45 protein-coding genes (1 of these 45 running past the window's edge) are annotated in these 57,671 nt (G+C 63.4%); 25 read left to right on the top strand and 20 right to left on the bottom strand.

The annotated features are described in order from the left end of the window. Both PXK07_RS08330 and PXK07_RS08325 read left to right on the top strand, forming a co-directional pair. Positions 1-675 carry the 3' portion of a DUF4159 domain-containing protein gene (locus tag PXK07_RS08330; protein WP_274847756.1) on the top strand. 2,112 nt of this gene lie to the left of the window's left edge, so only the last 675 of its 2,787 coding nucleotides appear in the window; its start codon lies beyond the left edge, outside the window; its stop codon occupies positions 673-675. Between the two features lie 9 nt (positions 676-684). Further along, entirely contained in the window at positions 685-2,727 is a 2,043-nt protein-coding gene (locus PXK07_RS08325) for a hypothetical protein (protein WP_274847755.1), read from the top strand. A gap of 222 nt (positions 2,728-2,949) precedes the next feature. Here PXK07_RS08325 and pbpC read toward each other — a convergent pair whose 3' ends face one another. Further along, the gene (gene pbpC, locus PXK07_RS08320) at positions 2,950-4,965 is read right to left on the bottom strand and encodes a penicillin-binding protein 1C (protein WP_446728364.1); all 2,016 of its coding nucleotides are present in this window, start codon (positions 4,963-4,965) and stop codon (positions 2,950-2,952) included. Positions 4,966-5,033: 68 nt separating this feature from the next. Then, a complete protein-coding gene (locus PXK07_RS08315) occupies positions 5,034-10,475 on the bottom strand; it encodes an alpha-2-macroglobulin family protein (RefSeq protein WP_274847754.1) in 5,442 nt (1,813 codons plus the stop codon). Positions 10,476-10,619: 144 nt separating this feature from the next. On the opposite strand from PXK07_RS08315, the gene PXK07_RS08310 reads away from it, so the two are divergent. Then, entirely contained in the window at positions 10,620-12,914 is a 2,295-nt protein-coding gene (locus PXK07_RS08310; protein ID WP_274847752.1) for a response regulator, read from the top strand. A gap of 9 nt (positions 12,915-12,923) precedes the next feature. On the opposite strand, the gene yaaA is transcribed toward PXK07_RS08310, so the two are convergent. The 3 genes from yaaA to PXK07_RS08295 all read right to left on the bottom strand — a co-directional run bounded on the left by yaaA (position 12,924) and on the right by PXK07_RS08295 (position 16,195). Next, positions 12,924-13,685 carry a peroxide stress protein YaaA gene (yaaA, locus tag PXK07_RS08305; protein ID WP_274847751.1) on the bottom strand — a complete coding sequence of 254 codons (762 nt, stop codon included), beginning with the start codon at positions 13,683-13,685 and terminating at the stop codon, positions 12,924-12,926. A gap of 30 nt (positions 13,686-13,715) precedes the next feature. After that, entirely contained in the window at positions 13,716-15,776 is a 2,061-nt protein-coding gene (gene recQ, locus PXK07_RS08300) for a DNA helicase RecQ (protein WP_274847750.1), read from the bottom strand. Positions 15,777-15,907: 131 nt separating this feature from the next. After that, positions 15,908-16,195, bottom strand: coding sequence for a YggT family protein (locus PXK07_RS08295; protein WP_274847749.1), 288 nt, complete (start codon positions 16,193-16,195; stop codon positions 15,908-15,910). Between the two features lie 131 nt (positions 16,196-16,326). Here PXK07_RS08295 and PXK07_RS08290 point away from each other — a divergent pair, with 131 nt between their 5' ends. From PXK07_RS08290 to PXK07_RS08240, 11 genes are all read left to right on the top strand, one after another. Next, positions 16,327-16,884: an acyl-CoA thioesterase gene (locus PXK07_RS08290; RefSeq protein ID WP_274847748.1), complete on the top strand. Its 558-nt coding sequence runs from the start codon at positions 16,327-16,329 to the stop codon at positions 16,882-16,884. 53 nt (positions 16,885-16,937) lie between these two features. Continuing rightward, positions 16,938-18,302, top strand: coding sequence for an MFS transporter (locus PXK07_RS08285; protein WP_274847747.1), 1,365 nt, complete (start codon positions 16,938-16,940; stop codon positions 18,300-18,302). A 5-nt stretch (positions 18,303-18,307) separates the two neighbouring features. Continuing rightward, positions 18,308-19,168 carry a penicillin-insensitive murein endopeptidase gene (gene mepA, locus PXK07_RS08280; RefSeq protein ID WP_274847862.1) on the top strand — a complete coding sequence of 287 codons (861 nt, stop codon included), beginning with the start codon at positions 18,308-18,310 and terminating at the stop codon, positions 19,166-19,168. Beyond that, the gene (locus PXK07_RS08275) at positions 19,141-20,064 is read left to right on the top strand and encodes an esterase-like activity of phytase family protein (protein ID WP_274847746.1); all 924 of its coding nucleotides are present in this window, start codon (positions 19,141-19,143) and stop codon (positions 20,062-20,064) included. Before mepA ends, PXK07_RS08275 begins: the two co-directional genes overlap by 28 nt. Positions 20,065-20,296: 232 nt before the next feature. Continuing rightward, positions 20,297-20,920 (top strand): queuosine precursor transporter, encoded by a 624-nt coding sequence (locus tag PXK07_RS08270; protein ID WP_274847745.1) that lies wholly within the window; start codon positions 20,297-20,299, stop codon positions 20,918-20,920. Positions 20,921-21,260: 340 nt separating this feature from the next. Next, positions 21,261-21,680 (top strand): alternative ribosome rescue aminoacyl-tRNA hydrolase ArfB, encoded by a 420-nt coding sequence (gene arfB / locus PXK07_RS08265; RefSeq protein WP_274847744.1) that lies wholly within the window; start codon positions 21,261-21,263, stop codon positions 21,678-21,680. Positions 21,681-21,744: 64 nt separating this feature from the next. Then, the gene (locus PXK07_RS08260) at positions 21,745-22,491 is read left to right on the top strand and encodes an SDR family oxidoreductase (RefSeq protein WP_274847743.1); all 747 of its coding nucleotides are present in this window, start codon (positions 21,745-21,747) and stop codon (positions 22,489-22,491) included. Positions 22,492-22,543: 52 nt separating this feature from the next. Further along, positions 22,544-23,569 carry a P1 family peptidase gene (locus PXK07_RS08255; protein ID WP_274847742.1) on the top strand — a complete coding sequence of 342 codons (1,026 nt, stop codon included), beginning with the start codon at positions 22,544-22,546 and terminating at the stop codon, positions 23,567-23,569. A 118-nt stretch (positions 23,570-23,687) separates the two neighbouring features. Further along, positions 23,688-24,110: a c-type cytochrome gene (locus tag PXK07_RS08250; protein WP_274847741.1), complete on the top strand. Its 423-nt coding sequence runs from the start codon at positions 23,688-23,690 to the stop codon at positions 24,108-24,110. A 188-nt stretch (positions 24,111-24,298) separates the two neighbouring features. Continuing rightward, on the top strand, positions 24,299-24,841 hold the full coding sequence (idi, locus tag PXK07_RS08245) for an isopentenyl-diphosphate delta-isomerase (protein WP_274847740.1): 543 nt from the start codon (positions 24,299-24,301) through the stop codon (positions 24,839-24,841). Positions 24,842-24,946: 105 nt separating this feature from the next. After that, positions 24,947-26,203 carry a flavin-dependent oxidoreductase gene (locus PXK07_RS08240; RefSeq protein ID WP_274847739.1) on the top strand — a complete coding sequence of 419 codons (1,257 nt, stop codon included), beginning with the start codon at positions 24,947-24,949 and terminating at the stop codon, positions 26,201-26,203. 340 nt (positions 26,204-26,543) lie between these two features. On the opposite strand, the gene glpK is transcribed toward PXK07_RS08240, so the two are convergent. From glpK to panB, 3 genes are all read right to left on the bottom strand, one after another. Next, positions 26,544-28,034 carry a glycerol kinase GlpK gene (glpK, locus tag PXK07_RS08235; protein WP_274847738.1) on the bottom strand — a complete coding sequence of 497 codons (1,491 nt, stop codon included), beginning with the start codon at positions 28,032-28,034 and terminating at the stop codon, positions 26,544-26,546. Positions 28,035-28,104: 70 nt separating this feature from the next. Continuing rightward, positions 28,105-28,962, bottom strand: a complete 858-nt coding sequence (gene panC, locus PXK07_RS08230; protein WP_274847737.1) for a pantoate--beta-alanine ligase — start codon at positions 28,960-28,962, stop codon at positions 28,105-28,107. 8 nt (positions 28,963-28,970) lie between these two features. Beyond that, positions 28,971-29,807, bottom strand: a complete 837-nt coding sequence (gene panB, locus PXK07_RS08225; protein WP_274847736.1) for a 3-methyl-2-oxobutanoate hydroxymethyltransferase — start codon at positions 29,805-29,807, stop codon at positions 28,971-28,973. Between the two features lie 209 nt (positions 29,808-30,016). On the opposite strand from panB, the gene PXK07_RS08220 reads away from it, so the two are divergent. The 6 genes from PXK07_RS08220 to PXK07_RS08195 all read left to right on the top strand — a co-directional run bounded on the left by PXK07_RS08220 (position 30,017) and on the right by PXK07_RS08195 (position 37,035). Then, positions 30,017-31,495: an ABC transporter substrate-binding protein gene (locus tag PXK07_RS08220; protein WP_274847735.1), complete on the top strand. Its 1,479-nt coding sequence runs from the start codon at positions 30,017-30,019 to the stop codon at positions 31,493-31,495. Positions 31,496-31,587: 92 nt separating this feature from the next. Then, positions 31,588-32,535, top strand: a complete 948-nt coding sequence (locus PXK07_RS08215) for an ABC transporter permease (RefSeq protein WP_274847734.1) — start codon at positions 31,588-31,590, stop codon at positions 32,533-32,535. Then, positions 32,532-33,347 (top strand): ABC transporter permease, encoded by an 816-nt coding sequence (locus tag PXK07_RS08210; RefSeq protein WP_274847733.1) that lies wholly within the window; start codon positions 32,532-32,534, stop codon positions 33,345-33,347. Before PXK07_RS08215 ends, PXK07_RS08210 begins: the two co-directional genes overlap by 4 nt. A 139-nt stretch (positions 33,348-33,486) precedes the next feature. Next, the gene (locus tag PXK07_RS08205) at positions 33,487-35,079 is read left to right on the top strand and encodes an ABC transporter ATP-binding protein (RefSeq protein WP_274847732.1); all 1,593 of its coding nucleotides are present in this window, start codon (positions 33,487-33,489) and stop codon (positions 35,077-35,079) included. Then, positions 35,076-35,591, top strand: a complete 516-nt coding sequence (locus PXK07_RS08200) for a GNAT family N-acetyltransferase (protein ID WP_274847731.1) — start codon at positions 35,076-35,078, stop codon at positions 35,589-35,591. Before PXK07_RS08205 ends, PXK07_RS08200 begins: the two co-directional genes overlap by 4 nt. Beyond that, positions 35,578-37,035: an aldehyde dehydrogenase family protein gene (locus PXK07_RS08195; RefSeq protein WP_274847730.1), complete on the top strand. Its 1,458-nt coding sequence runs from the start codon at positions 35,578-35,580 to the stop codon at positions 37,033-37,035. Before PXK07_RS08200 ends, PXK07_RS08195 begins: the two co-directional genes overlap by 14 nt. A 154-nt stretch (positions 37,036-37,189) precedes the next feature. Here PXK07_RS08195 and pncB read toward each other — a convergent pair whose 3' ends face one another. The 3 genes from pncB to pncA form a co-directional block, all read right to left on the bottom strand. Beyond that, positions 37,190-38,479: a nicotinate phosphoribosyltransferase gene (gene pncB / locus PXK07_RS08190; protein WP_274847729.1), complete on the bottom strand. Its 1,290-nt coding sequence runs from the start codon at positions 38,477-38,479 to the stop codon at positions 37,190-37,192. A gap of 63 nt (positions 38,480-38,542) precedes the next feature. Beyond that, positions 38,543-40,828, bottom strand: a complete 2,286-nt coding sequence (locus PXK07_RS08185) for a PAS domain-containing hybrid sensor histidine kinase/response regulator (protein WP_274847728.1) — start codon at positions 40,826-40,828, stop codon at positions 38,543-38,545. A gap of 66 nt (positions 40,829-40,894) precedes the next feature. Further along, on the bottom strand, positions 40,895-41,494 hold the full coding sequence (gene pncA, locus PXK07_RS08180) for a bifunctional nicotinamidase/pyrazinamidase (RefSeq protein ID WP_274847727.1): 600 nt from the start codon (positions 41,492-41,494) through the stop codon (positions 40,895-40,897). A gap of 182 nt (positions 41,495-41,676) precedes the next feature. Here pncA and trhO point away from each other — a divergent pair, with 182 nt between their 5' ends. Continuing rightward, positions 41,677-42,588 (top strand): oxygen-dependent tRNA uridine(34) hydroxylase TrhO, encoded by a 912-nt coding sequence (gene trhO, locus PXK07_RS08175; protein ID WP_274847726.1) that lies wholly within the window; start codon positions 41,677-41,679, stop codon positions 42,586-42,588. 220 nt (positions 42,589-42,808) lie between these two features. Then, positions 42,809-43,729: a PAS domain S-box protein gene (locus tag PXK07_RS08170; RefSeq protein WP_274847725.1), complete on the top strand. Its 921-nt coding sequence runs from the start codon at positions 42,809-42,811 to the stop codon at positions 43,727-43,729. 268 nt (positions 43,730-43,997) lie between these two features. On the opposite strand, the gene gyrB is transcribed toward PXK07_RS08170, so the two are convergent. After that, complete coding sequence (gene gyrB, locus PXK07_RS08165) at positions 43,998-46,415, bottom strand: DNA topoisomerase (ATP-hydrolyzing) subunit B (RefSeq protein WP_274847724.1); 2,418 nt, start codon at positions 46,413-46,415, stop codon at positions 43,998-44,000. 85 nt (positions 46,416-46,500) lie between these two features. After that, on the bottom strand, positions 46,501-47,094 hold the full coding sequence (locus tag PXK07_RS08160; RefSeq protein WP_274847723.1) for an NAD(P)H-dependent oxidoreductase: 594 nt from the start codon (positions 47,092-47,094) through the stop codon (positions 46,501-46,503). 109 nt (positions 47,095-47,203) lie between these two features. On the opposite strand from PXK07_RS08160, the gene PXK07_RS08155 reads away from it, so the two are divergent. Continuing rightward, positions 47,204-47,797: a TetR/AcrR family transcriptional regulator gene (locus PXK07_RS08155; protein WP_274847722.1), complete on the top strand. Its 594-nt coding sequence runs from the start codon at positions 47,204-47,206 to the stop codon at positions 47,795-47,797. A gap of 9 nt (positions 47,798-47,806) precedes the next feature. Here the strand turns inward: PXK07_RS08155 and PXK07_RS08150 are convergent, their stop codons facing one another. From PXK07_RS08150 to mutM, 7 genes are all read right to left on the bottom strand, one after another. Further along, positions 47,807-48,427 carry a LysE family translocator gene (locus tag PXK07_RS08150; RefSeq protein WP_274847721.1) on the bottom strand — a complete coding sequence of 207 codons (621 nt, stop codon included), beginning with the start codon at positions 48,425-48,427 and terminating at the stop codon, positions 47,807-47,809. Then, positions 48,424-49,524, bottom strand: a complete 1,101-nt coding sequence (gene recF, locus PXK07_RS08145; protein ID WP_274847720.1) for a DNA replication/repair protein RecF — start codon at positions 49,522-49,524, stop codon at positions 48,424-48,426. Before recF ends, PXK07_RS08150 begins: the two co-directional genes overlap by 4 nt. Before the next feature lie 43 nt (positions 49,525-49,567). Continuing rightward, a complete protein-coding gene (gene dnaN, locus PXK07_RS08140) occupies positions 49,568-50,689 on the bottom strand; it encodes a DNA polymerase III subunit beta (RefSeq protein ID WP_274847719.1) in 1,122 nt (373 codons plus the stop codon). Positions 50,690-50,934: 245 nt separating this feature from the next. Further along, positions 50,935-52,380, bottom strand: a complete 1,446-nt coding sequence (gene dnaA / locus PXK07_RS08135; RefSeq protein WP_274847718.1) for a chromosomal replication initiator protein DnaA — start codon at positions 52,378-52,380, stop codon at positions 50,935-50,937. A 543-nt stretch (positions 52,381-52,923) separates the two neighbouring features. Then, a complete protein-coding gene (gene rpsT, locus PXK07_RS08130) occupies positions 52,924-53,187 on the bottom strand; it encodes a 30S ribosomal protein S20 (RefSeq protein WP_192964631.1) in 264 nt (87 codons plus the stop codon). Between the two features lie 227 nt (positions 53,188-53,414). Beyond that, complete coding sequence (locus PXK07_RS08125) at positions 53,415-54,191, bottom strand: enoyl-CoA hydratase (RefSeq protein WP_274847717.1); 777 nt, start codon at positions 54,189-54,191, stop codon at positions 53,415-53,417. A gap of 64 nt (positions 54,192-54,255) precedes the next feature. Next, positions 54,256-55,107 (bottom strand): bifunctional DNA-formamidopyrimidine glycosylase/DNA-(apurinic or apyrimidinic site) lyase, encoded by an 852-nt coding sequence (gene mutM / locus PXK07_RS08120; protein WP_274847716.1) that lies wholly within the window; start codon positions 55,105-55,107, stop codon positions 54,256-54,258. A 107-nt stretch (positions 55,108-55,214) separates the two neighbouring features. On the opposite strand from mutM, the gene ubiE reads away from it, so the two are divergent. Next, positions 55,215-55,967 (top strand): bifunctional demethylmenaquinone methyltransferase/2-methoxy-6-polyprenyl-1,4-benzoquinol methylase UbiE, encoded by a 753-nt coding sequence (gene ubiE, locus PXK07_RS08115; RefSeq protein ID WP_274847714.1) that lies wholly within the window; start codon positions 55,215-55,217, stop codon positions 55,965-55,967. Positions 55,968-55,970: 3 nt separating this feature from the next. Further along, positions 55,971-57,500: a 2-polyprenylphenol 6-hydroxylase gene (gene ubiB / locus PXK07_RS08110; protein WP_274847713.1), complete on the top strand. Its 1,530-nt coding sequence runs from the start codon at positions 55,971-55,973 to the stop codon at positions 57,498-57,500. The last annotated feature ends 171 nt before the right edge of the window (positions 57,501-57,671 follow it).

The raw sequence follows: 57,671 nt of genomic DNA, 5'->3' as shown, positions 1-57,671 counted from the left end.
CGCGCCGGCCTGCAAGGCCTGTCAGATACGCTGTTCTTCCGCACCTCGATCGAGCCGTCGGATCCGGTTGGGGTCGATCTGGAACGCGATGAGCTGGCCTTCTTCCCGCTGCTGTACTGGCCGGTGACTGCCGATCAAAGACTGCCCTCGCCAGCCGCCTATGACAGGCTCAACGCCTACCTGCGCAGCGGCGGCATGATCCTGTTCGACACCCGCGACGCGGATATGGCCGCCGTCGGCGCCACCAGCCCCGAAGCGCGCCGCTTGCAGCAGCTGGCGCTGGCGCTGGATATTCCGCCGCTGGAGCCGCTGCCCTCGGACCATGTTCTGACCCGCACCTTCTACCTCTTGCAGGACTTCCCCGGCCGCCACCCCCGTGGCCCGCTCTGGGTCGAGGCGGCGCCTGCGGATGCGCAGCAGACCGAAGGCATTCCCTTTCGCAATCTCAATGACGGGGTGACGCCGGTGGTGATCGGCGGTAACGACTGGGCCTCGGCCTGGGCGGTGGATGCAAACGGGCGGCCCCTGCTGCCGATCGGACGCGGTTTCGCCGGAGAGCGGCAGCGCGAACTGTCCCGACGGTTCGGCGTCAACCTGGTGATGCATGTGCTGACCGGCAACTACAAATCCGACCAGGTCCATGTTCCGGCCTTGCTGGAACGGCTGGGGCAATAGGGGCACGAGATGGCACAGTCGATCCTGTTTGACCCGCTTTTGCCCTGGCCCGTGATCTGGGCCCTGGGGGCGCTGACCTGTGTGACCCTGGGTATCGCCATCTGGACCCGGCTGCGGGGATGGCTGTTGCGCGCCGGTGCATCGCTCGCGCTATTGGCCATCTTGGCCGGACCCGTGGTCCAGAACGAGGATACCGCGCCGCTGAGCGATATCGTGATCGTGGCCAGCGATCAGACCGCCAGCCAGAACCTGCCCGAGCGTCCCGCGCAGATGGCACAGGCCGAAGAAGAGCTGGCCCGCGCCCTGGCCGCACGCCCCAATACCGAGACCCGCTGGATCACCCTGCCCGACGCTACCGATGACAGCGGCACCGCGCTGATGCAGGCCGTCTCGGACGCGCTGGCGGATGCCCCCCGGGGCCGCATCGCGGGGATCATCGCTCTGTCGGATGGGCAGGTTCATGACATCGACCAGGCACCGGATCTGCCCGCCCCCCTGCACCTGTTGCTGACCGGCCGGGAGGATGACTGGGACCGCCGCCTGGTGGTGCAGAACGCCCCGGCCTTTGGCATTATCGGTGAACCCGTCACCCTGACGCTCCGGATCGAGGATCAGGGCGCAGCACCCGCAGGGGCCGCGACGGCGCCTCTGGACATCGCCATCGACGGGGATGAGCCGAAACGTTTCGTCCTGCCGATCGGGATCGATTTCGACCTGCCCCTTGCCCTGCCGCACGGTGGCCGCAACGTGATCGAATTCTCAACCCCAGAAGCGGCAGGAGAGCTGACCGCGCGCAACAATACGGCCCTGATCCAGATCAACGGGGTGCGGGACCGGCTACGGGTGCTGCTGGTCTCGGGCGAGCCGCATCCGGGCGGGCGCACCTGGCGCAACCTGTTGAAATCCGACAGCTCGGTCGACCTGGTGCATTTCACGATTCTGAGACCGCCGGAGAAGCAGGACGGCGTGCCGGTGGATGAGCTGAGCCTGATCGCCTTTCCGACGCGGGAGCTGTTTCTGGAAAAGATAGACGATTTCGACCTGATCATCTTCGACCGCTACAAGCGGCGCGGGATCCTGCCCGCGATCTACCTCGACAATGTGGCGAATTACGTCGCCAAGGGCGGCGCGGTGCTGATCGCGGCAGGGCCCGATTTTGCAAGTGCCGCCAGTATCTATCGCAGCCCTCTGTCCGCGGTGCTGCCCGCCAGCCCCACCGCGCGGGTATTCGAGCAACCCTATCTGCCCGAGGTCACCGATCTGGGCGCGCGCCATCCGGTAACCTCGGGTCTTGGCGCTGATGGCGACTGGGGACGCTGGCTGCGGCAGATCGATCTGGAAGCCCCTGAAGGTGATGTCCTGATGCAGGGCGTGGATCAACGCCCCCTGTTGATCCTCAATCGCGAAGGCGAGGGGCGCGTGGCGCTTCTGGCCTCGGATCATGCCTGGCTTTGGAGCCGTGGCTACGAGGGCGGCGGGCCGCAGCTGGAGCTGTTGCGACGCCTGGCCCATTGGATGATGAAGGAGCCGGAGCTGGAAGAGGAAGTGCTGACTGCCGAGGCGACGGGACAGGTGATGCAGATCATCCGGCGCAGCCTTCAGGACAGTATCGGGGCGGTCACGATCACCGCGCCCGACGGCAGCGAGACAGTGCTGGAGCTGAGCCAGGCCGCGCCGGGTCTCTGGCAGGGCACATATACCGGCGCCGAGATCGGGCTCTACCGGCTGGAGGAAGGCGAGACAGAAGCGGTGATCGGCCTTGGCCCCGCGGCCCCGAAGGAATTTGCCCAGACCATCGCCACCGCAGAGCTGCTGCGCCCGGTCATTGCCCCGGCGCGGGGCGGTATCCTGCGGCTAGAGGACGGGCTGCCGCGCCTGCGTGACGTGCGCCAGGGGCGCCCCGCTGCGGGGCGTGGCTGGATCGGGCTGACCCCGCGCGAGGCCCATGAAACCCTTTCGGTGTCACAGCATCCGCTGCTTCCCGCCTGGCTGATCCTGTTGATCACCGCTACGCTGATCACCCTGGGTTGGCTGCGGGAGGGACGCAGCTAACCAGTCGGTCAGCGCCTGACCCACTGCCACCTGCCCGCCGCCACCTGACCAAGACCATCTGCATTGCTATTTTCATCAGACCCGAACCCGGGGCCGGGAAGCTCCCGCCCGTATCGGGCCTCCTGCCGGAGGCCCTCTCCAGTTGGGCCCGGCGCCGTGCAAGCACGGCGCTGACTGTATCGCAAGTCGGCCGCGCCAACCCGGCGGGGACACCCTGCAAGACTACTGATCGATTTGAACTGTCGCGCGGGCTGCGCGGCCCTGCGCATCGACCACAACCACATCGGAAAACCCCTGACCGGGACTGGGAATTTCAAACTCGCGAAGCTGGGCCCCGCTCAGGACCGGCTTGCCATCCGCCAGCACGACAAAGGGCGCCTGCCCGCCGCGCAGTTTGAGCGGCAGGGTCTGCCCGTCGAGCGCAAGCCGGGCGCCATCCGGCGGGAACAGCAGTTGCGGTGCATCGGCCGCAGGTGCGAATACCGCATCCCGGGATCTAAACCGGCGCAGGGGCGCGGGCAGTTCGGCAGCGGACAGGATCAACGTCGCGGCAGGTGGCGGCGGCAGCGGGTCGAATGCGGGTTTCAGCAGGCCGAAGGCCTCGAACAGGATGGGGGCGGCCAGGTCGCCCCCAAAGGCGCCGGGCACGGGAGTACCATCGGCCCGCCCCAGCCAGACACCGATCACATGGCGCCCGTCCCAGCCCAGCGCCCAGGCATCGCGGTGGCCATAGGATGTGCCGGTCTTATAGGCCAGCACCCCCGCCCGCGCGCCCGGCGGCGGCGCCAGGTCGCGCAGGATATCCCCCAAATGCCAGGCCGCCACATCGGAGATCATGCGCGGGCGTTCATCCCGCGCCCCATTGGTCTGGCCCCGCAAGTCAGGCCCCTGCCCCCCCGCGGCGAAGCCGACATAGAGCTGCACCAGATCCTGCAAGGTGAGGCCCGCGCCGCCAAGCGAAATCGCCAGCCCCGGTGCACCGCCCGGCAGCCGGGGATCGGTGCCGCCACGACGCAGCGCTGCCATTACCTGGGCCGGACCCAGCTCGCGCGTCAGCTTCACCACCGGGATGTTCAACGACAGCTGCAGGGCCTCCCGCACCCTCAGGTCGCCGCGAAAGGCCCCGTCAAAATTCTGCGGCGCGTAGCCGTCAAAATCCACCGGCCCGTCATGAATCAGGGTCTCCGGGTGAACCAACCCCTGATCAAAGGCCAGCCCGTAGATCAGCGGTTTCAGGGTCGACCCAGGAGAGCGCAGCGCCTGCGTCATATCGACAAACCCCTGCCGCCCCTCATCCCGGTATCCGGGCGATCCGACCGAGGCGAGGATCTCGCCGCTGTGATGATCCGCCACGATCAGCGCCGCTGACAACCGCTCCCCGGCGCGCCGGGCGGCAGCCTCAATCAACTGCTCCATTCGAGCCTGCAGATCGGCCCTTATGGTCAGCGAAACCCGCTGCGCACCGGGCGTTTCAGACAGAACACGATCCGCCAGATGCGGCGCAAGCCGGGGCATCGGGGCCATCTGGTGAGGCAGGCGCGCCCGGGCAGCCGTTGCGCGTTCTTCCTGATCCAGAACCCCGCGCGATGCCATGCGGGACAGAACCTGTGCCCGCGCGGCCCTTGCCGCCTCTGGTGCACGATCCGGGCGGCGGCCCTCGGGCGACTGCGGCAGGGCCACCAGCAGCGCCGCCTCTGCCGGGGTCAGGCGCCGCGGCTCCTTGCCGAACCAGACATGAGTTGCCGCCCGCAGCCCCTCGATATTGCCACCATAGGGCGCATGGGTGAGGTAGAGCGTCAGGATCTCGTCTTTGCTGAGGCGCCGCTCCAGCGCCAGCGCCAGGCGGATCTGCCGCAGCTTGCCGGACCAGCGCCCGGTGGGGCCATCCTCCAGCAACCGCGCCAATTGCATCGTCAGGGTCGACCCGCCCGAGATCACCCGGCCATGGCGCAGGGCCTGCCCCGCAGCGCGCATCAGCGCCAGGGCATCGACGCCGGAATGAGACCGGAACCGGTGATCCTCATAGGCGATCAGCATCTCGATGAAGCCCGGATCCACCCGGTCAAGGCGCACCCCCATGCGCCAGATGCCATCCTCCACCGGATAGACACGCAAGAGCTGGCCCTCACGATCCACCACCTCAACCGAGATCTCTGCCAGGGTCAGCGGCAATTCGGTGCGGGCAACCCAGGCATCAAACTGTCGCCAGCCAATCCCCAGAACCACGGCCAGGGCCAGGCACAGCAACGACAGGTGCGCCCATGCTGACCGGCCGGTAAATGCCGAGGCGAAGGCGCGCCTGCGTCTCACCGGACCTCGACCCGGCCCGCCGCAGTATGGGCACGATAGGCCGGGCGGTACATATCCTCGACCGAGGCCGCCGGATGATGGAAGCTGCCCGGCGTCACCGCGCGCGCCACATAGGCCAGGGTCACAGTCCGGCTGCCGCCGATATCCACCGCCGCCAGGAACCGGTCGGAGCGGAACTCGGCATGCCTCGCCTCACTCAGCTTCAGCCAGTCCAGATCCCGCAGATCGCCCGAGCGCAACAGGTTCGGGTTGTCGATCTCCACCCCGGCGGGCAGCGGATCATCTACCATCAACCGGGCACCGGTCTGCTCATGCGGGATGACGGTCAGTACCGTGACGAAGCGCGCGCCGGTTTCAAAGCTCAGGCTCTCGATCGGCGCGCCCTCCAGTGTGTAATACTCACGCCGCAGGGTGTAGCCATAGCCGCCTGCCTGCGGAGACAGTTCTGGCACTCCCATGGTGGTGAGGGTGATCTCGGCGCTGCGCCCCGAAGCCGCAGAGATCGACTTGGGAACGGCTCCGCTGCCGCTATCCAGGATCTCCACGAAAGCACCGCTGACGCTTTGCCCATTGACCAACAGTCCACTGTCCTCGGGATTTGACACCAGCGCCTGCGCCGCAAGAAGAGTCCAGGCGGCCTCCTGTGTGGACATGGTGGAGCCGTCTTCTGTCACGCGGGCCAGCAGGTAGTCGCGGCTGACGGCAGCACTGCCCGCTTCGCTGGCCAGGGCCAGAACGGCGGCAGCGTCGCGGCGATGGGTGCCATAATCGACCCGCCAGATCGGCGTCTCTGCCCCGCTGCGACCCAGCATCTGTGCGGCGCGGGCAAACATCCGATCCGCGCGCGGCTGGTCGCCATAGGCCGCAAGGGCAGCCCCAAGCTGAGCCGCGGCCAGCGGAGTGGCGAAATCGCCTGCCTTCACATCGACATAATAGCGCAGGTCTCCCATGGCGGCGGCGCCTTCGCGGGCCAGCACAAACAGCGCATAGGCCACGTCCTCGCCACCATCATCGAAATCCGGAGCGTAGTTGATGCGGTTGCGCAGATTGTCCATCGCCTGGGCAAAGGCCTGATCCGGCACTTCATGGCCCTGCGCGCGGGCGCGGGACAGGAAATCGCTGGCATAGGCATCGAGCCAGAAATCGCCGCTTTCGGCGCGCCACAGGCCAAAGGCGCCATTGCTGGCCTGCCGCGTCAGCACCTTGCGAATGGCCGCATCGATACGCGCGTTTACGGCGGGACCATTGCCCAGTCCCGCGGCCTCTGCCACCGAAGACAGATAAAGCAGGGGCATGGCGGTGGAGGTCACCTGCTCGGTGCAGCCATAGGGGTAGCGATCCAGCTGCGCCAGAAGCCCCGGCACATTGAGCTTCGCCAAGGGTCCGCCAGACAGAACCGCCCGGGCTGTCCCAGGTCTGAGACCTGCAAAGACATCCTCGCTGAACTGGAAACTGTCGCCAGCCGCCAGACGGAAGCGCCGGGTTTGCGCCACGGCAGGGTCATTGGCCCGCACCGGCAGACGCAACCGCTGGGTCAGCGGCAGCCCGGCGGGCGTGGTGAGCGTCAGCTCGATTTCAGGATCGCCAACGCTCAACCCGCTGAGTGGCAGTTCCAGCACCGCCTTGCCCTGATCGGCCAGGGTGACCGAAGCGGGCAGGCTGCCAAGAGCCAGCCCCTCTCCGATCGCGCGGACCGACAGGGGCATGACACCGGCAGGGCCATCCGCATGCACCACCTCGATACGGGCGCGACTTTGATCTCCCGGTGCCAGGAAGCGCGGCACGGATGCCGTGACCACCACCGGATCGCGCACCAGCATGTCTGCCTCTGCCTGCCCAACCGCCCGGCCCGACCAGGCCACTGCCATCAGCCGCACGGTTCCGTTGAAGGCGGGCAGATCCACCTTGAACAGCGCCGTGCCATCGGCGCCCAGCTGCAAGGGTCCGGAGAAGAGTGCCACCAGATCCTGCGTCGGCGGCGGTGATTGCATGCGCATGCCCCTGTCCGCATCCCCGCCCGAGCGCACCTGTCCCATGGCGCCATTGCCAGGATCGATCAGCCGCCCGTAAAGATCGCGCAGCTCCATCCCCAGCCGCCGCTGCCCGTGGTAATGCGCAGCGGGATCGGGGCTTTGGAAACCGGTCAGGTTCAGGATACCCAGATCGACAGCAGCGACGGTCAGCCAGACCTCTTCGCCCGCTTCGGCCCCGTCCACGCGCACCCGCGCCATTTCACTGCCACGTGGCCGTGCAACTTCGGGAACCTCGATCGTCACCGACAGCTCCTGTCCCGGCTGGGCCACCTTGGCATGGGCAAGCCCCAATGCGCGAGCGGGCGTGCGGCTCTGCTTGCCAGTCACCGGTTGCAGCACGGTTGCGGTCACATAGGCGCCGCTGCCCCAGTCTTCGGTCACACTCAGGGGGATCGTCGTCTCGCCTTCGGGCACTTCGACCGCCCTGCGTTCGATCAGCCGGTTGGACACCACCGAGATCAGTGCCGTTCCAGCGGCGCGTGGCACGATGCGCAGCCGCGCGGTATCGCCGGGCTGATAGCTGTCTGCATCCAGCGACAGGTCCAGCCGGTCGGGCGTGGCGGCGGCATCGGCAGGGGCATGCCAGCCCGCGTAGAAATCCAGCGCAGCCGAAACAGGCGCGCCATCCAGCCGTTCGATCACCAGTTCATAGCGGCCCCAGTCCACCGGTTCCGAAATCTGCAGCGGCGTGCTGCCTAGCGTTGCCTCGCCCGTTGCGATGCGGCTGCGGCGGGTGGTCGGCTCCCAGTTCCAGTTGCCATAAAGCTGATACCACTGATAGTGCGTCTCGACCCGGTTCAGGGTCCATTTCACATGCATCGGCTGCGGCACAAGGTCGGGGCCGAGGGCAATCACCTCGAACCCAGCCGCGCTGCCTTCGCCCACCACATCCTCAAACAGGGGGCGGATGCCAATCACCGGAGTGGCGGGGCGCACGGGCAGGGTCAGCTCGCGCTCCACCGGGCGCGCGGCGCCATCCATCAGCCGGGTGACGAATGTGGCCTGCATCGGTTTGCCCTCGGCCGCCGCCGCGGGCAGGGAGACCACAAAGGAGGCCTCTCCGGAGGCATCGGTCTGTTGACCGCCAAAGTAGGCGCGCTGCGGGTTCGATTGCGCGTCATAGCGGCCAAAGCGGTAGCCGGGCCAGCCTTCGACCGTGTCGCGGGCGGCAAGGCGCAGATCGCCGTCGATGGTCAATCCGCTGCCCGGCGCACCAAACAGATAGCGGGCCGAGATCGTCAGCTGCGCCGCCTCTCCCGGCACCAGAGCATCGGCGTTTGCCACATCCTGTTCAAAATCGATCCGCTCGGGCAGGAAATCTTCGACCAGGATCTGGCGCGTGGCCAGCGCGGGCCCCTTGGGATCGGTTTTCAGATCCAGACGCCAGGTGCCGCGTGGTGCAGACTGACCGATCGGTAGGGCCAGCACATGCCCACCAACCCGACCGCCCTCAGAGACATGGCGGCTGTACTCCACCCCATCGGGGCGATGCAGGATCGCGGTCAGAGGCAGATCCTCTATGGCCTGGGCGCGGCTGTCACGGGTCAGGGCGGTGACATGGATCACCTCCCCGGCCCGGTAGGCGCCCCGGTCTGTGGCCAGGAAGACATCCACCGGCCCCGGGGCCGGGCGTCCTTCCACGCCACGATCTGACAGGTCAAATGCCGCATCCTTCAGAGATAGAAAGGAAAAATCAGCGTCACCCTGTTTCGCCACGACCATGGCCGGGGCCGAGGCACCGCGCCCACGGGACAGACCAGGCGCAAATCTGGCATAGCCTGTCGCATCGCTTTCAGCCGTCGCCAGCACCGCATTGGCGTTGGAAATCAGCGTCACTTCCACCCCGGCGCGAGGTTTGGCATCCGACAGTCCCTGGACCTGTACATGCAGCCCATCGGCACCGGACATGGTGGAAAGCCCAAGGTCGGTGAGCACAAACCACTGGGTGGCTCCGGGGTCGTCATAGGGATCCGCCCCCGGAACGCGGGCGGTCAGCGCATAGATCCCTACCGGTCGATCAGCCAACACGTCGGCCAAGGGGAGCCTGGTGGTCATATCGCGGTTCAGATCGTCCTGAACGCGGGCCGTGCCGCTCCAGACCTCCTCCCCGATGTCGGAGGCGAAGTATTCGTCCTGCCAATGCGACAGCGGACGTCCGAAATACCCCTCCTGCAGGGTGCGCAGCAGGTTGCGGTCGCTGACCCGGCGCAGTTGTAGGTCGACCTCACGCAGGTTGACGGTCTCCACCGGCAGGGCCACCTGATCGGATTTTGCCAAGACGTAGGCGCGGCCCGGAAAACGCACCACCGGGGCACGGTCGCGCACATAGTGGCTGAGTTCCACCTCGCGGATCAGCGCCTCGCCGCTGGCGGCGGGCAGACCGCGCCGCAGGGCAATGCGATAACGCTGCCCATGTTCGATACCGTCCAAGCACAGCTGACGGCCGCTGGCCTCCACCGCAAGGCCCGGCTCCATCCCCTTGACGTAATCGCCGTAATTCACACCATTGCGCGCCAGATCCTCGGAAAACTCCACGCAGATGCGCGGGGCGGCGGTGTCGCTTTCGACAGTGCTGTCGGTGACGCGAAACCCGTATTTGCCGATTGCCTCATCAAGCAGCGCAGCCGTTTGCGGGCGCGGCGCCAGATCCTGCGCCAGACGCAAGACGGACAACATATCGCGCCCCCGGCCAAGCGTTTCGAGCGCCCGCGCCGCCTGGACCAGGGCTTCGGCCTGGGACACCGACCTTTCGGCACGAAGATAGCCGTTCAAGGCCGCCGACAGCGCCTGTTGCCGCTTGCTGCGCGTTTCACGGTTGCTTTGCGCTGCGAATCGCAACCACAGGGCCGAAGTCTCGCCCCACAGGGCAGGGTCGTCACTGATCGCCACCGCGGCACTGAGCCAGCCAAGCGCGCTTTGGACATTGCCTGCGCGCGCCTGGGCGCGGCCAGCCCGGATCATATCCTCAAGGCTGCCGCCCCGCGCGGGATATCGCAGCCCGATATCGGAGGCCTGCTGCAAGGCCGCCCGAAAATCCTGTTCCCGCAGGACCTGCAGCGCATCGGCCCGTTGGCGCGCCGCCGCCTGCAGGACTTCGGGAACCGCATGTTTCAGCGCGGAAATGGCGCCCTCATAGGGGGTCGGCTCTTTCATATCCGACTTCGGAAAACACGCGTTGGCCTTCCTGTTATAGGCAAACCCCACACAGGCATCCTGCGCCGTACAGGCCCTGATGCAGGAATTCAGATCCGTGTCGAACAGGGCCTGCAGATCCGAGCCGTAGTAATCGGTATCGGCAAAGGACTGGTACCTGACCTGTGGCAAAACCCGGTCTGACCCGGCCTCTACAGCCCCTGAAAAAATCCCCAATAGCGGTAGCAAAACAGCAATAAATCGACGCAACATGGCACCCTCCTAATAGGGCTAAGCTGGCACGGGCTTAACGCCATAGCAAGGTTTCCCATCGTAACACCGAAGGCAGGCATACCCGTCGCCGTATTTCAGGCCACGGCGTTGCATGCCGATAGGAAGTGGTTGGAGCACGCAGGGATGAACCTTGCCGAAAAACTCGCTGAGGAACGCCGGGCGCGCCTGGCGGCAGAACGGCTGCTTGAACTCAAGCAGGCCGAACTGACCGCTGCGAATCGCAAGCTCGGCCGACACGCGCTCGCTCTGACCCGCCAGATCGGCGAAACCCAGGCCGAAGTGGCCAAGACCCGCGACGAGAACGCCAAGGTCAAATCCGACCTCAGCATGGCGAACGAGAAGATCGAACAGGCGGAACGCCGTCTGTGGCATTCGATCCAGGCCTTCCAGGACGGCTTTGCCTTCTTTGATGCCGACAGCCGGTTGATCGGCGCGAATACCGCCTACCTCAATATCTTTGACGGGCTGGAGGAGATCAGCCCCGGTGTCTCTTATGTGCGGATCCTGCAGATCCTGACCGACGAAGGATTGGTCAACACCGGCGAAATGAAGCCGTCCGATTGGCGCGCCATGATGACCGACCGCTGGATGTCCCTGAAGCCGGAACCGGTGATCATCCAAATGTGGGACGATCGCTTCCTGCGCCTGCTTGACCAGCGCGGACAGGGGGGCGACGTGGTGAGCCTGGCGCTCGATATCACCGCATCGGTGCGCTACGAAGAGGAACTGCGCACCGCACGCGAACGGGCCGAAAGCGCCAACCGCGCCAAATCCGCCTTCCTTGCCAATATGTCCCACGAGATCCGCACGCCCATGAACGGCGTGATCGGCATGGCGGAACTCCTGAGCGATACCGAACTGAGCGAAGAGCAGCGCCTCTACGCCAACACCATCAAGAACTCCGGCGAAGCGCTGCTGGTGATCATCAACGATGTGCTCGATTACTCCAAGATCGAAGCCGACAAGATGGCGCTGCACCCCGAACCCTTTGACCTGGAGCGCTGCATTCACGAGGTGGTCATGCTTCTGCAGCCCACCGCGCGGGACAAGGGCCTGGCTCTATTGGTGGATTACGACATTTTCCTGCCGACCCGGTTTGTCGGTGACCCGGGCCGCATCCGGCAGGTTCTGACCAACCTTGTGGGCAACGCGGTGAAATTCACCAAGGAGGGGCATGTCACCCTGCGCGTCACCGGGCTGGCCGAGAAGGAAAGCAATCAAAGCTCCGTTCACGTCACCATCGAGGACACGGGGATCGGCATTCCCGCCGAGAAGATCGATCACATCTTCGGCGAATTCAATCAGGTCGAGGATGAGCGCAACCGCAAATTCGAGGGGACCGGCCTGGGCCTGGCGATCTCGAAACGGCTGATCGACATGATGGGCGGCGAAATCTGGGTCGAAAGCGAGGAAGGCGAGGGATCCTGTTTCGGTTTCCGCCTGCCCATGCCCACGCCGCAAGGGGCGCAATCCTCGGTGCCAGAGGTGCCCAATAGCCTGAAACGCGTTCTGCTGGTGGACGACCTGCAGCTGAACTGCGAAATCCTGCAGCGTCAGTTCATGCTGCGCGGCATTGATGTGGTCGCCGCCCAGAGCATCGCAAGCGCCATGGATGTGATGAGCGCAGACATCGACCTGGTCATCTGCGAACACAACGTACCCGGTGGTGGTGGCGTTCAGATGGTCCGAAACCTACGGGCGGGGGGCTGGAACCAAGTCCCCTTCCTGTTGCTCAGTTCGAATCCGCATACGGTTCAGGATGCCGATATCGAGGACCTGCATTTCGATATCCTGCAAAAGCCGACCCCCCGCGACGAGCTTTTCGAAAAACTGGCTGAAATCGGAACACGCCTGTCGCCCCCCGAGGCGGCTCCAGAGGCGGCTCCGCTCGCCGAAGCGCCGGGTGAGTTGACCCTTGAGGAAGCCTATGCGGCGGACAACGCCAAGGCGGTGACACCGAACACCGAGGAGGCTGCCGCAGATGACAGTGCCGTCATTCCTGCCGGGCCACGGCAGATGCGGGTGCTGGCTGCGGAAGACAACAAGACCAACCAGTTGGTCTTCCGCAAGATGCTCAAAAACATCAATATCGACCTGCAATTCGCCAACAATGGCGTCGAAGCCGTCGAGGCATATCAGACCTTCCAGCCTGACCTTATCTTCATGGATATCTCCATGCCGATCATGGACGGAAAACAGGCCACTGGCGAGATCCGCAAGCTGGAAGAAAGCACCGGGCAGCACGTTCCCATCGTTGCCCTGACCGCCCATGCCATGACCGGAGATTCCGAGGGCATCCTGGCGGCAGGCCTGGATCACTACCTCACCAAACCTCTGCGCAAGGCTCTGATTCTCGAACGGATCGAGGAAAACATGCCGCAGGATGTTCAGCCGATCGACATCAGTCCCGCGGCGTAGCGGCAGCCATCAGCCGCGCAGGAAGACCGGTTTGTCCGGCTCCGACATGTCCGGTTGATAGGCATAGCCGCCAGTGTCGAAATCCGTCAGGGACTCTGCATCTTCCAATCGGTGCTGGATGATATAGCGTGCCATCGCCCCCCGCGCCCGTTTGGCATAGAAGCTGACCACCTTGGGGGTGCCGTTCTTCATCTCCATGAAAACCGGCGTGATCACCTTTGGCTTCAGCGCCTTGAGATCCACGGCGCCAAAATACTCCTGGCTGGCACAGTTCACCAGGATATCGCTGCCGGTCTCCTCGGCCTGGGCGTTCAGCGCCTCTGCGATCTGGCTGCCCCAGTAGTCATAAAGGTTCTTGCCGCGTTCGTTCTTCAGCCGCGATCCCATCTCCAGCCGGTAGGGCTGCATCCCGTCCATGGGCCGCAGGACGCCATAAAGGCCAGACAGGATGCGGAAGTGATCCTGCGCCCAGGTCATCTCCTCGTCATCCAGGGATGCGGCTTCCAGCCCCTGGTAGGTGTCTCCCGCAAAGGCCAGCGCCGCAGGGCGCAGCGCCTCGGATGCAGGCGCGTCTTCGAAACTGCGGAACCGGTCGTAGTTCAGCTTGGCCAGATCCTCGCTGATATGCATCAGCTTCATGAGGTCAGCCACCGTGAGCTCCCGCGCGACCGCGTTCAGACGCGCCGCGTCCTCCTGGAATACGGGCGCGGTCATCTCCATGCCGCGCTCTGCCCAGTCCAGCTTCTTTGCAGGGGAAACCACTACCAGCATCTCTGATCCTCGCTCTGTTCTGGGCCAGACTTAGCCCGCGCCGCGCAAGACGTCCAGAAACGCCGCCGCGAAACGTTGCGCGCGGCGCTCCCCCAAGAGCCGTTCAAGCCCGGCCTCATCCTCGGGGCGCAACTGTGCCACCTTCGCCAAAAGTGACGCCGAACAGCTGAGAGGCTTCAAGGTGCCGCACTCCCCGCGCGCAAGCTGTCCCTGCGCCTCCAACAGCGCATCATAGACCGAGCCGGCCCCGGCCCGCGCTGCCAGCTTGCGCCGCTGCGGATGGAGTTGCTCCACCGCACCGGTGATCACCGAAAGGAAGGCCTCTCCATAGCGCTCCAGCTTCTTGGCTCCGACGCCGCTGATCCGGGCCATCTGATCCAGGCTCTCGGGGCGCTGCTCGGCCATCTCGATCAGGGTGCGATCCGGGAAGATCACATAGGCGGGCACCTTCTGCGCCTCGGCCAGCGCGCGGCGTTTCGCCTTCAGCGCCGACAGGAGCGGCGCATCCTCATCCGAGACCAGCGCCTTCACCGCCGGGCGGCGCGCGGCGGACTTGATCGTATCCCTGCGCAAGGCAATCTCCGCCTCGCCGCGCAGCACCGGCAGGGCCGCCTCGGTCATGCGCAAGGCGCCGTGGCGTTCGGGGTCCGGGCGCACCAGGTCGTGGCCCATCATCTGCCGGAACACCGCCTGCCACTGGGGCTTGCCGTATTCCTTGCCACAGCCAAAGACCGACAGCTCGTCATGACGCTTGGCCCGCACCCGGTCTGTCTCGGTGCCGCGCAGGATGTCGATCAGGTGGCCCGTGCCATAGGTCTCCTGCGTGCGCAGAATCGCCGACAGCGCCTTGCGCACCGCCGTGGTGCCGTCAAAGACCTCAACCGGGCTGTCGCAAAGATCGCAATTGCCGCAAGGCGCGGTCTCTTCGCCGAAATAGGAGAGCAGCGTCTGGCGACGGCATGTCAGCGCCTCGGCCAGCCCCAGAAGCGCATTGAGCCGCGCATGATCCGCCGCCCGCCGTTCGGGCGGCGCCATGCCTTCGTCGATCTGGCTGCGGCGCAGGCGAATGTCCTCGGGGCCGAACAGGGTAAGCGTCTCAGCCGGTGCCCCATCCCGCCCCGCGCGGCCGATTTCCTGGTAATAGGCCTCGATGCTCTTGGGCAGATCCGCATGGGCGACCCAGCGGATATCTGGCTTGTCGATTCCCATGCCAAAGGCCACCGTCGCCACCACGATCAGCCCATCCTCGCGCGCGAACCGCGTCTCCACGATGCGCCGGTCCTCGGCCTCCATGCCGCCATGATAGTGGCAGGCCACATGGCCCGCCTCGCGCAGGGCGGCAGCAAGCGCCTCGGTCTTGGCGCGGGTGCCGCAGTAGACAATCCCGGACTGCCCCTTGCGCGCCGCGGCAAAGTCGAGGATCTGGCGGCGCGGCCCGTCCTTGGCGCCAAAGGCCAGGTGGATATTGGGCCGGTCAAAGCCGCGCAGGAAGGCCCGCGGCGCCTCCCCATCGAACAGTTTCTGAACGATCTCTTCCTGGGTTTCCTGATCCGCCGTCGCGGTAAAGGCCGCCAAGGGCACGCCCAGCGCGCGGCGGAGTTCCCCAATGCGCAGGTAGTCGGGGCGGAAATCATGGCCCCACTGGCTGACGCAATGGGCCTCGTCCACGGCAATCAGGCTGACCCCGATCCGCCGCAGCATGCCCATCGCCGCCCCCGAGGCCAGACGTTCCGGCGCCATGTACAATAGCTTCAAGCGCCCCGCCTCGATCGCCTCCCAGACGGCTTCGGTCTCTTCCTCGGTATTGCCCGAGGTCAGTGCGCCTGCGCAGACGCCCGCCTCCTCAAGCGCCCGCACCTGGTCGCGCATCAGGGCAATCAACGGCGAGATCACCACTGTGATCCCCTCGCGCAGCAGCGCAGGCAGTTGGTAGCACAGGGATTTCCCGCCCCCCGTCGGCATGATCGCCAAGACATTCTCGCCTGCGGTCACTGCATCGACGATCTCTTCCTGGCCGGGGCGAAAGGCATCAAAGCCGAAGATGTCGCGCAGCAGCGGGGTCGCCCGGGACAGGTCTGTCGTCTGCGTCATCGAAAGGAGGGCCTCAAGGGAGTGTCTGCTCGGGTTCGCCGCACACAATCCCACAGGACGATTCGGGCGGCAAGAGGCGCCCGGTCAAATTCGCTTCGTCAGGGCCTCAATCGGCCCGCAGCGCATTGGGATCAGTAGAACATCACCATGTTGTTCTGAATGATGATCCGCAGCGCATAGACCGCGATCAGTACCACCAGCGGCGCCAGATCGATCCCCTGCATATTGGGCAGGATACGGCGCACGGGGGCGTACAGGGGCTCAAGGAGGCGGTTCACACCATACCAGATCTGCGCCACGAACTGCTGCTGCAGGTTCAGCACCTGGAAATTGATCAGCCAGCTCATGATCACATGGGCGATGATGAAGAACCAGACGATGTCCAGGATCAAAAGCAGGATTTGAAACAGCGAGAGCATCCTATTCCCCTTTGTTAGCCGCGTAACAGGTAAGCAGCCCCGGCCCGATGCGCAAGCCTTCCGCGAGGTTGCGGTTGACGGGCGGTAAATGGGTGGCAAGAGGATCACGAAACAGCCGGAGTACCCGCCCCATGTTCCCCATCGTGCGCCTTCTGAAGGATCTTTATGTGGCCAGCCGCATGGAGCCGCTGCCGCTGACGGCGGTGCATCGCTCCAGCCATATCTGCTGGCCCTGGGATCTGGATATCTGGCTGGAGTTGAACAATGGCCGCGCCATGACCCTTTATGATCTGGGGCGCACCATGCTGGCGCAGCGCGTCGGGCTGATCGGCGCCTTGCGACAAAACCGGTGGGGGATGACCGTCGCAGGCACCTCGGTCCGGTTTCGCCGCCGCATCCGGGGCTTTGAACGTTTCGAGATGCGCAGCCGCGCCGTGGCCTGGGACGAGAAGTTCATCTACCTGGAACAGTCCATGTGGAAAGCAAACGGAGACTGCGCCAGCCACGTGATGCTGCGCACTGCCGTGACGGATGCCAACGGCATCGTGCCCCCGGCCAAGGTTCTGCAGGCCGTTGGACAGGACGGAGACGAAAGCCCCGCCATGCCCGATTGGATCAAGGGCTGGTGCCAGGCGGATGCCACGCGCCCCTGGCCGCCGATGTCAGAGACGCAAGAGGGGCTTGCCTAGCGCGCCCCGCATCTGTCTTATCGGCGGCAACACCGCAGCGGGGGATGGGCGACATGGCAGAGATTTCACAGAAGAAGCGCATTTGGGGATGGTGGTTCTTCGACTGGGCCAGCCAACCCTATCACACGCTCTTGGTGACCTTCGTGTTTGGTCCCTTCTTTGCCGCTGTCGCAGCCGAGCATTTCCTTGGCCTGGGGCTGGCAGAAGAGGCCGCCAAGGCACAGGCGCAGACCGTCTGGTCGCTGGGCATGACCATCACCGGCCTGTTCATCGGCTTCGGCGCGCCTTTCCTGGGGGCGCTGGCGGATATATCGGGGCGCAAGATGCCCTGGATCATGGCCTTTTCCCTGATGTACGTGATCGGCGCCTGGGGGCTTTGGTATATGGATCCGGCGGGCAGCAACCTGTGGTGGATGCTGGTCAGCTTCGGCATTGGTTTCATCGGCGCCGAATTCGCCCTGATCTTCATCAATTCGCAACTTCCCTCCCTCGGAAGCAAGGAGGAGGTCGGCGCGATCTCCGGTTCCGGCTTTGCCTTTGGCTATCTGGGCGGGGTGATCGCGCTTTTCATCATGCTCCTGTTGTTCGTGGAACAGGAGAGCGGCAAGACCCTGATCGGGCTGGACCCCATTCTGGGCCTGAATGCAGAGGCAAAGGAAGGCACCCGATCCGTCGGTCCTCTGACGGCCCTCTGGTTCGCCGTCTTCATGGTGCCCTATTTCCTATGGGTGCGCGATGACAAGGCGACCGGCCAGCGGGCAAGCCTGCGTCGTGCCGTCGGCATGGTCATCGATCTGGTTTCGGGTCTGCGCCATCGCGCCAGCCTGACCAGCTACCTGGTCTCTTCCATGCTCTACCGGGATGCGCTCAACGGGCTTTATGCCTTTGGCGGCGTCTATGCGAGCCTGGTGCTGGACTGGTCGATCACCTCGATCGGAATCTTCGGGATCATCGCCGCGATCTCGGCCACGCTGTTCAGCTGGCTGGGCGGCAAGGCGGACCGGCGCCATGGCCCGAAACCCGTGATCATCGTCGCCATCCTGGTGCTCACGCTGGTCTGCATCACCGTCGTCTCCATGTCGCGTGAGCAATTCTTCGGACTACCCCTACCCGAGGGCTCCACCCTGCCGGATGCCGTTTTCTTTGGCTGCGGGGTGCTGATCGGCGGCTTCGGCGGAATCTTGCAAGCCGCCAGCCGCAGCCTGATGGTACGCCATACGGATCTGGCCAAAGCCACGGAAAGCTTTGGTCTTTATGGGCTTTCGGGGCGCGCGACAGCCTTCCTCGCACCGGCCTTGATCGGTGTTGCCACCACCGTGACCGGCAGCGCGCGCCTCGGGATCACTCCCGTTATCGGTCTCTTTGTACTAGGCTTGATTCTGTTGAAATGGGTGAGTGCCGAAGGAGACCAGAAGTGAGACTGCTGATTGCGACGTGTTTTGCCCTGATCGGCCTTCTGGGTCCCGCAACGGCTGAAACGCCCGCAAAGCAACTGTTCGGCGCCAAGGCAACCGGATCCCAGCAAAAGCCCGCACCACTGGGATCTTATGCCAAGGGCTGCGTTGCGGGTGCGGTCGAGCTGCCGGAAACCGGCCCCACCTGGCAGGCCATGCGCCTGTCGCGCAACCGCAACTGGGGACATCCGGAGACCATCGACTATATCCGCGACCTCAGCGCGTTTGCCGCGACCCTACCGGGATGGAAGGGCCTATATATCGGCGACATCAGCCAGCCGCGCGGCGGGCCGATGCTGTCGGGGCATCGCAGCCACCAGATCGGTCTTGATATCGACATCTGGATGCTGCCGCCGGATCGCCTGACCCTGAGCCATGCCCAGCGCGAAAAGATCTCCTCGATCTCCCTTCGCCGGGCCAAGGGCGCCTATGTGAATGGCAGCTGGAGCCGCCAGCACCACGAAATCCTGAAAGCCGCCGCCAGCGACAAGCGCGTGGCGCGGATCTTCGTCTTTCCCGGAGCCAAGGTGCAGATGTGCAAGGACGCCAAGGGAGACCGGCGCTGGCTGCGCAAGATCCGCCCCTGGTGGGGCCATCACTACCATTTCCATGTCCGGCTCAACTGTCCGCGCGGCGCCCGAGGTTGCGTGGATCAAGATCCCCCGCCACGTGGCGATGGCTGCGCCGATGCGCAGAAGTGGGTAGATGACATCCTGAACCCGCCGCCTCCCAAGCCGCGCGATCCCAATGCGCCGAAACCCAAGCCGCGCCGCGACTACACGCTCAAGGATCTGCCCCGGCAATGCGCCGCCGTACTTCAATCCGACTGACCCTCTTGCTGTTGCCTGCCCTGGCGCTGACCCTTGCGGCCTATGCCTGCGCGGGCGGCGGACAGTCAACAGGTCAGGCCCGCCATCTTGCCTCCTTCACCTGGACTGCGCCTGCCGGTCAGGACGCCACGTGGTTTGGCGGCTTTTCCGGGATCGAGGTGCAGGACAACGGCCGCCGCCTTGTGGTGCTCAGCGACCGGGCCACGCTGGCCCGCGCCAGGATCACGCGTGAGGCCGGTCTGATCACTGCCGCCCATATCACCAAAAGGCGCCACCTGCGGGCCTCGACCGGGAACCTGCTGCAAGGACGGGTCGTCGACAGCGAGGGGCTTGTTCGCGCGCCTGACGGCAGCCTCTATATCTCCTTCGAGGGGGTCTCGCGCATTGCCCACCACAAGAACGGCAGCAGCCGCGCCAAGGTTCTGCCGCGCCCGCAGGCCTTTCGCCAACTGCCGTTGAACAAATCCCTCGAAGCCCTGGCGATGGATGACAGGGGCCGTCTCTATACGCTGCCGGAAAACGCCCCGGACCAGAATGACGAAATCCCGGTCTGGCGCTGGGACGGTGCGCGCTGGAGCCAGCCCTTCAGCCTGCCGCGCCGCAATGGGTTCATGCCGGTGGGTGCGGATTTCGGCCCCGATGGCCGGTTCTATCTGCTGGAGCGGAAATTCATGCTGATCGGCTTTCGCAGCCGCCTGCGCCGCTGGGACATCACCGATGTCGGCGCGATGCAGGAGATCACCCTCTTTGAAACCGCCCTTGGAACCCATGACAATCTCGAAGGCGTCTCGGTCTGGCGCGACGAGGCCGGAGCCTTGCGCGCAACGATGATCTCCGACGACAATTTCAGCGCCCTGCAGCGCACCGAGCTGGTGGAATACAGCCTGCCCGACTGATCCCGCCCGATTGGCAGGAACGCGCCCGCAGCGTGCGACAGCACGCTGCCCGGCCCAACGGCCGATGGGTCATCTGCGATGGCCCGCTCGGCGGGCGGGAGCCCACTGCAATTGTCACACGCGGCCTTGCCAAAAGCCGCAAAAGGGCCTAACTGGCCCGATCCCCGGGGCGCCGAGTGCGCGCCGGGCAAGTCAACAAGTCTCCGCTACCTTGTCAAAACGGACCAGATCTATGACACGTTCCCATCTTCCCGGCATTCTTGCCATGGCCGCCGTCGTTGTGGCCTCCAACATCCTGGTGCAATTCCTGTTCGGCCAATGGCTGACCTGGGGCGCCTTTACCTATCCGATCGCCTTCCTCGTCACCGATGTGATGAACCGTGTCTACGGTGAAGGCCCGGCCCGCCGCGTTGTCTTTATCGGCTTTGTCGTGGGCGTGATCTGCTCGCTCATCGGCACGCAGATCATCGGCGAATTCGGCCCGCTGGTGACCCTGCGCATCGCCATCGGCTCGGGCCTAGCCTTCCTGACCGCTCAGCTTCTGGACATCTCGGTCTTCTCCGCCCTGCGCGGAGGCAAATGGTGGCGTGCGCCGCTGGCCTCGACCCTAGTGGGGTCCAGCGTCGATACCGCCCTCTTCTTCACCATCGCCTTTTCCGGTGCGCTGTCCTGGATCGAGCCTGCCAACGATGTCTCCTGGGCCGGTGAGATGCTGCCGCTCCTGGGCGCCGGTCCCGTTGCCCCGCTCTGGGTCTCCCTGGCGGTTGCGGACTGGATGGTGAAACTCTCGCTGGCCCTGGTGGCGCTGATCCCCTTCCGGGTAATCGTCAACCGCCTGACCGCGCAACCGGCCTGATCCCACCTCTCTGCAATCTGCTGAAGAATGCAACAGCCGCGGCCTCCGATTTTCGGGGGCCGCGTTTTTTGTTTGGCGGATCCGGAATTCCGTGCAACGCTGAATTCAACGGAAACAGAAATGTAAAGGAGGTGATCCAGTGTCAAGAAAGGTATTGGAGCAAGGTGTTGGAACAACCGGAGGGTCCGCCTGCTGAGGCAGCCCTTTGCTGTGTGGTCCCCTCGGCTGAGCTGCCCCGTGCAGATCTAACCGACCCGACCTCCTGAAAACTTTCGAAGGGCCGTCCCCCCGTGGGGCGGCCCTTTTACCTTGCCGCATCCCACTGTAGGCTCCGCCCAAGATGATAAGGATCACCGACGATATCACCCTGCAGGACTGGGAATTCACCGAAAGCTTCATCCGCGCCTCGGGGCCCGGCGGGCAGAATGTGAACAAGGTCGCGACGGCAGTTGAGCTGCGCTTCGAGGCCGCGCGATCGCCCTCCCTCACTCCGGCCGTGAAGGCGCGGCTCAAACGGTTGGCGGGGCGGCGCTGGACCAAGGAAGGTGCCATCATCCTGCAGTGCGACGAGACCCGCTCGCAGCAGCGCAACCGCGACATCGCCCGCGAACGCCTTGCCGATCTGGTGCGGCAGGCGCTGGTGGCGCCGAAACGGCGGATCGCCACCAAACCCACGCGCGGATCGGTGCGCCGCCGCCTGGACGCCAAGAAACAGCGCAGCCAGATCAAGGCCGGACGCGGCAAGGTCGATCCGGATTGATCTGTGATTGCACCCGCAGGGATCGCTGTTAAAGCTATCAAAAAGACATTTTGGAGGATGATTGATGCGGCTTGCAGGAAAAACGGCGATCGTGACCGGGGGTGCCTCGGGATTTGGCGCAGGCATTGTTGAAAAGTTCCTGACCGAAGGCGCGCGGGTGATGATTGCCGACATCAACGCCGAGGCCGCCGCTACCCTGGCCGCCGAAAAGGGCAGTGCAGCCATCGCACAGGCCGTCGATGTTTCTGATGGTGCCTCGGTCAACACCATGGCCGAAGCGGCGCTGACCGCCTTTGGTCATGTGGACATCCTGGTCAACAACGCAGGCGTCACCCATCTGCCCACACCGCTGGATCAGGTCAGCGAAGAGGATTTCGACCGGGTGTTCAATGTGAACATGAAGTCGGTCTACCTGACCGCCCGCGCCCTGGTGCCGCATATGAAATCCCGCGAAACCGGCGCCATCCTCAACGTCGCCTCCACCGCAGGCGTGTCGCCGCGCCCGAACCTCAACTGGTACAATGCCTCCAAGGGCTGGATGATCACCGCGACCCGCACCATGGCGGTAGAGCTGGCCCCCACGGGCATAAGGGTCAATGCCATCAACCCGGTGGCCGGGGAAACGCCGCTTCTGAAATCCTTCATGGGTGAGGACACGCCCGAAATGCGCGCCAAGTTCCTGTCGACCATCCCGCTGGGGCGCTTCTCCACGCCCGAGGACATGGGCAATGCCGCCTGTTTCTTATGTTCGGACGAGGCGTCGATGATCACCGGCGTCGCCATGGAAGTGGACGGCGGCCGCTGCATCTGACTCCCCCTCCCACTGCCCTACCGACCGGTAGACCTAATTCAGGAGACCTAGCATGCGTCCCGGACCCCGCAATCTGATCACCGATGTTCCCGGCATTCTGGTCGGCAACGCACAAGATGATACCCTGAAATCCGGTGCGACGGTTCTGACCGCCGACAGCCCCTTCACCGCCTCGGTCCATGTGATGGGCGGCGCGCCGGGCACGCGGGAAACCGACCTGCTGGCGCCTGACAAATCGGTGGCGCAGATCGATGCGCTGATGCTGTCGGGTGGCTCTGCCTTCGGATTGGATGCCTGTTCGGGCGCGGTCGATGCGCTCCGGGCTGCGGGGCGGGGATTTCGCCTGGGACCGGCGGTGATTCCGCTGGTGCCCGGCGCAATCATCTTCGACCTTCTGAACGGCGGCGAGAAAGACTGGCAGGACAACCCCTATCGCGCCCTGGGTCGCGCCGCATTCGAGGCGGCTGGCCAGGATTTTGCCATCGGCACCGCAGGTGCGGGCACCGGTGCGCTGACGGCAATGGTGAAGGGCGGGCTTGGCTCTGCCTCCTTCGTGCTGGAGAGTGGCATTACGGTCGGCGCGCTGGTGGCCGCCAATCCGATGGGGGCCGTGACCACGCCGGGGGATCGCCATTTCTGGGCCGCCCCGTTTGAGGTGGAGGGCGAATTCGGCGGGCTGGGACCGGATCCCAGGGGCGGGCTCGGACAGCCAGAGACTAGCCGCAAGGTCCAGAGCATGCTGCAGCAGGCTGCCGGTCTGCCCCTGCCGGACGAGCGCGGCAATACCACCATCGCCATCGTCGCCACCGATGCGGATCTGACCAAGGCGCAATGCCAACGCCTGGCCACCGCCGCCCATGACGGCATTGGCCGCGCAACCGTTCCGGCCCACGCGCCGGGTGACGGCGACCTGGTGTTCTCCGCCAGTACCGGCGCCCGGGCGCTATCGGCGCCCGAAGCGGAACTGGGGCAGATCTGCCATGCTGCGGCGCTGTGCCTCAGCCGGGCCATTGCTCGCGCCATTTACGAAGCCCGCCCGGCCCCTGGCGACCTTCTGCCCTGCTGGAACGACGGATGACAGCCGACAGACAGACCGGCAAAACTTGGCGAAAAACCACGACGCGTCAAAACGTCCATTGACTATACCCCCCAAAGCACTCGTATTTCCAACAGCCAACTCAAACTGGAGCAAGCATATGAAACGTCTGATGTCCGCCGCTGTTATCGGCCTTCTCGCCGCCCCCGCCTTTGCCGAAGGCGATGCCGCGAAAGGGGAAAGCGGTTTCAAGAAGTGCAAATCTTGTCACATGGTCGTCTCGGACAGCGGCGAAACCATCGTCAAGGGCGGCAAGACCGGCCCGAACCTCTGGGGTGTGGCAGGCCGCACCGCAGGTACCGCTGAAGGGTTCAAATACGGCAACGATATGGTCGCAGCCGGCGAAGCGGGCCTGGTCTGGGACGAAGCAAACTTCGTGGCCTTCACCAATGATCCGCGCGGTTTCCTGCAGGAGCACCTGGGCGACAGCAAAGCCAAGTCGAAAATGTCCTTCAAGCTGAAGAAGGGTGGCGAAGACATCTATGCCTTCCTGGCACAGCACGGACCCGCTGCCTCGGAATAACCGCCAAGGCTCATTCTTTCAGCAGCAGAGGCCGCACCCCCGGGGGCGCGGCCTTTCGCGTAATTGCTCTGGATCGAAATTGAGACTAACCCTTTCTGGACACGGCCGCAGGGCATGCGCCCGATGCCACCTGCCCAATGCTACCATTGTAAAATGAACCTGTGGTTTGAAACGGAATTGAACCGGACATGACGCATCCGATCCCGGCCTGGGTGAACGGCGATTTGATACCCGTGGACAAGATGGCCGCGCATGAGCAGGGCCTGAAGCACAAGGCCGTGTCAGTCTTTGTGGTAAAAGGCACCGAAATCCTGATGCAGCAGCGGGCCATGGGCAAGTATCACACGCCCGGGCTTTGGGCGAATACCTGCTGTACGCACCCGATGTGGGACGAAGCCTCCTCCACCTGCGCGGTGCGCCGCATGGAAGAGGAACTGGGCATTTCCGGCCTTTACCCCGAGTTCCGCCACCAGTTGGAATACCGCGCCGATGTCGGGCACGACATGATCGAACACGAGGTGGTGGATGTCTTCCTGGCCCATGCCCACAGGCCGGTCACCCTTGCGCCGAATCCCGAAGAGGTGATGGAGACCCGCTGGGTCGACTATCACGACCTGATCGCCGAGGTGCAGCGCCACCCGGAACGCTTCACCCCCTGGCTGAAGATCTATCTTGGCAAATATGCCGACATTATCTTTGGTCCCGACCTGATCATTGCCGCCTCGGGCTGACCCGACGATACGAACGGCACGCCGTATTATCATGGGGCGCCTCTTGCTCTCCTGCGGCCAAGCATGTTTTTTACCAGCAACACAAAGCACGAGGGGGAGCTCGCAATGACCATTCTTATCGCAGGCGGCGGCATCGCCGGGCTGACGCTGGGGCTGACGCTGCACCAGATCGGCGTTCCCTTTCATATCTGCGAATCCGCGCCCGAGCTGAAACCGATGGGGGTGGGCATCAACCTGCAGCCCAATGCGGTGCGCGAGCTGATCGACCTGGGGCTTGCCGAGGAGCTTGACGCCATCGGCGTGCGCACCCGGCAGCTGGGGTTCTATACCAAACTGGGCAAGACCACCTGGGAAGAGCCGCGCGGCACGGAGGCAGGCTATGCCTGGCCACAGTACTCGGTACATCGCGGCGCCCTGCAGATGATGCTCTATGAGGCGCTGGTTGCGCGCGCCGGACCCGAGTGCATTTCCACCGATGCCCGTGCTGTCGGCTTTGAAAACACAGACAGCGGCGCGGCGCTGATCCTCGCTGATGGTGGCCGCCTGGAGGGGCGCCTGGTGGTTGCCGCCGATGGCATCCACTCGGCCCTGCGCAAGCAGATGTACCCGACCGAAGGGGAGCCGATCTGGAACGGTCGCATCCTGTGGCGCGCCACCACCCGTGGCCGGGTCTGGAACGGCGGCGGCGCCATGTGCATGATCGGACACAACGCCCTGCGCATGGTGGCCTATCCGATCTCGGACCCGGATGAGAACGGTCTGGCAACGATCAACTGGATCGCCGAGAAGAGCTTTGACCCCTCTGCCGCCTGGAAGAAGGAAGACTGGAACCGCGCGGCAGATATCAATGATTTTGTCGGCGACTTTGAAGAGTGGCAGTTCGACTGGATCGATGTACCCGGCCTCATTCGCGGCGCGGATGTGGTCTATGAATACCCGATGGTGGACCGTGATCCGCTGCCCAAGTGGACCGATGGCGCGGTGACGCTGATGGGGGATGCGGCTCATCCGACCTATCCCGTCGGCTCCAACGGGGCGAGCCAGGCCATTCTGGATGCCCGGCTGATCGGCTCCGCGCTGTTGCAGCATGGTGTGACAGCCGCAGCCCTTGAGGCCTACGAGGCAGCCGTGCGCCCGCTCACCACCAATGTGGGCCGCGCAAATCGCAGTGCAGGCGGCCCGGATGCCGTGCTGCAGATGCTGGAAGATCTCTGCGGTGGCGATTTCGAAACGGTGGAGGATGTGATCCCCATGGCAGATCTGGCGGCCCATGCAGCCAAGTACAAGTCCATCGCCGGCTTCAGCATAGAAGAGCTGAACGCCCGCCCGCGTACCATTGCCGAAGGCATGCGCATCGCTTGACGGTCCGGGGGGCTCCCACCCCTTTGGTGCATCATCAAAGATGACGCCCGCAGGGTTGGGCCGGGCGCTGCACGATGTGCAGCGCAGCGAGGCCTGCTGAGAAGCGTTTCAGGGGCAGGTCTGCCCTGAAAGCGCGACAACCAGCCTGAGATATGAGCCGAGTCGCCTCAAGGGTAAACCACGCCTGTGGCGTGGCCGCAGATGCGGCCCTTGACCCGAATCGGCTCGGGATCGGCGGGGGCGACCGCGCCGTGCATCAGCACGGCGCCGGGCCCAAGGCCGCCAAGGTGTCTTGCCGCAGGCAAGACACCTGCGGGCGCGGGAGCACCACCTGTGCGTCTCAGACGCCGATCACCGCCTGCACCGCGCGCTTCCAGCGGGCATAGGCGGCATCGCGTTGGACCGCCTCCATCGCCGGAGTGAACTGCCGATCCCGTGCCCAGGTCGCGGCAAACCCCGCCTGATCCGGATAGAGGCCTGCCTTCATGCCCGCCAGCCAGGCTGCGCCCAGGGCCGTGGTTTCCTGCATCACCGGGCGGTCCACCGCTGCGCCCAGGATGTCCGACAGGCTCTGCATGGTCCAATCGCTGGCGCTCATCCCGCCGTCGACGCGTAGGGTGACGGTGTCGCCTGCCGCCTCCTGCCAGTCGGCGCGCATCGCCTCCCACAGATCGCGGGTCTGGTAGGCAACGCTTTGCAGGGCGGCACGGGCGAACTCCGCCGGACCGGAACTGCGGGTGAGACCAAACATGCCGCCACGACAGTCCGGCTCCCAATAGGGCGCGCCAAGGCCGGTGAAGGCAGGCACCAGGATCACATCCTGTCCGGGATCCGCAGAGGCCGCAAGGCCACCGGTTTCCTGCGCCGAGACGATGATACCAAGACCGTCGCGCAGCCATTGCACCGCGGCACCTGCGATGAAGATCGAGCCTTCCAGCGCATAGGTCGGCTTGCCGTCTAGCTGGTAGGCGATGGTGGTGAGCATGCGGTTGCGGGAGTCTACCGGCGTATCGCCCGTGTTCAGCAGGGCAAAACACCCGGTGCCATAGGTGGACTTCATCATGCCTGGCTCAAAACAGGCCTGGCCGATGGTGGCCGCCTGCTGATCCCCGGCCACGCCCAGGATCGGGATCTCCCCTCCCAAAAGCTCGGCCTGCACGGTGCCGAACTCCGCCGCGCAGTCCTTGACCTCGGGCAGCATGTCCATCGGCACATCCAGGATCTTGCAGATCTCGGCGCTCCAGCCGCCATTGCGGATGTCATACATCAGCGTGCGCGCGGCATTGGTGGCATCGGTCACGTGAGACGCCCCGCCGGTCAGTCGCCAGATCAGGAAGCTGTCGACGGTGCCGAACATCAGCCCGCCTTCAGCCGCGCGGGCGCGCGCGCCCGGCACCGTATCGAGGATCCACTTGACCTTGGTTCCCGAGAAATAGGGATCCAGCAGAAGCCCCGTCGCCCGATGCACCAGATCGCCATGACCCGCCGCGCGCAGATCCTCGCAGATTGCGGCGGTGCGCCGGTCCTGCCAGACGATGGCCTTGTGGATTGCCTTGCCCGTGTCGCGGTCCCAGACAACCGTGGTTTCGCGCTGGTTGGTGATCCCGATGGCCGCGATATCCGCCGCCGTGGCGCCCCGATCAGCCATCACCCGGCGGCAGACCTCCAGCGTCGAGGACCAGATCTCCTCAGGATCGTGTTCGACCCAACCCGCTTGCGGGAAATACTGCGGAAACTCCTGCTGGGCCGTGCCCGCAACCTGCATGTCGCGGTCGAACAGAATCGCCCGTGTCGAGGTGGTGCCCTGGTCGATCGCCAGAATATACGTCATCTCCTGCCCTCTCTCCTGTCTTCCTGAGGGCGGACTTTAGACGCAAAACTGTTAGCGCGACCAGACCTTACTAATCACTTAGTGGGTGAACCGCGATATTGTCGATCAGCCGCACCCCATCCAGCCAGGCCGCCGCCAAAAGCCGGGCCGGACCGGTTGGCGCCTGCAGCGGCGCCAGCGTCTCGGCGCAGCGCAGGTCCAGATATTCGATCTCGCCAAATCCCGCGGCATGCAGCGCCGCACGCGCATCGGGTTCGATCTGAGCAAAGCCTTCCCCCGCCGCCAGCCGCGCAGCGCAGGTTGTCATCACCGGGTAAAGCTGGCTGGCTTTTTCCAAGGCCTCGGCCGAGAGGCGCATATTGCGCGAGGACATGGCAAGGCCCGAAGATTCACGCACGGTGGGGCAGCCTATCACCTCGATCGAGATATCGAGATCACGCGCCATCCGGCGCACCACCATCAGCTGCTGAAAGTCCTTTTCGCCGAAGAACGCCTTATGGGCGCCGGTCTGCAGGAACAACTTGGCAACCACCGTGGCAACCCCGTCGAAATGGCCGGGCCGGAAGGTGCCCTCCAGCACATCGGTGACCCCCTCGACCGAAACCGAGGTGGCATAGCCATCGGGATAGATCTGGTCGGGATCCGGGACATAGATGGCGTCCACACCAAAGGACGCCAGCTTCTCGGCATCCGCCTCTTCGGTGCGGGGATACTTGGCCAGATCCTCGGCGCTGTTGAACTGTTTGGGATTCACGAAGATCGTCACGATCACCCGATCGCAGGCCGCCTTGGCCGCCTCGACCAGCGACAGGTGACCGGCATGGAGCGCGCCCATGGTGGGAACGACGCCAACGACCTCTCCGGCGCGGATCCAGGTGGCGTGTTTTGCGCGCAGGTCCGCAAGGCGGCGCAGGATGGGAGCAGTCATCGCTAGGGTCAGTCCTTCTTGGCGGCAGGCGCCGTATCGGCAAAGACGTGTTCGGGCGCCGGAAAGCTGCGCGCGCGCACCTCGGCGGCGTAGTCCTTGATCGCGGCCTCGGCGGCAGGGCCGAGATCGGCGTAGCGTTTGACGAATTTCGGCTTGAAGGCGGCGAACATGCCCAGCATGTCGTCCAGCACCAGCACCTGCCCGTCGCAGCCCGCCGAAGCACCGATGCCGATGGTCGGGATCGCGACATCCGCGGTAATCCGGTCGGCCAGCCCCTGAGGCACCTTCTCCAGCACCACGGCAAAGGCGCCTGCCTCTGCCACGGCGCAGGCATCTGCGATCACCGCGTCGGCCTGCGCATCACGCCCCTGCACCTTGTAGCCGCCAAGCGTGTTCACCGACTGCGGCGTGAGGCCGATATGCGCCATCACCGGAATGCCGCGTTTCACCAGGAAGCGGATGGTCTCGGCCATCTCGACGCCGCCCTCCAGCTTGACCGCGCCGGCGCCGGTTTCGCGCATCAGCCGTGCGGCATTTCCGAATGCCTGCGCCGGTCCTTCCTCATATGACCCAAACGGCATATCGACCACCATCAGCGCACGCTTCAGCCCGCGTGCAACCGCCTGGCCGTGCAGAATCATCATCTCCATGGTGACCCCCAGCGTCGAGGGTAGCCCGTGCAGCACCATGCCGACGCTATCGCCGACCAGGACAAAATCGCAGGTGTCATCCATCAGCGCTGCCATCGGCGTGGTGTAGGCCGTCAGGCTGACAATCGGATCCTTGCCCTTTTGGGCACGGATGTCTTCGGCCGTGATGGCCTTGGTCTGGATGTTCGCGCTCATTTTCGTCCCATGTTCCGTTCGGGTTGCGCGTGCCTATCATTTCGCAAGCGCAGCATCCAGTGCGCGAAATGTCCCTCTTGCGCCGCTCTGACCTGGGTTGTGCCGCGACGCGAAAGCCCGAGCGCTCTTGATTAGCATGGCAAAATCAGGACAGAGTTACGGAAAAGCCCAGGTTCCAAGGGCGTCTTTCCAACACAGGGAGTTTCAATATGTCTTTCAGATCCATCCTATTCGCTGCGGGATCCGCCCTGGCGCTGAGCACCGCAGCCGCATGGGCCAAGGACAGTGTCACCGTCGGCATGCAGCTGGAGCCGCCGCATCTGGATCCCACCAGCGCCGCTGCCGGTGCCATCGACCAGGTGCTCTATTCCAATGTCTTTGAGGGGCTCACCCGCTTCATGGGCGACGGATCCGTGGTGCCGGGGCTGGCCAAAAGCTGGGATATCTCCGCAGACGGGCTCACCTATACCTTCCACCTGAACGAAGGCGTCACCTTCCATGATGGCACCACGATGGATGCCGAGGACGTCAAATTCAGCCTGGATCGCGCCCGTGCCGAAGACAGCACCAACGCGCAAAAGGCGCTGTTTGCCGATATCGCCGAGGTCACGGTGGTCGATCCGATGACCGTCCAGCTGACGCTCAGCAAGCCCAACGGCAACATGCTGTTCAACCTCGCCTGGGGCGATGCGGTGATCGTCGCGCCCGAAAGCATTGCGGACATCAAGACCGCGCCCGTCGGCACCGGCGCCTTCAAATTTGCAGGCTGGGTACAGGGCGACCGCATCGACCTGGAAAAGAACCCCGACTACTGGGGCACGCCCGCCATGCTGGAAAAGGCCACCTTCAAGTTCATCTCGGACCCCACCGCCGCATTCGCCGCGATGATGGCCGAGGATCTGGACGCTTTCGCAGGCTTCCCGGCGCCGGAAAACCTGCCCCAGTTCGAGGCCGATCCGCGCTTTCAGGTACTGGTCGGCTCGACCGAGGGTGAAACCATCCTCTCCACCAACAACAAGCAGGCCCCATTTGACAACGTGAAGGTGCGCGAGGCGCTGGCCCATGCCATTGATCGCCAGGCCATCATCGATGGCGCCATGTTCGGCTATGGCACCCCGATCGGCACCCATTTCGCACCGCACAACCCGGCCTATGTGGATCTGACCGGCCAGTCCGCCTTTGATCCCGACAAGGCCAAGGCTCTGCTCGCCGAGGCGGGCCTGCCCGACGGGTTCGAGACCACGCTGCACCTGCCGCCGCCGTCTTATGCCCGCCGCGGCGGGGAGATCATCGCCGCCCAGCTGGCAAACGTCGGCATCAAGGCCGAGATCATCAACGTGGAATGGGCCCAGTGGCTGGAAACCGTGTTCCGCGGCAAGACCTTTGGCCTGACCATCGTCAGCCATACCGAGCCGATGGACATCGGCATCTATGCCCGCCCCGAATACTATTTCCAGTATGACAACGCCGCCTTCCAGGCGCTGATGACCGACCTCAACGGCACCACCGACCCGGATCAGCGCACCGCCATGCTGCAGCAGGCGCAAAAGATCATCGCCGATGACTATGTGAACGGTTACCTGTTCCAGCTGGCCGCCCTCAGCGTCGCCAAGGCGGACCTGCAGGGGCTTTGGGCCAATGCACCGACGCAGGCCACGGACCTGACCGCTGTCAGCTGGGCCAAGTAAGCCTGCCCAGTTGCCAAAACCGATAGGTCCAGCCCGGCTGAAACATCGCCCGGGCTGGACCCTGAAGGTTCCCGCTTCTAGCCTGACACCCGATGATACGTTACTCCCTGAAACGGCTGCTTTCGCTCTGCCTCAGCTTGGCCGTGGCTTCTGTCGTGATTTTTTCCGTGATCGAGATCGCCCCCGGCGATCCCGCCTCTTTCATGCTGGGAATCAACGCCCAGCCCGATACAGTCGCCGCCCTGCGCAGTGAGCTGGGTCTCGATCAATCGAAGCTGCAGCGCTACCTGACCTGGATCGGCGGCATGCTGAGCGGGGATTTCGGCACCTCCTATACCTATCGCACCCCGGTGTCCGAGATGATCGCGGATCGGCTCTGGGTGTCACTGCCGCTGGCCCTTTACGCGCTGGCCCTGTCGACGCTGATTGCCTTTCCCGCCGGGATCTATGCCGCCGCCCGCCGTGGCAAGCCCGGCGACATGGCGGTGATGGGCGCCACCCAGCTGGGGGTCGCGATCCCGAATTTCTGGTTCGCCATGCTGCTGGTGCTGGTCTTTGCCATCAACCTGCGCTGGTTCAGCGCCGGTGGCTTTGCGGGCTGGGAGGGTGGTCTTGGCACCGGCTTGAAATCCCTGACCCTGCCCGCCATCGCCCTGGCTTTGCCGCAGGCGGCGATCCTGGCACGGGTGATGCGCTCGGCCCTGTTGGATATCCTGGGTGAGGACTTCATGCGCACCGCCCGCGCCAAGGGGCTCAGCCGCAGGCAGGCCCTGTGGCGGCACGGGCTGCGCAATGCGCTGATCCCGGTGCTGACCATCATTGGGTTGCAGTTCTCCTTTCTCTTGGCCGGCGCCATCATCATCGAACAGGTCTTCTACCTGCCCGGTCTGGGGCGGCTGGTGTTTCAGGCGATTTCCTCGCGCGATCTGATCGTGGTGGAATCGGTGGTGATGCTCCTGGTCTTTGCGGTGATCACGGTAAACTTCCTTGTCGATCTGGCCTATGCGCTGGTCGATCCCCGGCTGAGGAGCCGCACATGAGCCGCACCCTGTTTCTTGGCGCGATCCTATCCTCGCTGGTGATCCTGGCGGCGCTGCTGTCGTTCCTCTGGACGCCCTTTGACCACACGGCAATGAACATCCCCGAGAAGCTGCAGCGTCCCGGCGCCTTGCATTGGTTGGGCACCGATCATTTCGGGCGGGATATCTTTTCCATGATCATGGTCGGCGCGCGGACATCCTTGGCCGTTGCGCTGGTGGCCGTCGGTATCGGCATGGCCATCGGCATTCCGCTGGGCCTGACCGCAGCCGCCCGCAAGGGGTCCTGGCTCGATGAGTTGATCATGCGCGGCAACGATCTGGTCTTTGCCTTCCCCTCCCTGGTGATTGCGATCCTGATCACCGCGATCTTCGGTCCCGGTGCGATCAATGCGATCATCGCCATCGGCATCTTCAACATCCCCGTCTTTGCCCGTGTCACCCGCGGCGCCGCCCTGCCTCTGTGGCAGCGCGAGTTCATCCTGGCCGCCCAGGTGGCGGGCAAGGGCGCCGCGCGGATTTCGGCCGAGCATATCCTGCCCAATGTGGCCAACCTGCTGATCGTGCAGGGCACCATCCAGTTCAGCCTTGGTATCCTGGCCGAAGCCGGCCTCAGCTACGTGGGCCTTGGCGCCCAGCCGCCCACCCCCAGCTGGGGACGGATGCTGGCGGATGCGCAGACCATGGTGAGCCTGGCACCGCATCTGGCGATCATTCCCGGTTCGGCCATCGTGCTGACGGTGCTCGGCCTCAACCTGATGGGCGACGGGTTGCGCGACTGGCTGGATCCCAAGCTACGCGAGGGGCGCACATGAGCCGGCTTTCCTGTCTTGCTGATGTTTGCACTGGCTCAGCATCGCCGGGCCGCGCTCGACCCTCCCCCCGGGAGGGCGCTTCGCACCCACCCAGGCTCGGGCGCGCCCCTCGCCACGATGGATCGGAAGGGCACCGCGCATGAGCCTTCTTCAGATCAACGACCTGTCGCTGTCGATCGGCAGCCATCCGATCCTGAAGGGTGTCTCCCTGTCGGTCGCCGCCGGAGAAATCGTCGCCGTCACCGGCGAAAGCGGGTCCGGCAAGTCGATGACCGCCTTCTCGGTGATGCAGCTGTTGCCGGAACAGACCACGGTCAAGGGCCAGATCCTGCTGGAAGGCACCGACCTTCTGGCACAGTCCGAGGCTCAGATGTGCGCCCTGCGCGGCCGCTCCATCGGCATGGTCTTTCAGGAACCGATGACCGCACTCAACCCGGTGAAAACCATTGGCGATCAGGTGATGGAGACCATCCTGATCCATGAGGCCATGCCAAGGCCCGAGGCAAGGGCGCGCGCGGCAGAAATGCTGGAACGGGTCGGCCTGCCTGCGGACCGCTTCCCGCTCAGCCGCTTTCCGCATGAGCTGTCGGGCGGTCAGCGCCAACGGGTGGTGATCGCCATGGCCATCGCCCTGCGGCCCAAGCTGTTGATCGCGGATGAGCCGACCACCGCGCTGGACGTGACCACCCAGGCGCAGATCCTCGATCTGTTGAAGGACCTGGTACAAGAATTCGGCATGGGCCTGCTGATCATCACCCACGATCTTGCAGTGGTGGCGGACCTGGCCGACCGGATCACCGTCATGCGCCATGGCGAAGTGGTGGAAACCGGCGCAACGGATTGGCTGCTGAAGAACATGAGCCATCCCTACACGAAGATGCTGTTCGCCGCTTCGAACCACAAGGTCGCCCTGCCAGAAGCCCCGCCGCCGCAACCGCTGCTGCAGGTTCAGGGCGCGATACGGGACTATCGCTTGCCACGCGCTTCGCTGTTTGCACCGCAAGAGCACTTCCGGGCCGTCAATGAGGTTTCCTTTACCCTGAACCGGGGCGAACGGCTGGGTCTGGTGGGCGAGTCCGGCTGCGGGAAATCGACCCTGACACGGGCCATTCTGGGACTGGAACCCTTGCAGGGCGGGCAGATCCTGCTGGACGGCGAAGCGGTCACCACCGACCGCACCCCGGACCAGCGCCGCAAGATGCAGGTGGTGTTTCAGGATCCCTTTGGCAGTTTCAACCCGCGCCACCGGGTCGAGCGGCTGATCACCGAACCCTTCTACAGCCTGCCCGATCCGCCCAGTGGCAGCGCCCGCGCAGATCTCATTGCCGAAACCCTGTCTGCCGTGGGGCTGACACCCGATGATGCAGGCAAGTATATCCACCAGTTTTCCGGCGGACAGCGCCAGCGCATCGCCATCGCCCGCGCCCTGATCACCCGCCCCGAGCTGATCCTGTTTGACGAGGCGGTCTCGGCGCTGGATGTCTCGGTGCGCGCGCAGATCCTCGACCTGCTGGCAGAACTCTGCGAGGCCTATGCGCTCACCTACCTGTTCATCAGCCATGACCTGTCGGTGGTGCGCACCATCACCGACCGCTGCCTGGTGATGCAGAAAGGGCAAATCGTGGAGGCTGGCGCCACAGAGGAGGTCTTTAGCGCTCCAAGCCATCCCTATACGCAGTCCCTGATCGCTGCAGCCCCCGTGCTGCCGGAACTGGACCAGGGGGCCGCATGAGCCTGACACTCTCCCTGATCCTGCCGAAAGAGCACGCGGTTCTGACCAGTGTCCTCGCGTCCTATTTCGAGGAAACCGCCAGCAAGGCCCGCGTCGATCCCGGTGACAGGGCGCGGCAGATGCTGCACCGCAAGGATGTCACCGCCTTCTGGGTCGTGAAGGACAGCAAGAGGATCGGCTTTGCCCTGGTGCTGAACCTGCCAGACGACCGGCGCGAGCTGTCGGAGTTTTCGATCTTTGCGCCGCACCGCCGCCAGGGCCATGGGCAGGAGGCCGCCCGGGTGTTGCTGCAGGAATTTCCCGGCTACTGGCGCATGGGCATTTCGGCGCAATCGCAATCGGCCCTTGCATTCTGGGGCACCTGCCTCAGCATTCTGCCGGGGATCATCGACCTGCGCCAAGGCGCGCCTTTCACAGAGTTTCAAAGCAGAAGCTACTCTTTCCAGATCGCCGACCCGACGATTGGCCCAACGACTGAGCAGACCACAGGATCCGAACATGACACAGAATAAGCCCCCCCGTTTCGACCCCAGCCTTTGTCTCATTGGCGGCCTCTGGCAACCGGCGGCCTCTGGCTCCACCCTGCCGCTGATCAACCCGTCCAATGGTGAAGAAATCTGCCAGATCGCACGGGGCGGGGCGGTCGATGTGGATGCCGCCGTCGCGGCGGCCAGGACGGCGCTGGATGGCGAGTGGGGCGCCATGAGTGCCCTGGAGCGCGGCCGCATTCTCAGCCGCCTTGGCCAGCTGGTCCTGGACTGCGTCGACGAGTTGGCCGCGCTCGAGGCCATGGATGTGGGCAAGCCGCTCACCCAGGCACGGGCCGATGTGGTGGCGCTGGCGCGCTATTGCGAGTTCTATGGCGGCGCCGCAGACAAGGTGCATGGGGAGACCATTCCCTATCTGGACGGCTACACGGTCTACACCCTGCGCGAACCCCATGGGGTAACCGGCCATATCGTGCCCTGGAACTATCCGATGCAGATCATCGGCCGCTCGGTTGGGGCGGCTCTGGCCATGGGCAATGCCTGTGTGCTGAAACCCGCCGAAGAGGCCTGCCTCACGGCGCTGACCTTTGCCCAGCTGGCACAGGATGCGGGTCTGCCGAAGGGGGCCTTGAACGTGGTGCCGGGGCTGGGGGCCGAAGCGGGCGCCGCTCTGTCTTCGCATCCGGGCATCGATCACATCTCCTTCACCGGATCGGTTGCCACCGGTGCCCTTGTTCAGCAGGCCGCAGGGAAGAACGTGGTACCGGTGACGCTGGAGCTGGGCGGGAAATCTCCGCAGCTGGTCTTTGACGACGCCGACCTAGAGGCCGCCCTGCCCTTCCTCGTCAATGCGGGGATCCAGAATGCAGGGCAAACCTGCTCGGCCTCTTCCCGTATTCTGGTGCAACGCGGTGTCTATGACGAGGTGAAGGCGCGCATGTCCACCGCCTATGAGGGCCTGACGGTTGGCCCGGCAGCCGACGATCTGCGCCTTGGCCCGCTGATCTCGGCCCGACAGAAGGAGGTCGTCGAAACCTTCCTGGCAAAGGGCGGGGATCTTCCGATTGCTGCCACGGGTCAGATCGTGAAAGGCGCGCCGGAGGCGGGCGCCTATGTGCGCCCCACGCTGTTTGCCGATGTGCCGCCCGATCACCTGCTGGCCCGGGACGAGATCTTTGGCCCGGTGCAGGTGCTGATCCCCTTTGATACCGAAGAAGAAGCCGTCGAAATCGCCAATTCCACCGAGTACGGGCTGGTCGCCAGCGTCTGGAGCCGGGATGGCGCACGTCAGATGCGGCTCGCGAAAAAGCTGCGCGCCGGTCAGGTCTTTCTCAACAATTATGGCGCAGGCGGCGGGGTGGAACTGCCCTTTGGCGGGGTCGGCAAATCCGGCCATGGCCGCGAAAAGGGCTTTGAGGCGCTTTACGGGTTTTCACAGCTGAAAACCGTTGCGGCCTATCACGGCTGACCCGCCAGTGGCCGCCACGGCATGAGGTTTTGCGCTGCGCCCTGCGCATCGCGAGGGGGCAGGCCGCGCCTTCGGCGCGGCCTGCCGGGCCCAAGGGGAGAGCGTGCATGTTCCATGCAGGTGATCCGCGCGGGAGCCCCCGGGCCTTGACAGGCTAGACGATGACTTCCATCCGGTCCTGCGCGCCGACACCAAAGACACGCTTATAGCGCGCGACCTCATCTGCTGGGCCCATCGCCTTTTCAGGATTGTCCGAGAGCTTCACAGTCGGGCGGCCATTGGCGCTGATCGCCTTGCAGACCAGCGAGAACGGCGCCAGCCTGTCACCTGGCACAAGTCCGCGGAAATCATTGGTGAGCAAGGTGCCCCAGCCGAAGGAGACCTTCACGCGCCCGGCGAACTGCGCGTGCAGCTCGGCGATCTTGTCCACATCAAGACCATCGGAGAAGATCACCCGCTTCTGTGTGGGATCTTCACCGCGCTCCTGCCACCAGTTGATCGCAACCTCGGCCCCCGCCGCCGGATCGCCACTGTCGATGCGGATACCCGTCCAGCCCGCGAGCCAGTCCGGCGCATGCTCCAGGAAGCCCTTGGTGCCATAGGTGTCGGGTAGAATGATGCGCAGGTTGCCCTCATGCTCCTCGTGCCAGTCCGACAGCACATCATAGGGCGCGCGGGCAAGGTCTTCGTCCGTTTCGGCCAGGGCGGAATAGACCATGGGCAACTCATGGGCATTGGTGCCGATCGCCTCGACCTCGCGCCGCATGGCGATGAGGCAGTTGGAGGTGCCGGTGAACTTTGTCCCGAGCCCCTCGATCATCGCCTGTACGCACCAGTCCTGCCAGAGAAACCCGTGCCGTCGCCGTGTGCCGAAATCCGCGATGGACAGACCGTCGATCTTGCGCAGGGCCTCGATCTTTTCCCAGACCCGCGTCATGGCGCGGGCATAGAGGACCTGCAACTCGAACCGTCCCATATCATTGAGAACCGCCCGGCTGCGCAACTCCATCAGAACCGCCAACGCGGGGATTTCCCATAGCATGACCTCGTGCCATTTGCCTTCGAAGGTCAGCTCATACTGGTCGCCCCGGCGTTCCAGGTGATAGGGCGGCAGGCGCATGCCCTCGAACCACTCCATGAAGTCCGGGCGGAACATCTGGCGTTTGCCATAGAAGGTATTGCCGCGCAAAAAGGTGCTTTCACCGCGCGACAGCGACAGAGACCGGATATGATCCAGCTGTTCGCGCAGCTCGCCCTCGTCGATCAGACGGGCAAGCGGCACATGGGACGATCGGTTGATCAGGGAAAAGGTCACTTGCGTGTCCGGCTTGCTGCGAAACACCGACTGACACATCAATAGCTTGTAGAAATCCGTATCGATCAGGGACCGGATGATCGGATCGATCTTCCATTTGTGATTGTAGACGCGGGTTGCAATATCCACCGGCAGCCTCGTTCCGTTGTTTCACATGGTGATAGGACAGGGCCGCCCGGGGCGCAAAGAAAATCAGCCCGCCCGCAACCGGCGCGCGCCCTGCCCGTGCGTCAGCAGAGCTTCGATCAGCTTGGGGCGATCTATGGGTTTGGTCAGAAATGCGTCCATGCCTGCCTCCAGGCAGTCGGCCTTGTCGGTGTCAAAGGCATTGGCGGTCAAGGCAATGATCACCGGCTGTCGGATCGGCAAGGCTCGGATCGCGCGGGTGGCCTCCAGGCCGTCCATCACCGGCATGCTCATATCCATCAGGATGATGTCAGGGTCAAAGGACTGGACACGGTCAACCGCAAGGGCCCCGTCGGCGGCGAACTCGATCCTGATCGGCGCCTCCTTGAGAAACTTCTGAACCAGGATCTGGTTGACCCGGTTGTCCTCTGCCACCAACAGGCGCATGCCGGTCAAGGCCTCTGCAACCGCGCCCTTGGCCGCTGCGCCCGCAGTGTCGGGCAGGACCGATCCCGCGTCCTGTTCCGCCTCGGCAAAGGGCAGGCAGACGGAAAAACAGGATCCCTTTCCGGGTTCGGAAACCACCCAGATCTTGCCGCCCATGGCCGTGGCCAGGCGGCGGCAGATGGCAAGTCCCAGCCCGGTGCCCCCGAACCGGCGGCTGATCGCCGCATCCGCCTGGGAGAAGCGCTCGAAAATCTTGCCCTGCATCTCCTTGCAGATCCCGATCCCGGTGTCTGTGACATGGAAGGTCAGATCGGCGCCATCATCGCGCTGCTGTGCCTCTAGCGTGACCGTCACCTGCCCGGCTTCGGTGAACTTGATCGCATTGCCGATCAGGTTGGTCAGGATCTGACCGAGCTTGCGATCATCGCCGCTCAGCAGATCCGGCACCGCGCTGTCGCATTCAAAGGCCAGTTTCAGCCCCTTGGCATCGGCCTGTGACTGCAACAGAAGCATCGTGGTCTCGAAACACTGCCGGGGATTGAAATCGCTCGCATCGATGGAGACCTCGCCGGAATTCAGCTTGGAGAGGTCCAGAACGTCATTGATCAGATCCAGAAGCGTGCGTGCTGAACTGAGAATTGTCTCGGCATAAAGCCGTTGGTCGCCGTCCAGTTCGGTTTCTTCCAAAAGTTGCGCCATCCCGATGACGCCATTCATCGGCGTGCGGATTTCATGACTCATTGTGGCCAGGAATTCCGACTTCGCCCGGGCGCCATCCTCGGCGGCGCGACGCGCTTGCTCCAAGGTGGCCGCATATGCCTTGGCCTCGGTAATGTCACGCTCCACCGCGATATAGGTGGTGACCTCGCCGGCATCGTCAAGCATCGGGACCTGGTTGGTTTCCAACCAGATTTCCTTGCCATCCTTGTGCCTGTTCAGGACCTGCACCCTGAAGGGAACTTTCTTCGTGCGGCCATCGACGATGGCGTTCAGGCTTTCGGGGTCCGTGTCCGGATGGTTCAGAAGATCGCCGGGTTCGCGTCCGATCGCCTCGTCTGCCCGCCAGCCGGTGATACGTGTGAAGGCATCATTCACCCAGATGATCTTGCCCGAGTTTTCGAGCAGCATCACACTGTCATTGGCATGCCGCGCCACCAGCGCCAATCGCTGTGTTTCCAACTGCTGCGCATAGAGACGCTGGTATGCTGTCTCCAGTTCCTGCCGCTGCAAAGCCTGAGCCAGAAGACTGCTGCGCGTGCGGTGAAAGTTGCGGGTGGAAAAGGTCAGCAGCCAGACAAGCGAGCCAAAGAAGACGCAGAGCCCGGCGATATGAAGCTGGGTATCCGCCGGGCTTGCGCCCAAGACCGGTCCACGGATCAGAATCACCACAACGGGCGTTGCCATGTAGATGATCAGCCTGAGCGACACGGCGATCCGGTGGAAGGGGAACAGCAGGCCGACATTGATGGCCGCACCGGTCAGCAAGGCCATCGAGAACAGCTGGTCGTATTCCTCCGGTGCCTGCGATTGCCCAAAGGGAACAAGAGGCGCCCAAATCGGTGCCGTCGCCCCAATCCCGATGCCGATGGCATGAAGAACCGCCGTAAACGTGCTGATCCGGCGCACCCGGGCTTCGACTGTGGCATCACGGCGCAATTGCCAGCGCGCGCGACGCAGATACAGACAATCCGCCAGATCCGTCGCGGTCACAGCCAGCAGGCTCAGAACCCCAACAAGCGGAGAGATCAGCACTGCCAGTGTCAGGGAAACCGCACAGCAAAACACCAGCCGCGTGCGGAAACCCTTGATGCGCCCTCTGGAATAGCGATCAAACAATCCTGCCGAACTGAATCTTCGGTAATGGCTGGTCAGCGGCCCGTTGCCAGACATGCGCTGCTCGTTCATCGTCTATCCCTGCACGTGCACTTCGCCCTAGTGATAGACGAATGCCCCTTTATGAAACACTAAATCTCAGGCCTGAATCAGTTTCACACCCTTGGCCTGCATCTGCTGCAATGCCGATGCCAGAGATCCATCCATGTCGATCGCGCGACAGGCGGCAAGATCAACGCGCACATCAAACCCCAGTTGCGCCGCATCCAGCGCCGAATAGGCGACGCAGAAATCCGTGGCCAAACCAACCAGGGTCAGATCCGTGATACCCCGGTTGCGCAGGTAACCTTCCAGCGCGGTCGGGGTCACCTTGTCATTCTCGAAAAAGGCCGAATAGCTGTCCACCGCGGCGCGAAACCCCTTACGGATGATGAGATCGCCATCCTGTCGCAGATCATCGCGAAAGGCGGCGCCCGTCGTGCCCTGCACGCAGTGATCCGGCCACAACACCTGCGCCCCATAGGCCATGTCCACAAGATCGAAGGGCGCCTTTCCCGGATGGCTTGTCGCAAAAGAGGAATGCCCCGCCGGATGCCAGTCCTGGGTCAGGATCACCGCATCGTGGTGCTCCATCATGGCGTTGATCGGCTGCACGACCTCTTCTCCGCCTGGGACGGCAAGCGCCCCGCCTGCACAGAAATCGTTTTGCACATCAATTACGATCAGGGCCGTGGCCATAAGAACCTCCTGTTCCATCTTTTCAACGGGTAGGATGCAGCTGTCGCGGGGTCAATGACAAGAACGCGCCTGCCGGGCAGAGTTGTCACGGTCCCAGCGCGACAAATTTGCGCGCAGCAAAGCCAGGAAGACGCAAGGCGCGACCTTGCGGGAATTTCCCAACCTGGTGTAAAGGGCTGACCATGTACACGATCGCTGCCCTGTATCACTTCACCCAATTCCCCGACCCTGCCGCCCTGCGGGAGCCGCTGCTGGCGCTGTGCCGCGCGCAGGATGTCAAAGGATCTTTGCTGCTGGCGCGAGAAGGCATCAACGGCACGATCGCCGGCCCCCGCGCCGGGATCGATGCGGTTCTGGCCCATATCCGCAACCTGCCCGGATGCAGCGAGCTGGAATGGAAAGAGGCCACTGCCGAGGAGGCTCCCTTTGGCCGCATGAAAGTGCGCCTGAAAAAAGAGATCGTCACCATGGGCCAGCCGGACGTGGACCCGAAGGCCCGCGTCGGCAACTACGTCGAACCCGAGGACTGGAACGACCTGATCCGTGCCGACGATGTGGTGGTGATCGACACCCGCAACGACTACGAGGTGGCCATCGGCACCTTTGAGGGCGCGGTGGATCCCAAGACCGAAAGTTTCCGCGAATTCCCCGCCTGGTGGGAAGCCAACAAGGAGCGGTTTCACAACAAGCGTATCGCCATGTTCTGCACCGGCGGCATCCGTTGCGAGAAATCGACCAACTACCTTCTGGGGCAGGGCGTTCCGGAGGTCTACCACCTCAAGGGCGGGATCCTGCGCTACCTTGAAGAGGTGCCGCAGGAAGACAGCAGTTGGCAGGGGGAATGCTTTGTCTTCGACAACCGCGTCTCCGTTGGACATGGGCTGAAGGAAGGTCCGCACGAACTGTGCCACGGATGCAGGCGCCCGCTTGTGCCCGAAGACAAGCTGCGAGAGGAATACGAGGCAGGTGTCTCTTGCCACCTTTGCATTTCCGAAACATCCGAAGCAGACAAGGCCCGTTTCCGCGAACGGCAGAAACAGATGAAGCTCGCCCGCGCGCGGGGAGAAGATCACCTCGGCGCAATAGCCCTTTAGCACCCAAGGCTGCCCCTGCGGAAACTTCCGCCAATAAGGGGATTTTAGTTTCACCTTGACACCTAAAGGTGGAAATTTGAACTTGCATTTTCCGCTCTTCTTTTTCATTTTCTTTCATTGAGTGACGTACGAAGGCCAGCACACGACATATTTAGGTCTAACGCTGGAGAGGGCGCCATTGTGGCGCGTTTAGTTTTTGCCTTTGATAGAGGTGCCATTTATGCCTGACAGCGCGACCGAGCTACAGAACCGCCCGGAAGAAGCCGCCAACATCAGACTTGGAAGAGTGTCCATTCCCGGTCTGTTTCGCGACCTGCCCGAGGCGGTTATCGTGGCCGACGAGGAGCGCGAAATCGTCTGGGCGAACAATGCGGCACTGGCCATGTTTGGCTATACGGTCGATCAGCTGATTGGACAGAGCACCGAAATCCTCTACCCGAACAAAGACGCCTTTCAGGAGGCCGGCACCGCTCATTTCAACAAGACCGGCTCGGCGACAGATCACAACTACGAAGCCAACTACCTACGGGCCAACGGCAAGGTGTTTCTGGGCGAAACCACTGGCGGCCCGATGCGGGGTGCCAACGGGGAGGTGCTGGGCTATTTCGGGATCACCCGCGACATTTCGAAAACCCGCGCGTTCGAGGAACTGCTGGCGAACCTCTATCGCGTCTCTTCCGATCAAAGCCTGGATACCGCACAGAAGATCGATGAGATCCTGAAGATGGGCTGCGCCCATTTCCAGACCGATTCCGCGCTGGTGAGCTGGGTGCGGGGCGACACCTATACCGTGCTATACAGCCATTCTGAGATTGCCGAAATCGAACGTGGCAGCGTTTTCAAGATTGCGGATTGCTGTTGCGCCAGGGCGCTGGAAACCAACGGACCGGTTGCCTGCAACTCTTCTCAAGACAATGCATGTGGCCCCCATCCCTGCTACAGTCTGTTTGTGCTGGAAACCTACATCGGGGTGCCGCTGATCGTGGACGGCACATTGTTCGGAACGGTGAATTTCACCTCATCCGAAACAAGGGCACCGTTTGAAAACAGCGACTTGGAACTGATCAAGATGTTCGCGGCCTGGATTTCCCAGCAATTGAGCATTGAAAAGGAAATCAACGGTCTGCCGGATCTGTCGTAACAGAAGCGCCGGGGACAGGCAGCCCCAGCTACACCACCTGATCCTTGCCCGAGAGCCTTTGCGCCACCTTTTGGCAGCTGTTCCAACCGCCGCCGACACGGATAACGCAGCCAGGCCAAAGTCGTTCGGCCAAGGCGTTCGAACGGCAGATCAGCGCGCACCCGCAGGGCACCGGGAAACACCAGCCACTTAGGCCCCCACCAAGGCCCACACCGTGGTTCCGCAACCCCGAGATCAAACACCCGGGGCTGCGCAGCTCCAGAACAGCTCAGAAGTCGAGGTTTTCGACGCTCAGCGCGTTCTTCTGGATGAATTCGCGGCGCGGTTCGACCACGTCGCCCATCAGCTTGGTGAACAGATCATCGGCTTCAGCCATGTCATCCACATGCACCTGCAGCAGGGTGCGGGCATCCGGGTCCAGGGTGGTTTCCCACAGCTGATCGGGGTTCATTTCACCCAGCCCCTTGTAGCGCTGCAGCGACAGGCCCTTTTCGCCCTCTTCCAAGATCGCCTGCAAGAGCCCCAGCGGCCCGTGGATCAACTGGCTGCGGTCCTTGCGCACCAAGGTCGCGGTCTGCCCGTAGATGTCCTGCAGGCTTTTGGTGAAGCTGCCGGTCTTGCGTGCCTCGCCCGAACGCAGCATCGGCCCATCCAGCGTGCGCACCTCTTCGACGCCGCGCAGGATGCGGGCCAGGCGAATGCCGTGATCCTGGGTGATCCGACCCTGCCAGCCGCGTTCATACTCCAGCGCGATCAGATCCAGACGGGCGGCCACGCGATCTGCAACACCTTGAAGATCCGCATCCACCGCACCGGGGACAAAGGCGCCTGCCACGGCCGCCTGTTCCAGAATGTGGCGGGGATAATGGGTCGGGAAGGCATCCAGCACACGTTTCAGCTGGCGCGCCTCATCGACCACGCGGGTCAGATCCTGGCCAGTGATTTCCTCACCGGATCCCAGCCGCAGCACCGCGCCTTCGACGCCCTGATGGATCAGGTAGTCATCCAGCGCCGCCTGGTCTTTCAGGTAGACCTCGGATTTGCCGCGCGCCACTTTGTAAAGCGGCGGCTGGGCGATGTAGAGATACCCGCCTTCGATCAGTTCCGGCATCTGCCGGTAGAAGAAGGTGAGCAGCAGCGTCCGGATATGCGCACCATCCACGTCCGCATCTGTCATGATGACGATCTTGTGGTAGCGCAGCTTGGAGATGTCGAACTCATCCCGGCCAATGCCGGTGCCAAGCGCCATCACAAGGTTGCCGATCTCCTGGCTTCCCAGCATCCGGTCAAAGCGCGCGCGCTCCACGTTCAGGATCTTGCCGCGCAGGGGCAGGATGGCCTGGGTTTGGCGGTCACGGCCGGTCTGCGCGGACCCGCCCGCCGAGTCACCCTCCACCAGGAAGACTTCGGTCTTGGAAGGATCCTTTTCCGAGCAGTCCTTCAGCTTACCGGCCAGGAAGTTCACATCCATCGCCGTCTTGCGCCGGGTCAGTTCGCGCGCCTTGCGGGCGGCCTCGCGGGCCAGGGCGGCCTCGATGATCTTGCCGACGATTTCTTTGGCCTGGTTCGGGTTTTCCTCGAACCATTCGGCCAGTTTCTCGTTCACCAGGCTTTCCACCACCGGGCGCACCTCGGAGGAGACCAGCTTGTCCTTGGTCTGGGAGGAGAACTTCGGATCCGGCACCTTGACCGAAAGCACGCAGGTCAGGCCTTCGCGCGCATCATCCCCGGTGAAGGAGACCTTCTCTTTCTTGGCGATGCCCGAAGACTGCGCGTAGTTGTTGATGGTCCGCGTCAACGCCCCGCGGAAGCCCGCCACATGGGTGCCGCCATCGCGCTGGGGAATGTTGTTGGTAAAGGGCAGTACGGTTTCGTGGTAGCTGTCGTTCCACCACATCGCCACCTCGACCCCGATATCGTCCTTTTCGCCGGTGATGTAGATCGGCGCATCCATGACCGGGCTTTTGGAACGGTCGAGATACTTGACGAACTCCTTGACGCCGCCCTCGTAGAACAGCTCGGTCTCAAGCCGTTCTGCCGGACGCTCATCGACCAGGATGATCCGCACGCCGGAATTCAGGAAAGCCAGTTCCCGCAGGCGTTTTTCCAGCGTTTCGAATGAATACTCGAGGTTGGAAAAGGTGTCGGTCGAGGCCAGGAAGCGCACTTCGGTACCGGTGCGATCGCCGCAATCGCCCACGACCTCCAGATGTTTCGCCGTGTCGCCACGCTCGAACCGGGCGATATGTTCCTTGCCGTTGCGCCAGATGCGCAGTTCCAGCCAGTCGGACAGGGCGTTCACAACGGAAACCCCCACCCCGTGCAAACCGCCGGACACCTTGTAGGAGTTGCTGTCGAATTTGCCGCCCGCGTGCAGCTGGGTCATGATGACCTCGGCCGCCGAGACGCCTTCTTCGGGGTGGATGTCGACCGGAATTCCGCGCCCGTTGTCGCTGACAGAGACGCTGGAATCCGGGTGGATTTTCACGGTCACGGCATCGGCATGGCCCGCCAGCGCCTCGTCGATGCCGTTATCGACGACCTCATAGACCATATGGTGCAGGCCAGATCCATCATCGGTATCCCCGATATACATGCCGGGGCGCTTGCGAACCGCCTCCAAGCCTTTGAGAACCTTGATGGAATCCGCACCATATTCGTTGGGGGCGTGCTCGTTTCCGGACATTCGCGCGTTCCTGTTTTTGCTTTCGGATTTTATACGCAGTCCGGGGGGGAATGTCACGCGCGGGCGCCTTTTTTTCTTTGACGATTCAAGCCGCTTTTGCACCCAGACCGGCGACTTTTTGCAACCAGCCTTCAACCTTCTTGCCGCCCGCATCCGTGGCCGGTGCAAAGGAGGAGAACCGGGTGGGCTTCACCCCTACAAAACCCAGGATCTGGCGGCTGATGATCTTCTTGATCGCATTGCTGTACATCAGTCGCAGCAACAGCGGCGGCGTATCCGAGGTGAGCAGCACGCGGGCCGTCTTGCCGGTCAGCATGGGTGCCGGAACACCGAACATATTGGGGTTTCGGGTGTCAAAGGTCCGCCCGGGCAAAAGGGCACGATCAAAGATGCCCTTCAGCTTTGCCGGGATCGCGCCCCACCACAACGGCGTCGCCACCACCACATGATCGGCCCACTCCAGATCTGCAAGGAAGGCCTCCAGATCGGGCTCCAGCGGCTTGGGATTGCTGTAACCGCCCTGCCCGTAGTCCATGTCAAAATCCATGGCAGAGATATCGTGATAGCGCACCGCGTGACCCTTGGCCTTTGCCGAGGACGCATAGGCATCGCACAGGGATTTCGACAGCGAGCTGTCGCCGGGGTGACCGTTCAGGATGATGATTTTCTTGGTGGACATTTGACGCTTCCTACAACTAAATTGACCCTGGTCACTTTAATGACTCACAAAATGACCCTGGTCAATATTTAAATTGACCGAGGTCAAAATAATTTTGCAAGGACGGCTGATGTCACGACAACCGCAGAAACGACGCCTCGAAACCCGCGCCAAACTCCTGGAGGTCACCTCAGCTCTGGTCGCCTCAGAAGGCTACAGCGGTCTCAAGGTCGAAGACGTGGTGAAACGTGCAGGCGTGGCCAAGGGGACCTTGTTCTCCCACTTCCGTGACAAGGACGGGTTGCTCGCGGTTCTGATCGGCGCCGAGGTGATGCGCTTTCTCGACGAAATGGAGGCGGAAGGCACCCCGGACAGCCGCGAAGCGCTGTTGCAGCGACTTGCGCCGCTTCTGGACTATGTCGCCGGCGATCGGGTGATTTTTGACCTCTTGCTGCGCTATTCGGGCTCGACCGGCACCGAAACGGATGAGGTCATCACCGAAAGCTTCTACCGGCAGATCGGGATCTGGGCGGCATGGATCGAGGCACTGCAAAAGGCCGGAGAGGTGCGCCGCGATTGTGCGCCAGATTTCCTCGCCGAGGGCATTCAGGCCTTCCTCAATCAGGTGATCGCCATCTGGTTCTGCATGTCCAGCCCCAACACCGCGACCCCGCTTGAGGCATTGCGACCGTTCCTTGATGCCTGGCTGGCACCCCCTGCCTGATCGCCGCCGTCACGAGAAGGGGATGATCAGCCCGACACAGATCAGCAAGACGCCAGAGATCGTATTGACGCGTTTGAGCGCCCGGGGCGACGACAGAAGCGCGCGCACACGATGTACCAGTGCGGCCAGCGCCAGGTTGCCAATTAGCGGCACCATGAACGACAGGGTGACAATCGCCAGCACATCGATCCAGGTGACCGCCGAAAGATCAAAGAACCCCGGCAACAGCCCCATGTAGAACAGGATCGCCTTGGGATTGCCCAGGATCACCGCGATCCCGGCCATGAAGCCCGCCCAGGTGCCAGGCCGCAACAGGGCGCTGTTCTCCCGGATACGCACGCCCGCGTGCCGGATCAGGGTGATCCCCATGAACAGAAACATCAGGCAGGCAATCCAGCGCAGCGCGGTCATGATCCCTGCAAATTCCGAGACCAGCCAGGACATGCCCGCCACCGCCACCAGCGGCCATAGGATATCGCCACAGGCCACCCCCAGCGCCAGCGGCCACGCCGCGTGAAAACCGCCCGACACCGCCCGCGCCAATAGCGCAAGCCAGACCGGTCCCGGCGTCAGAAACAGCACGAACAGCGCGCCTGCATAAAGCACCAGATCCCAGGGCGTGAGGCTCATGAGCGGCTCTCGATGACCGAGCCATCGCCCGTATCGGTGATTTCAAACATCTGGGCGCGGGCATCCATCTCTGCAAACAGCTCTGCCTCGGTGCCGGTCATCCAGGCCTGTGCGCCAAGGGCGCAGATCTCGTCGTAAAGGGCCGCGCGGCGGGCAGCATCCAGATGGGCGGCGACCTCGTCCAGCAGCACGATGGGCGGCGCCCCCTCGCGGGCGGACAGGGCACGGGCATTGGCCAGGATCAACGAGACCAGCAGCGCCTTCTGCTCGCCGGTGGAACAATCGCGGGCCGGAACCCCCTTGGCGGCATAGGTGCCGATCAGATCGGTGCGATGCGGCCCAACCAGCGTGCGCCCCGCCGCCAGATCGCGGAACCGGCTTTCCGCCAGTGCCTCGCGCAGGTCATCCTCGGTATCGGGCATGCTGCCTTCGCTCTGGATCAGCTCCAGTTCTGCCACGGGAAAGGCGGTTTCGGCCTGTCCCTGCGCCTCTTGTAGCAATCCGACCGCGGCGATACGGGCCGCATTGATCCGGTGTCCTGCCTCGGCCATCTGGCGCTCCAGCACCTTGTACCAGGCCGGATCGCGGTTCTGATCCTTTAGCAGGCGGTTGCGTTCGCGCATCGCCTTTTCGTAAGAGAGCGTCGCCTCGGCATGGCCGGGATCAAAGCTGAGCACGATGCGGTCCAGAAACCGGCGGCGCCCCTCCGCCGCCTCGATCCAGAGCCGGTCCATCGCCGGGATCAGCCAGACCACCCGGCAGATCTGCCCCAGCACGATCTGATTGGAAGCCTTGTTGTCGATCCTGACCTGCCGGGCATTGCCGCCCTCGGACCAGGTTTCCACCTCATAGGCCTGATCCGGCGCCCGCAGCACCGCCTTCAGCTTCCACCCCAGCGCCTCGGGGCGGCGGGTCATCTCGGCGGCACTGGCACGGCGCAGGCCACGACCCGGGGAAAATAGCGACACCGCCTCCAGGATATTGGTCTTGCCCGCCCCATTGGGACCGAACAGCGCCACCGGCCGCCCGTCCAAATGCAATTCCGCCCGCAGATGCGAGCGGAAGTGGGACATGGTCAACTCTGTCAGGGCAAGCACTTAGGGCGCCCCTTTCCTGGTGTTGAGTGAGTCGCTGCGCGCGTCAGACCCGCATCGGCATGACGACATAGACGGCGCTTTCGTCACTGCCTTCACGCATCAGGGTCGGATCGCCGGAGGAGTTGAACATGAAGACAGCGTTTTCACGGTCCACCTGGCTGGCGATCTCCAAGAGATACTTGGCGTTAAAGCCGATCTCGAGACGTTCATCACTATAGGCCACGGCCAGCTCTTCCTCGGCGGCACCGCTGTCGGGCGCGTTGACCGACAGGGTCAGACGGTCTTCTTCCAGCTGCAGCTTCACCGCGCGCGAACGTTCCGAGGACACGGTTGCAACCCGGTCCACCGCCTTGGCGAATTCTGCCGCATCCACTTCCAGGCGGCGGGTGTTGCCCATGGGAATGACGCGTGTGTAGTCGGGGAAGGTGCCGTCGATCACCTTGGAGGTGAGGGTGATATTCGGCGTGGCAAAGCGCACCTTGGTTTCCGAGACCGAGACCGCGATGTCCATCTCGTCATCGTCCAGCAGCTTGCGCAGCTCGCCCACGGTCTTGCGCGGCACGATCACGCCCGGCATATCCTCGGCGCCCATCGGCAGCGGCGCATCGATCCGCGCCAGGCGGTGACCGTCGGTCGCCACACAGCGCAGCGCCTTGCCGCCCTCGGGGCTGTCGGCCACATGCATGTAGACACCGTTGAGGTAATAGCGGGTTTCCTCGGTCGAAATCGCAAATTTCGACTTGTCGAACAGGCGCCGCAGCATGGCTGCATTGGCGGTGAAATTCGAGTGATACTCGGAGGAGGCCATCACCGGGAAATCCTCGCGCGGCAGGGTCGCCAGCGAGAAGTTCGAGCGGCCCGCCTCGACCGTCAGGCGGCCAGTTGCGGCATCGGCGGTCAGCGTGACCAGCGCGCCATCGGGCAGCTTGCGCACGATTTCATGCAGGGTGGTGGCGGCAACCGTGGTGGCGCCGGCACGTTCCACCTGCGCGGGGGCTTTATCCACGACTTCGATATCAAGGTCCGTGGCGCGGAACTGGGCGGTGTCACCCTCAGCCTCGATCAGCACATTGGCGAGGATCGGAATGGTGTTGCGACGCTCCACAACCGACTGTGCCTGCGCCACAGCCTTGAGAAGCGTGCCACGTTCGATGCTGATCTTCATGTCCCTTGTCCTCTTTGTCTTGCCTCAGGCAATGGCCGGGACCAGCAAATTAGCGTGTTACCCCTGCCATACAAGGCTTTTTATCGAGTTCTCCAAGGGAAAGCCGGTAGCGTCAAGGGGCCATTGGCCCAAGCGCCGCAAAACGGGGGGCAGCGTTGCCTGCAGACACGCGAAGATTGCCCCGCGCATGCAAAAAGGCCCCGGTCGATCCGAGGCCTTATCGCTGTTTCCAATGCTGCAGAGGCTTACGCTTCCAGCGCCCGGCGCAGCATTTCCACGTCCTCGGCGATCTGCCCGTCGGTGGTCTTTAGCTCTTCGATCCGCTTGACACCATGCATAACGGTGGTGTGGTCACGCCCGCCGAACCGGCGGCCGATTTCCGGCAGCGATCGGCTGGTCAGCTGCTTGCACAGATACATCGCCACCTGACGCGGACGCGCATAGGAGCGCAGGCGTTTCGGGCCGATGATGTCGGACATGCGGATGTTGTAGTATTCCGATACCTTGCGCTGGATCTCCTCGACGGTGATCTTGCGCTCGGAGGCACGCAGAACATCCGCCAGACAATCCTGGGTCAGATCCATGTCGATCTCGCGCCCCACGAGCGAGGCGAAGGCAAAGAGCCGCGTCAGGGCGCCTTCGAGAACGCGCACGTTGGTGGAAATGCGATGGGCCAGGAATTCCAGCACGCCATCGGCGATTTCCAGATCGGGATAGGTTTCGCGGTGCTGCTGCACCTTGGTCTGCAGGATGCCGAGACGCAGCTCGTAATCGGTGGGGTGCAGATCGACCACCAGACCGCACTGCAGGCGTGATTTCACCCGGTCCTCGAGATCCTTGATTTCACCCGGAGCGCGATCCGCAGAGATGATGATCTGCTTGTTCTGATCCACCAAGGCGTTGAAGGTGTGGAAGAATTCTTCCTGTGTGGAGTCCTTGCCGGCGATGAACTGGACGTCATCCACCATCAGCACATCGACCGAACGGAACAGGTGCTTGAAGTCCATCATCTTGCGCTCGCGCAGGGCCTGCACGAAGCGGTACATGAACTGTTCCGCCGACAGGTACAGCACGTTCAGATGCGGATTCTGCTCTTTCAACTCCCAGGCGATGGCATGCATTAGGTGGGTCTTACCCAGGCCGACACCGCCATACAGCACCAGCGGGTTGAAGGTGACCGGGCCGCCTTCGGCCACGCGCCGCGCGGCGGCATGGGCCAGTTCGTTCGGCTTGCCGACCACAAAGCTGTCAAAGGTGAAGCGCGGGTCCAGCGGTGCAGCCTGGATCATATCCGACCCGTCGCGCGAACCAGCAGAAGGCGACACCATCGCAGGCGCATCGGAAGCAGCACGCGCAGCCGCGCCCTGCTCTACTGCCTCATCCCTGTCGGCCAGTTCCGCAAAGGGTTCGGCCACGTGTTCGACCTGGCGAACCGGGCGCACGGGCGAATTGGCAGGCACCTTGAAGGCAAGCCGCTGCACCGGTTCCCCTGACAGGGTCAGCTCATGCAGGATAAGATCGGCAAAGTTCTGGCTGACGTAATTTCCCATGAAATTTGTCGGCACATGGAATACCGCGACACCTTCCTCGACAACGCTGAATTCAAGCGGTTCGATCCAGGTGGTGAAGTTGTTTTGGCCGACCGTCTTGAGCAGTCGTTTTCTGAGCTGTCCCCATTTTTCTTCCGTCATGCTGCGCCTCGTGCATCCCCAATAGCAGCGGCCCTTGTTCGACCTATCATTTCATCAAGCCCCCTTTTAGGAGGCACGTTCACACACAGGCATATTGGTGCGTACCAGCAGAACCAGCCGCAGAACCCGAAGCGGGCGGTAGAGATCGCGTCGCAACGCAACATCCTTCGACCGCCGCACCACACGCGTTTAGTCGATATGCACCAATGTCAAAACAGGACTACGTGCCGGACTATCCGGCACAGCTCTAGGATCGGATCACGCTGCCATTTGGCGCAGTTTTCCGAACACTCAGGAATGATCTTAATGCCCGTTAAGATCATCGCGAGCAGCCTGTCCCCCAGCGAGTGAATCGCTGAAACAGTGATAGCAACTTGTGAGGGGAAGCGGCAACGAAACTATGATATTGACTCGCGCTTTCATCGCAAAGAATCTCTCGCAACTGCAGCACTGGCTCAACATGAGATCAAAAAAGAAAGGCGCCGCGAAACGCGACGCCTTTGCAGGAAACCCAAAGCGGGAAATTCCCAATATTCTTAAGAATCAGCCCAGCGCTTTGACGCGGGCCGCCAGGCGCGAGATTTTGCGCGAGGCGGTGTTCTTGTGGTAAACGCCTTTGGTCACACCGCGCATCAGTTCCGGCTGAGCGGCGCGCAGGGCTGCGGTTGCGGCTTCCTTGTCGCCGGATGCGATTGCTTCTTCGACTTTACGCAGGAAGGTGCGGATGCGCGAACGACGGGCTTTGTTGACGGCAAAGCGTTTCTCGTTCTGACGGGCGCGCTTTTTTGCCTGGGGCGAATTTGCCATGATGTCTGACCTTTGTATCGGGTTCGTGTTGTTCAATGGGCGCAATGCCAGCCGGACCCGGATCAGTTCACCGGTGTGATTCTAGCCTAGGCGGGCTGCACGCGCATGTATGACGGCGGTCTATACAGAGATGGCTCCTCCTTGGCAAGGCCAATGGAAACGGCATCCCGTCACGAAAAAGGGCAGGTCCGGCCTGCCCTTTCCTATTCGATATGCCCGCGTGCGGATTACTTGTCGCGGAACTGCGCTTCGCGCTTTTCCAGGAAGGCGGCCATGCCTTCCTTCTGGTCTTCGGTGGCAAACATCGAGTGAAACACCCGACGCTCAAACAGCATGCCTTCGCTCAGCGGCATCTCGTAAGAGCGGTTCACGGTTTCCTTGACGGCCATCGCGGTCAGCAGGGATTTCTCGGCGATCTTCTGCGCCGCGCCCATGGCCTCTTCCATCAGCTTCTTGGCCGGAACCACGCGCGACACCAGCCCGGCGCGCTCAGCCTCTTCGGCGCTCATGAAGCGACCGGTGAGGTTCATGTCCATGGATTTGGATTTGCCCACGAAACGGGTCAGACGCTGGGTGCCGCCGATCCCGGCGATGACGCCCAGATTGATCTCGGGCTGGCCGAACTTGGCGCTATCCGCCGCGATGATGAAATCGCAGAGCATCGCCAACTCGCAACCACCGCCCAACGCATAGCCGGACACGGCCGCGATGATCGGCTTGCGGATGGCCTCGATGCGATCATTCACGAAGGCGAAGAGATTGGTCGAGAACACCTCAGTGAAGCTCATCTCCGACATCTCCTTGATGTCGGCGCCCGCGGCAAATGCCTTTTCGGATCCGGTCAGAACGATGCAGCGCACCTTGTCGCTGGCGTCGGCTTCATCCAGGGCGGCGCAGAGTTCGGTCAGCAGCTCTTGATTGAGCGCGTTCAACGCTTCGGGTCGGTTCAGCTTGATGAGGCAAACGTGGTCCTTCACTTCGACGTTGATCGTCTCATAGGCCATGGGTATCGCTTTCAGTTGTTCCGTTCAGAAACGAGTCATTATCACGAGACACATCTCGTTCAAGCTATCTTTGGCACTTGCCACAGTAGAAAGACGATCGCCCCGATTGGGTGATTCTCGCAATGGTTCCGTTGCATCCCTCGCGCCTGCACGGCTCCCCCTCGCGGCCGTAGGCATCAAATGTGTGCTGGAAATATCCAAGTTCTCCATTGGCTTGGCGAAAATCCTTGAGCGAGGAGCCGCCTGCCCGGATGGCATCCTCCAGCACGGTGCGGATGATCGGCACCAAAGCAGCCACCCGTGGCGCGGCAATCTGCCCTGCCTTCCTTTTGGGCGAAATCCCGGCCCGGAACAGGGCCTCGCAGACGTAGATATTGCCAAGACCCGCGATGATTCCCTGATCCAGCAGCGCCGATTTCACCGGCGTGTTGCGCCCCTTGAAGGCGGCGATCAGGTGGTCTTCGTGGAAATCGTTGCCCAGGGGTTCCGGCCCCAGCACCGATAAGAGCTTGTGCTGTTCGGCCGTCGCCGTCTCCAAGAGATCCATCGCCCCGAAGCGGCGCGGGTCGTTGAAGGTGATGCGGGCGCCATTGTCCATGTCCAGCACCACATGGTCATGTTTCTGTGCCTGCGGGTGGTCGTGCACGAACTGCCCCAGGGGATCGCCCGAGACCGTCATCCGCCCCGACATGCCAAGATGCACCAGCAGGGTTTCCCCCGTATCGAGATCCGCCAGGATGTATTTCGACCGCCGCCTGAGCGCATTGACCCGCGCGCCGCTCAGCCGCTCGGCCATGCGATCGGGGAAGGGCCAGCGCAGATCCGGCCGGTTCACCGCGGCCCGCGCGATCACCGCGCCCTCCATCGCAGGCACCAAACCGCGGCGTACCGTCTCGACCTCTGGCAATTCTGGCATTACATCGCTCCTGACACCCTATAGACGCATGTTTGGCCCATGGGCCGCATTGTGCCCACCCTTAAGCGCCCTATAACTGGGGCGAAGCAACGAAAACGGCAAGCCGCATGAGCGATACACAGGATAGAACCACCCATTTCGGGTTCGAAACCGTTCCCGAGCGGGAAAAGGCGGGTCGCGTGCAGGGTGTATTCAACTCTGTTGCCTCGAAATACGACGTGATGAACGATGTGATGAGCGTCGGCATCCACCGCATCTGGAAAGATGCGATGATGGACTGGCTGGCGCCGCGCCCCGGTCAGCGCCTTCTGGATGTGGCGGGCGGCACCGGCGATATCTCCTTTCGGTTCCTGAAACGTGCCGGATCCGGCCATTCGACCGTGCTGGACCTGACCCGGCCGATGCTGGAAGAAGGCCGCCTGCGCGCCGAAGCCGCCCAGATGGCCGACAGCCTGGATTGGGTCACCGGCGATGCCATGGCGCTGCCGTTCAAGGACAATACCTTCGACGTCTACACGATCTCCTTTGGCATTCGGAACGTCACCCGCCCGCAAAAGGCGCTGGAAGAGGCCTACCGCGTGCTGAAACCGGGTGGCCGGCTGATGGTGCTGGAGTTCTCACAGCTCCCGAACGACGGGATGCAGAAGCTCTATGACCTTTACAGTTTCAACGTGATCCCGCGCATGGGCAAGCTGATCGCCAATGACTATGACAGCTACCAGTATCTGGTGGAATCGATCCGCAAGTTCCCCGATCAGGAGACCTTCCTGCAGATGGTAAAGGACGCAGGCTTTGCCAATGCCAAGTATCGCAACCTGTCGATGGGCATCGCGGCGCTGCACTCCGGCTGGAAGATCTGAGCCATGCGCGGCCCCCATAACATCATCCGCCTGATCCGCACCGGCGCCACGCTGGAGCGCACCGGCGCCATGAACGTGGTGCTGGATGCCTTCGAGGCCCCCAAATCCCTGCGCATTCTGGCCCATACCCTTGGCTGGCCGTTCAAATGGCTGGGCTACAAGGGCGACCCCAAGATGCCGCCCGCCACCCGCGCCCTCACCGCGCTGGGACCAGCCTACATCAAGTTCGGACAGGTGCTGTCCACCCGCCCCGATGTGGTGGGCGACGATCTGGCCCAGCAGCTGCGCGTGCTGCAGGACAAGCTGCCCCCCTTCCCGCGCGAAGCCGCCATGGCAGAAGTGGCAAAGGAGTTGGGTCGCCCGGTGGACGAAATCTTCTCGGAATTCAGCGAACCCATCGCCGCGGCCTCCATCGCGCAGGTGCACCGGGCACGCCTTGCCGATACCGGCGAATATGTCGCCGTAAAGGTGCTGCGCCCCGGCATTGAGCGCGCCTTCAAGAAGGACGTGGATGCCTTCTATTTCGCGGCCCGGATCGTGGATCTTTTTGCCCCCGGCGCACGGCGCCTGCGCCCCATCGACGTGATCGAACATTTCGACGGCGTCGTTCAGGGCGAGTTGGACCTGCGCCTGGAAAGCGCCGCCGCCTCGGAATTTGCCGCCAATACCGGCCAGGACGAAGGCTTCACCCTGCCGCAGGTGCAGTGGAACCATTCGGCGCGCCGGGTGATGACGCTGGGCTGGGCCGACGGGGTGCCACTGGGCGACAATGACGCCATCGATGCCGCAGGCCACAACCGCCAGGAACTCGGCGCGCGGGTGCTGACCCTGTTCCTGCGCCACGCCCTGCGTGATGGCTATTTCCACGCGGACATGCATCAGGGCAACCTCAAGGTCGCCGCCAATGGCGACATCATCGCCTATGATTTCGGGATCATGGGCCATATCGACGAATACACCCGCCGGGTCTATGCCGAGATCCTGTTCGGCTTCATCCGCCGCGATTACAAACGCGTGGCCGAGGTGCATTTCGAGGCCGGATATGTGCCCGCCAACCGTGATGTGGACGAATTCGCCCGCGCCCTGCGCGCGGTAGGGGAGCCGATCTTTGGCATGGACGCCAGCCATATCTCGATGGGGCGGCTGCTGAATTACCTGTTCGAGGTGACAGAACGCTTTGGCATGGAAACGCGGACCGAGCTGATCCTGTTGCAGCGCACCATGGTGGTGGTCGAAGGCGTCGCGCGCTCGCTGGATCCCCATATCAACATCTGGGAAGCCGCCCGCCCCGTGGTCGAGGATTACATCAAGAAATCCATCGGCCCGCGTGCCGTGGCCTCGGACCTGATCAGCACCGCACAGGTCATGGCCCGCTTCGGCCCCCGCCTGCCAGCGCTGGTGGAGCGCGCCCTGATTGCCCAGGTGCAAGGCGGCGAAACGCAGAAACGCGCCTCATGGGGATGGCTTGCCCCGGCCCTGATCGGAGCGGGTGTCGGTGGACTGTGTGTGGGGCTGCTGGCGCTTGTTCTTTGAATTGGCCTGACGATTCGGCCTGTTCGAGCGCGCCAAAGCCGAAGTATTTTTGAATACGGAGATTTCCGCGAACCGCTTAAGTCCGCTTTCCGGAGAGGCTGTGTGAAAACTCCCTTGCTGATCTGAATGATGGTATGATTTCTGCATTCGGTGCGGAGGCATTTTATGGGT

Origin of the sequence: Phaeobacter sp. QD34_24, assembly GCF_028890115.1 — a bacterium.
Lineage (GTDB): Bacteria > Pseudomonadota > Alphaproteobacteria > Rhodobacterales > Rhodobacteraceae > Phycobacter.
The sequence above is the reverse complement of the archived record's forward strand: the minus strand, read 5'-3'. Positions and strand labels throughout refer to the sequence as shown.

What these genes read in the sequence shown, in the direction of transcription:
- PXK07_RS08125 (WP_274847717.1), bottom strand. Translation starts at nt 54,191, where the DNA reads ATGGCCTATGAGACGATCAACGTCGAAGTGAAGGACCACGTTTGCCTC.
- PXK07_RS08290 (WP_274847748.1), top strand. Translation starts at nt 16,327, where the DNA reads ATGTTCCCCATCGTGCGCCTTCTGAAGGATCTTTATGTGGCCAGCCGC.
- panB (WP_274847736.1), bottom strand. Translation starts at nt 29,807, where the DNA reads ATGAGCGCGAACATCCAGACCAAGGCCATCACGGCCGAAGACATCCGT.
- PXK07_RS08195 (WP_274847730.1), top strand. Translation starts at nt 35,578, where the DNA reads ATGACACAGAATAAGCCCCCCCGTTTCGACCCCAGCCTTTGTCTCATT.
- trhO (WP_274847726.1), top strand. Translation starts at nt 41,677, where the DNA reads ATGTACACGATCGCTGCCCTGTATCACTTCACCCAATTCCCCGACCCT.
- PXK07_RS08185 (WP_274847728.1), bottom strand. Translation starts at nt 40,828, where the DNA reads ATGAACGAGCAGCGCATGTCTGGCAACGGGCCGCTGACCAGCCATTAC.
- recQ (WP_274847750.1), bottom strand. Translation starts at nt 15,776, where the DNA reads ATGACGCAGACGACAGACCTGTCCCGGGCGACCCCGCTGCTGCGCGAC.
- idi (WP_274847740.1), top strand. Translation starts at nt 24,299, where the DNA reads ATGACGCATCCGATCCCGGCCTGGGTGAACGGCGATTTGATACCCGTG.
- yaaA (WP_274847751.1), bottom strand. Translation starts at nt 13,685, where the DNA reads ATGCTGGTAGTGGTTTCCCCTGCAAAGAAGCTGGACTGGGCAGAGCGC.
- PXK07_RS08255 (WP_274847742.1), top strand. Translation starts at nt 22,544, where the DNA reads ATGCGTCCCGGACCCCGCAATCTGATCACCGATGTTCCCGGCATTCTG.
- PXK07_RS08260 (WP_274847743.1), top strand. Translation starts at nt 21,745, where the DNA reads ATGCGGCTTGCAGGAAAAACGGCGATCGTGACCGGGGGTGCCTCGGGA.
- PXK07_RS08205 (WP_274847732.1), top strand. Translation starts at nt 33,487, where the DNA reads ATGAGCCTTCTTCAGATCAACGACCTGTCGCTGTCGATCGGCAGCCAT.
- PXK07_RS08295 (WP_274847749.1), bottom strand. Translation starts at nt 16,195, where the DNA reads ATGCTCTCGCTGTTTCAAATCCTGCTTTTGATCCTGGACATCGTCTGG.
- PXK07_RS08275 (WP_274847746.1), top strand. Translation starts at nt 19,141, where the DNA reads ATGCGCCGCCGTACTTCAATCCGACTGACCCTCTTGCTGTTGCCTGCC.
- PXK07_RS08285 (WP_274847747.1), top strand. Translation starts at nt 16,938, where the DNA reads ATGGCAGAGATTTCACAGAAGAAGCGCATTTGGGGATGGTGGTTCTTC.
- PXK07_RS08210 (WP_274847733.1), top strand. Translation starts at nt 32,532, where the DNA reads ATGAGCCGCACCCTGTTTCTTGGCGCGATCCTATCCTCGCTGGTGATC.
- arfB (WP_274847744.1), top strand. Translation starts at nt 21,261, where the DNA reads ATGATAAGGATCACCGACGATATCACCCTGCAGGACTGGGAATTCACC.
- PXK07_RS08240 (WP_274847739.1), top strand. Translation starts at nt 24,947, where the DNA reads ATGACCATTCTTATCGCAGGCGGCGGCATCGCCGGGCTGACGCTGGGG.
- dnaN (WP_274847719.1), bottom strand. Translation starts at nt 50,689, where the DNA reads ATGAAGATCAGCATCGAACGTGGCACGCTTCTCAAGGCTGTGGCGCAG.
- PXK07_RS08155 (WP_274847722.1), top strand. Translation starts at nt 47,204, where the DNA reads ATGTCACGACAACCGCAGAAACGACGCCTCGAAACCCGCGCCAAACTC.
- PXK07_RS08315 (WP_274847754.1), bottom strand. Translation starts at nt 10,475, where the DNA reads ATGTTGCGTCGATTTATTGCTGTTTTGCTACCGCTATTGGGGATTTTT.
- PXK07_RS08310 (WP_274847752.1), top strand. Translation starts at nt 10,620, where the DNA reads ATGAACCTTGCCGAAAAACTCGCTGAGGAACGCCGGGCGCGCCTGGCG.
- PXK07_RS08215 (WP_274847734.1), top strand. Translation starts at nt 31,588, where the DNA reads ATGATACGTTACTCCCTGAAACGGCTGCTTTCGCTCTGCCTCAGCTTG.
- PXK07_RS08220 (WP_274847735.1), top strand. Translation starts at nt 30,017, where the DNA reads ATGTCTTTCAGATCCATCCTATTCGCTGCGGGATCCGCCCTGGCGCTG.
- PXK07_RS08325 (WP_274847755.1), top strand. Translation starts at nt 685, where the DNA reads ATGGCACAGTCGATCCTGTTTGACCCGCTTTTGCCCTGGCCCGTGATC.
- PXK07_RS08150 (WP_274847721.1), bottom strand. Translation starts at nt 48,427, where the DNA reads ATGAGCCTCACGCCCTGGGATCTGGTGCTTTATGCAGGCGCGCTGTTC.
- pncA (WP_274847727.1), bottom strand. Translation starts at nt 41,494, where the DNA reads ATGGCCACGGCCCTGATCGTAATTGATGTGCAAAACGATTTCTGTGCA.
- PXK07_RS08160 (WP_274847723.1), bottom strand. Translation starts at nt 47,094, where the DNA reads ATGTCCACCAAGAAAATCATCATCCTGAACGGTCACCCCGGCGACAGC.
- glpK (WP_274847738.1), bottom strand. Translation starts at nt 28,034, where the DNA reads ATGACGTATATTCTGGCGATCGACCAGGGCACCACCTCGACACGGGCG.
- PXK07_RS08250 (WP_274847741.1), top strand. Translation starts at nt 23,688, where the DNA reads ATGAAACGTCTGATGTCCGCCGCTGTTATCGGCCTTCTCGCCGCCCCC.
- dnaA (WP_274847718.1), bottom strand. Translation starts at nt 52,380, where the DNA reads ATGACGGAAGAAAAATGGGGACAGCTCAGAAAACGACTGCTCAAGACG.
- gyrB (WP_274847724.1), bottom strand. Translation starts at nt 46,415, where the DNA reads ATGTCCGGAAACGAGCACGCCCCCAACGAATATGGTGCGGATTCCATC.
- panC (WP_274847737.1), bottom strand. Translation starts at nt 28,962, where the DNA reads ATGACTGCTCCCATCCTGCGCCGCCTTGCGGACCTGCGCGCAAAACAC.
- PXK07_RS08170 (WP_274847725.1), top strand. Translation starts at nt 42,809, where the DNA reads ATGCCTGACAGCGCGACCGAGCTACAGAACCGCCCGGAAGAAGCCGCC.
- rpsT (WP_192964631.1), bottom strand. Translation starts at nt 53,187, where the DNA reads ATGGCAAATTCGCCCCAGGCAAAAAAGCGCGCCCGTCAGAACGAGAAA.
- ubiE (WP_274847714.1), top strand. Translation starts at nt 55,215, where the DNA reads ATGAGCGATACACAGGATAGAACCACCCATTTCGGGTTCGAAACCGTT.
- PXK07_RS08200 (WP_274847731.1), top strand. Translation starts at nt 35,076, where the DNA reads ATGAGCCTGACACTCTCCCTGATCCTGCCGAAAGAGCACGCGGTTCTG.
- ubiB (WP_274847713.1), top strand. Translation starts at nt 55,971, where the DNA reads ATGCGCGGCCCCCATAACATCATCCGCCTGATCCGCACCGGCGCCACG.
- mutM (WP_274847716.1), bottom strand. Translation starts at nt 55,107, where the DNA reads ATGCCAGAATTGCCAGAGGTCGAGACGGTACGCCGCGGTTTGGTGCCT.
- PXK07_RS08270 (WP_274847745.1), top strand. Translation starts at nt 20,297, where the DNA reads ATGACACGTTCCCATCTTCCCGGCATTCTTGCCATGGCCGCCGTCGTT.